General features: G+C 28.0%; 49 protein-coding genes (1 of these 49 running past the window's edge). 15 read left to right on the top strand and 34 right to left on the bottom strand.

The genetic code is table 11. The features are described 5' to 3' along the window. The 10 genes in view from X275_RS02395 to X275_RS02350 are tightly spaced (at most 58 nt apart) and all read right to left on the bottom strand, a layout consistent with a single transcriptional unit that may run on beyond the window. A protein-coding gene (locus X275_RS02395) for a HEAT repeat domain-containing protein (RefSeq protein ID WP_047267357.1) crosses the window boundary here: on the bottom strand, positions 1 to 1037 show its 5' portion. 238 nt of this gene lie to the left of the window's left edge; the window shows 1037 of its 1275 coding nt (coding positions 1–1037); its start codon is at positions 1035 to 1037; its stop codon lies beyond the left edge, outside the window. 1 nt (position 1038) lies between these two features. Next, on the bottom strand, positions 1039 to 1476 hold the full coding sequence (locus X275_RS02390; protein ID WP_047267356.1) for a hypothetical protein: 438 nt from the start codon (positions 1474 to 1476) through the stop codon (positions 1039 to 1041). Further along, positions 1473 to 2021: a hypothetical protein gene (locus X275_RS02385; RefSeq protein ID WP_047267355.1), complete on the bottom strand. Its 549-nt coding sequence runs from the start codon at positions 2019 to 2021 to the stop codon at positions 1473 to 1475. The genes X275_RS02390 and X275_RS02385 overlap by 4 nt, the downstream gene beginning before the upstream one ends. Position 2022: 1 nt before the next feature. Further along, the gene (locus X275_RS02380; protein ID WP_047265842.1) at positions 2023 to 2265 is read right to left on the bottom strand and encodes a DNA-directed RNA polymerase subunit omega; all 243 of its coding nucleotides are present in this window, start codon (positions 2263 to 2265) and stop codon (positions 2023 to 2025) included. Positions 2266 to 2267: 2 nt separating this feature from the next. Beyond that, positions 2268 to 2891: a guanylate kinase gene (gmk, locus tag X275_RS02375; protein ID WP_047267354.1), complete on the bottom strand. Its 624-nt coding sequence runs from the start codon at positions 2889 to 2891 to the stop codon at positions 2268 to 2270. Next, positions 2888 to 3181, bottom strand: coding sequence for a DUF370 domain-containing protein (locus tag X275_RS02370; RefSeq protein WP_014297016.1), 294 nt, complete (start codon positions 3179 to 3181; stop codon positions 2888 to 2890). The genes gmk and X275_RS02370 overlap by 4 nt, the downstream gene beginning before the upstream one ends. 58 nt (positions 3182 to 3239) lie before the next feature. Then, on the bottom strand, positions 3240 to 4115 hold the full coding sequence (locus X275_RS02365) for a YicC/YloC family endoribonuclease (RefSeq protein ID WP_047267353.1): 876 nt from the start codon (positions 4113 to 4115) through the stop codon (positions 3240 to 3242). A gap of 49 nt (positions 4116 to 4164) precedes the next feature. Continuing rightward, positions 4165 to 5505 carry a sensor histidine kinase gene (locus X275_RS02360; RefSeq protein WP_047267352.1) on the bottom strand — a complete coding sequence of 447 codons (1341 nt, stop codon included), beginning with the start codon at positions 5503 to 5505 and terminating at the stop codon, positions 4165 to 4167. Next, positions 5480 to 6142 carry a response regulator transcription factor gene (locus tag X275_RS02355; protein ID WP_047265838.1) on the bottom strand — a complete coding sequence of 221 codons (663 nt, stop codon included), beginning with the start codon at positions 6140 to 6142 and terminating at the stop codon, positions 5480 to 5482. The genes X275_RS02360 and X275_RS02355 overlap by 26 nt, the downstream gene beginning before the upstream one ends. A gap of 12 nt (positions 6143 to 6154) precedes the next feature. Beyond that, complete coding sequence (locus X275_RS02350; protein WP_047267351.1) at positions 6155 to 6604, bottom strand: hypothetical protein; 450 nt, start codon at positions 6602 to 6604, stop codon at positions 6155 to 6157. 158 nt (positions 6605 to 6762) lie between these two features. Between X275_RS02350 and hslV the strand changes: the two genes are divergently transcribed. Genes hslV through ispE form a run of 3 tightly spaced genes read left to right on the top strand, consistent with a single transcriptional unit; the run spans position 6763 to position 8638 of the window. Further along, positions 6763 to 7296 carry an ATP-dependent protease subunit HslV gene (gene hslV / locus X275_RS02345; RefSeq protein WP_047267350.1) on the top strand — a complete coding sequence of 178 codons (534 nt, stop codon included), beginning with the start codon at positions 6763 to 6765 and terminating at the stop codon, positions 7294 to 7296. Next, complete coding sequence (locus X275_RS02340; protein WP_047267349.1) at positions 7293 to 7877, top strand: NUDIX domain-containing protein; 585 nt, start codon at positions 7293 to 7295, stop codon at positions 7875 to 7877. Before hslV ends, X275_RS02340 begins: the two co-directional genes overlap by 4 nt. After that, a complete protein-coding gene (gene ispE, locus X275_RS02335; RefSeq protein WP_047267348.1) occupies positions 7877 to 8638 on the top strand; it encodes a 4-(cytidine 5'-diphospho)-2-C-methyl-D-erythritol kinase in 762 nt (253 codons plus the stop codon). Before X275_RS02340 ends, ispE begins: the two co-directional genes overlap by 1 nt. 164 nt (positions 8639 to 8802) lie before the next feature. Here the strand turns inward: ispE and purB are convergent, their stop codons facing one another. The 3 genes from purB to X275_RS02320 are packed head-to-tail and all read right to left on the bottom strand — an operon-like array spanning position 8803 to position 12432. Further along, a complete protein-coding gene (gene purB / locus X275_RS02330; protein ID WP_047267347.1) occupies positions 8803 to 10098 on the bottom strand; it encodes an adenylosuccinate lyase in 1296 nt (431 codons plus the stop codon). Between the two features lie 25 nt (positions 10099 to 10123). After that, positions 10124 to 10768: an MBL fold metallo-hydrolase gene (locus X275_RS02325; protein WP_052913544.1), complete on the bottom strand. Its 645-nt coding sequence runs from the start codon at positions 10766 to 10768 to the stop codon at positions 10124 to 10126. A gap of 11 nt (positions 10769 to 10779) precedes the next feature. After that, on the bottom strand, positions 10780 to 12432 hold the full coding sequence (locus tag X275_RS02320; protein ID WP_047267346.1) for a GGDEF domain-containing protein: 1653 nt from the start codon (positions 12430 to 12432) through the stop codon (positions 10780 to 10782). A gap of 213 nt (positions 12433 to 12645) precedes the next feature. Here X275_RS02320 and X275_RS02315 point away from each other — a divergent pair, with 213 nt between their 5' ends. Together X275_RS02315 and X275_RS02310 are read left to right on the top strand one after the other, a co-directional pair. Further along, positions 12646 to 13932 (top strand): trigger factor, encoded by a 1287-nt coding sequence (locus X275_RS02315; RefSeq protein WP_047267345.1) that lies wholly within the window; start codon positions 12646 to 12648, stop codon positions 13930 to 13932. A gap of 71 nt (positions 13933 to 14003) precedes the next feature. Next, positions 14004 to 16145, top strand: coding sequence for a Tex family protein (locus X275_RS02310; protein WP_047267344.1), 2142 nt, complete (start codon positions 14004 to 14006; stop codon positions 16143 to 16145). 17 nt (positions 16146 to 16162) lie between these two features. Here X275_RS02310 and X275_RS02305 read toward each other — a convergent pair whose 3' ends face one another. The 5 genes from X275_RS02305 to X275_RS10975 form a co-directional block, all read right to left on the bottom strand. Beyond that, entirely contained in the window at positions 16163 to 17566 is a 1404-nt protein-coding gene (locus X275_RS02305; RefSeq protein ID WP_047267343.1) for a GGDEF domain-containing protein, read from the bottom strand. A 207-nt stretch (positions 17567 to 17773) separates the two neighbouring features. Beyond that, the gene (locus tag X275_RS02300; RefSeq protein WP_047267342.1) at positions 17774 to 19129 is read right to left on the bottom strand and encodes an 8-oxoguanine deaminase; all 1356 of its coding nucleotides are present in this window, start codon (positions 19127 to 19129) and stop codon (positions 17774 to 17776) included. Next, positions 19126 to 20541, bottom strand: coding sequence for a PLP-dependent cysteine synthase family protein (locus tag X275_RS02295; RefSeq protein ID WP_047267341.1), 1416 nt, complete (start codon positions 20539 to 20541; stop codon positions 19126 to 19128). Before X275_RS02295 ends, X275_RS02300 begins: the two co-directional genes overlap by 4 nt. 33 nt (positions 20542 to 20574) lie before the next feature. Further along, complete coding sequence (locus X275_RS02290) at positions 20575 to 22848, bottom strand: xanthine dehydrogenase family protein molybdopterin-binding subunit (RefSeq protein ID WP_047267340.1); 2274 nt, start codon at positions 22846 to 22848, stop codon at positions 20575 to 20577. 141 nt (positions 22849 to 22989) lie between these two features. Continuing rightward, positions 22990 to 23835 (bottom strand): GNAT family N-acetyltransferase, encoded by an 846-nt coding sequence (locus X275_RS10975; protein ID WP_052913542.1) that lies wholly within the window; start codon positions 23833 to 23835, stop codon positions 22990 to 22992. 117 nt (positions 23836 to 23952) lie between these two features. Here X275_RS10975 and X275_RS02280 point away from each other — a divergent pair, with 117 nt between their 5' ends. Then, entirely contained in the window at positions 23953 to 25326 is a 1374-nt protein-coding gene (locus X275_RS02280; protein WP_052913540.1) for a glycoside hydrolase family 13 protein, read from the top strand. A 286-nt stretch (positions 25327 to 25612) separates the two neighbouring features. After that, complete coding sequence (locus X275_RS02275; protein ID WP_047267339.1) at positions 25613 to 27484, top strand: DUF1858 domain-containing protein; 1872 nt, start codon at positions 25613 to 25615, stop codon at positions 27482 to 27484. A 35-nt stretch (positions 27485 to 27519) separates the two neighbouring features. On the opposite strand, the gene xth is transcribed toward X275_RS02275, so the two are convergent. After that, a complete protein-coding gene (xth, locus tag X275_RS02270; protein ID WP_047267338.1) occupies positions 27520 to 28284 on the bottom strand; it encodes an exodeoxyribonuclease III in 765 nt (254 codons plus the stop codon). A gap of 294 nt (positions 28285 to 28578) precedes the next feature. Between xth and X275_RS02265 the strand changes: the two genes are divergently transcribed. Next, positions 28579 to 30027: an aminoacyl-histidine dipeptidase gene (locus tag X275_RS02265; RefSeq protein WP_047267337.1), complete on the top strand. Its 1449-nt coding sequence runs from the start codon at positions 28579 to 28581 to the stop codon at positions 30025 to 30027. Between the two features lie 109 nt (positions 30028 to 30136). Here the strand turns inward: X275_RS02265 and X275_RS02260 are convergent, their stop codons facing one another. Together X275_RS02260 and X275_RS02255 are read right to left on the bottom strand one after the other, a co-directional pair. After that, positions 30137 to 31399 (bottom strand): DUF5693 family protein, encoded by a 1263-nt coding sequence (locus tag X275_RS02260; RefSeq protein ID WP_047267336.1) that lies wholly within the window; start codon positions 31397 to 31399, stop codon positions 30137 to 30139. Between the two features lie 22 nt (positions 31400 to 31421). Then, on the bottom strand, positions 31422 to 32309 hold the full coding sequence (locus X275_RS02255; RefSeq protein WP_047267335.1) for an RluA family pseudouridine synthase: 888 nt from the start codon (positions 32307 to 32309) through the stop codon (positions 31422 to 31424). Between the two features lie 62 nt (positions 32310 to 32371). Here X275_RS02255 and X275_RS02250 point away from each other — a divergent pair, with 62 nt between their 5' ends. Next, positions 32372 to 33091, top strand: coding sequence for a hypothetical protein (locus tag X275_RS02250; RefSeq protein ID WP_047267334.1), 720 nt, complete (start codon positions 32372 to 32374; stop codon positions 33089 to 33091). Positions 33092 to 33198: 107 nt separating this feature from the next. Here the strand turns inward: X275_RS02250 and X275_RS02245 are convergent, their stop codons facing one another. The 10 genes from X275_RS02245 to smc form a co-directional block, all read right to left on the bottom strand. Further along, positions 33199 to 33921 carry an N-acetyltransferase gene (locus X275_RS02245; RefSeq protein ID WP_047265818.1) on the bottom strand — a complete coding sequence of 241 codons (723 nt, stop codon included), beginning with the start codon at positions 33919 to 33921 and terminating at the stop codon, positions 33199 to 33201. Between the two features lie 38 nt (positions 33922 to 33959). Next, the gene (locus X275_RS02240; protein WP_047265817.1) at positions 33960 to 34751 is read right to left on the bottom strand and encodes a cyclase family protein; all 792 of its coding nucleotides are present in this window, start codon (positions 34749 to 34751) and stop codon (positions 33960 to 33962) included. 12 nt (positions 34752 to 34763) lie between these two features. Next, the gene (locus X275_RS02235; protein WP_047267333.1) at positions 34764 to 36167 is read right to left on the bottom strand and encodes a DUF1116 domain-containing protein; all 1404 of its coding nucleotides are present in this window, start codon (positions 36165 to 36167) and stop codon (positions 34764 to 34766) included. Then, complete coding sequence (gene fdrA / locus X275_RS02230; RefSeq protein WP_197072579.1) at positions 36164 to 37705, bottom strand: acyl-CoA synthetase FdrA; 1542 nt, start codon at positions 37703 to 37705, stop codon at positions 36164 to 36166. Before fdrA ends, X275_RS02235 begins: the two co-directional genes overlap by 4 nt. Before the next feature lie 2 nt (positions 37706 to 37707). Beyond that, positions 37708 to 38379: an oxamate carbamoyltransferase subunit AllH family protein gene (locus tag X275_RS02225; protein ID WP_047267332.1), complete on the bottom strand. Its 672-nt coding sequence runs from the start codon at positions 38377 to 38379 to the stop codon at positions 37708 to 37710. Positions 38380 to 38397: 18 nt separating this feature from the next. Next, on the bottom strand, positions 38398 to 39699 hold the full coding sequence (locus X275_RS02220; protein WP_052913538.1) for a uracil-xanthine permease family protein: 1302 nt from the start codon (positions 39697 to 39699) through the stop codon (positions 38398 to 38400). 40 nt (positions 39700 to 39739) lie between these two features. Continuing rightward, the gene (locus X275_RS02215; protein WP_047267331.1) at positions 39740 to 42091 is read right to left on the bottom strand and encodes a xanthine dehydrogenase family protein molybdopterin-binding subunit; all 2352 of its coding nucleotides are present in this window, start codon (positions 42089 to 42091) and stop codon (positions 39740 to 39742) included. Then, a complete protein-coding gene (locus tag X275_RS02210; RefSeq protein ID WP_047265813.1) occupies positions 42091 to 42561 on the bottom strand; it encodes a (2Fe-2S)-binding protein in 471 nt (156 codons plus the stop codon). Before X275_RS02210 ends, X275_RS02215 begins: the two co-directional genes overlap by 1 nt. Beyond that, the gene (locus tag X275_RS02205; protein WP_047267330.1) at positions 42561 to 43427 is read right to left on the bottom strand and encodes an FAD binding domain-containing protein; all 867 of its coding nucleotides are present in this window, start codon (positions 43425 to 43427) and stop codon (positions 42561 to 42563) included. The genes X275_RS02210 and X275_RS02205 overlap by 1 nt, the downstream gene beginning before the upstream one ends. 306 nt (positions 43428 to 43733) lie before the next feature. Next, a complete protein-coding gene (gene smc / locus X275_RS02200; RefSeq protein WP_047267329.1) occupies positions 43734 to 47279 on the bottom strand; it encodes a chromosome segregation protein SMC in 3546 nt (1181 codons plus the stop codon). 139 nt (positions 47280 to 47418) lie between these two features. On the opposite strand from smc, the gene X275_RS02195 reads away from it, so the two are divergent. The 5 genes from X275_RS02195 to X275_RS02175 are packed head-to-tail and all read left to right on the top strand — an operon-like array spanning position 47419 to position 50847. Next, on the top strand, positions 47419 to 47733 hold the full coding sequence (locus X275_RS02195) for a DUF1292 domain-containing protein (RefSeq protein WP_047267328.1): 315 nt from the start codon (positions 47419 to 47421) through the stop codon (positions 47731 to 47733). A 29-nt stretch (positions 47734 to 47762) separates the two neighbouring features. Next, positions 47763 to 48764 carry a bifunctional 5,10-methylenetetrahydrofolate dehydrogenase/5,10-methenyltetrahydrofolate cyclohydrolase gene (locus X275_RS02190; protein WP_047267327.1) on the top strand — a complete coding sequence of 334 codons (1002 nt, stop codon included), beginning with the start codon at positions 47763 to 47765 and terminating at the stop codon, positions 48762 to 48764. Between the two features lies 1 nt (position 48765). Continuing rightward, positions 48766 to 50109, top strand: coding sequence for a hypothetical protein (locus X275_RS02185; protein ID WP_052913535.1), 1344 nt, complete (start codon positions 48766 to 48768; stop codon positions 50107 to 50109). Positions 50110 to 50126: 17 nt separating this feature from the next. Further along, a complete protein-coding gene (locus X275_RS02180) occupies positions 50127 to 50543 on the top strand; it encodes a nucleotidyltransferase substrate binding protein (RefSeq protein ID WP_047267326.1) in 417 nt (138 codons plus the stop codon). Next, positions 50533 to 50847 carry a nucleotidyltransferase domain-containing protein gene (locus X275_RS02175; RefSeq protein WP_052913533.1) on the top strand — a complete coding sequence of 105 codons (315 nt, stop codon included), beginning with the start codon at positions 50533 to 50535 and terminating at the stop codon, positions 50845 to 50847. The genes X275_RS02180 and X275_RS02175 overlap by 11 nt, the downstream gene beginning before the upstream one ends. Positions 50848 to 50898: 51 nt before the next feature. Here X275_RS02175 and prfB read toward each other — a convergent pair whose 3' ends face one another. The 3 genes from prfB to X275_RS02160 are packed head-to-tail and all read right to left on the bottom strand — an operon-like array spanning position 50899 to position 55821. Next, complete coding sequence (gene prfB, locus X275_RS02170; protein ID WP_047267325.1) at positions 50899 to 52005, bottom strand: peptide chain release factor 2; 1107 nt, start codon at positions 52003 to 52005, stop codon at positions 50899 to 50901. A 4-nt stretch (positions 52006 to 52009) separates the two neighbouring features. Further along, positions 52010 to 54460 (bottom strand): preprotein translocase subunit SecA, encoded by a 2451-nt coding sequence (gene secA / locus X275_RS02165; RefSeq protein WP_047267324.1) that lies wholly within the window; start codon positions 54458 to 54460, stop codon positions 52010 to 52012. Positions 54461 to 54468: 8 nt separating this feature from the next. Next, a complete protein-coding gene (locus X275_RS02160; protein ID WP_047267323.1) occupies positions 54469 to 55821 on the bottom strand; it encodes a hypothetical protein in 1353 nt (450 codons plus the stop codon). A 101-nt stretch (positions 55822 to 55922) separates the two neighbouring features. Between X275_RS02160 and X275_RS10970 the strand changes: the two genes are divergently transcribed. Next, positions 55923 to 57392, top strand: coding sequence for a GGDEF domain-containing protein (locus tag X275_RS10970; protein ID WP_052913531.1), 1470 nt, complete (start codon positions 55923 to 55925; stop codon positions 57390 to 57392). Positions 57393 to 57671 lie beyond the last annotated feature (279 nt).

The raw sequence follows: 57671 nt of genomic DNA, 5'->3' as shown, positions 1-57671 counted from the left end.
TTTATTATTTGTAATGCATAATTCTTTCTTTTAACTGATACTGATTCCAAAAATTCTGGAACTTTTTCAAGTAATGTATAATCCAAAAAATGAAGAAGATAATTCACCGGACCATTTAACAATTCATCTTCGACTACCTCTAACAATTCCCTCGCATAATCAACATATCCCATATCATCTTTTTCTGCAGCTAATTTAAATCCAAAATTTTTAATTTTTGCTATTTCACTGTCGATAAATTTTTCTATAGCAAAATCAGGAATTATATCATTTCCACAGATTTTTTTACCTCTATTCACCAATTCAAATAACAATTCTATATCTGTTTCGTCTTCAATATTTTTAGTAAAAAACGTCTTCGATATTTCACAGGGTAATCCGGATATATATTTTATTAAAATTATTTTTATGGTTTTATCTGTCTCTTTATAAATATTGCTGAATGTATTATATACAGTTATCGAATCATTTGATTCAAAATAACGCTTTAATATTAATTTTTTTAAGTTTAAAGGTACATTATTTGACAAAACAACTTCGCTAATATTTTCTGTTATATTCAATAATATTTTTATCTGAGGATTTGTTTCACCTATAAATTTTTCCTTCAGTTTATCCAGATCTTCGGGATAAAATTCTATAAAAGAGCTTATTAATTGAAAACGCACTTTAAAATCCGGATCTTTTGCAAGTGGATATATAAATTCAAAATTCTCACAACCAAGAGAAAGATATAATTTAACGGCTTCTTTTCTGATTGTTGATGAAACATCCTTGAATAATTCTTTTAATATTTCGCAATCCAATCTTCCCATTTTTTCAAGATATTTCAGTGCAGAAATTCTTACATCAGGACTATTATCTTCAAGCATTTCGTGAATATGTGTAACTTCAACTTTTTGTTTTAATAATTCCTGAATAGATTTTGCTTTTACAGTCGACACTCTGGAATCCAGAAGTTCAAGATATAACCTCATATTATCCTGCCTTATTTTTTCCTGAAGTATTTTATAAGCTTCTATTATTGGATTTGCCATTTTACCACTCCCTGGAATATATATTTAAATTATATTCTTCAAAATTAAATTCTAAAAAATTTCCTATTTTATTTATATCAATTTCTTTACCAGTATATAAATATTCATATGTCTTCTTATTATAAACGTCTATATACACTAATTTTAAATAATTAGATATTTTCTCAAGTTGAGCTTTCTCTCCATTTTTTCGTTCAAATTCAAAGTATTTTTTGTATCCAGCATCTTTAAAAGTAACTGTATCTACTTTTATATCATCACGAAAAAATCGAAAAAGATTTATAATGGAATTTTCTACATTTATTTTGTTAAATTCCATCTTTAACACGTTATTAAACATAATAATTGTCCTTGCAAACAGGGCAAGGACAATTATTGATATTATAGATATAGCCATTATTGAAAATAACGTTTCAATCATTAAAAAGCCTTTTTTCATTTTATTGGCTCCGAAAAATATAATGAAAAATCTTTTCTACCATTTAAAAATCGAAACTCTATTTTCAAATCATCTATAAAATCTTCTGGTGGAGGTACTATGTAGGTTATTTTAAAAAACATATAATCACTCAAATTATTAGAATATTCTTTTTGTGATAATGGATATCCAAATCCAAATTTTAAAGCTAAATTTTTAATACTCAAATTCAAACCAGAATACATCAAAAATATACTTCTATTCTGTGTTGCTTCATCTGTTATTCTATCATTAAACCATGCTATACCGAAATTTACATAGCTATTATCATTTATCTTTAATATTGAAGTACTTACATCCATTATTGTTATAAAACTAAAATTCGGTGTAGAAACATATGTTATATCGCTTGAAAACGCAAAATTCTTTTCTTCAAGCCCTAATCTTAAAGCCATGTTCCAATTATTTTCACCAGTTAAAAAAGACATTCCTATATCTAAATTAACAGAAAAAAACACAGCATTTATCAATATAAATAATAATATAATTATATAGTTTTTTTTCAAACTATTTCACCTCAGGTTTATACTCTTCCAGTTTATCTTTGTTTTTTAATCTCACATGACCTTTTTCAATTTCTTTAAAAGCTATAGTAACAAAATTGTTATCAGCTGTTTTTACAAGAGGCTTTGAAGTTGAATCAAACCCTTCTTCTTTTAATATCTGGACCCTTTTTGCTACCATTATTGGGACAACATATTTAAATCCTACTTTATTCATGATTTTATCGTAATTAAAATCCATAGACATTCTTATTCCTCCTCAATTTTAAAAAATGAATACTTTCCTAAATGTTCTGTAACTCTTTCTGTTTTTATCTGTTCTGCTATAAATATTGCTATTAACTGATTTATAGCTTCATTTAAATCCTCGTTTACTATTAAATAATCAAATTCATTTATTTTAGATAACTCCCATTTAGCATCAGCCAATCTTATTTTTAAATCTTTTTCTTTTTCTGTTCCTCTATTCATTAATCTTTTTTTCAACTCTGAATATGAAGGAGGAGCTATAAAAATTAATACTGTTTCTTTAGGCATTTTTTTCACTACATTTAAGGCTCCCTGAACATCTATATCCAGAACTATATTAAATCCTTCGTTTATTTTTTTTTCTATATATTTTTTTGAAGTTCCATATTTATGTCCATGTACATTGGCATACTCTAAAAATTCATCTTTTTCAATCATTTCATTAAATGTATTTTCATCTACAAAAAAATAATCCTTTCCATCAGTTTCTCCTGGCCTTACTGGTCTTGTGGTATATGAAACCGAAAATGAAAAGTCCTCTAATTTTTCCATAGCCCTTTTAATAATTGAAGATTTACCCACACCACTTGGCCCGCTGACAACGTAAAGAATTCCTTTTGTCATTTAGAATATACCTCTCTCCTTATTTTTTCAAGGGCACTTTCTACATCATAAAAATTCTGCATAAATCTTCCACTTATTGTTTCAGGTTGAATAGCACTTAAGATTATATGATTACTATCAGTTATAACTATAGCTCTTGTTTTTCTTCCATATGTTGCATCTATTAATTTTCCCTCTTCTTTTGCTATATCTTTTAATCTTTTCAATGGTGAAGATTCTGGATTGACAATTGCTATTACTCTATCTCCAATTACAACATTACCAAATCCAATATTTATTAAACCGTACATAACTTACACCTCCGATATAATTTATATTAATTGTAAATATTTTTTTATGAATGTATTTTTAATGGATATTTTGAACCTGCTCTTTTATTTTATTTACATGTAATCTCCCATCAATGGATAAAGCCGTTATTTCTTTTAATTTTGATTTAGATGCAATTGTATTGAATTCTCTATGCATTTCCTGAGCTAAAAAGTCTAAATTTTGCCCTACTACTTCAAGATCTGAAGATATTAATTCTCTGAATTTTTTCACATGCATATTTAATCTATCTATTTCTTCTGTTATATCTCCTCTTTCTAAAATAAGAGCTATTTCATATTCAAGTCTTTCCTTATTATATTCTATTTCCAGATCTAGATCTTTTAAGGATTCATTTAATTTTTCTTTATAATAATCCTTCATCTTTGAAGAATATTTTTTTATTTCAGAGGTTATTACTTCAATTTTATCTATATATGTTGTTAAAACTTTCTTTATTTTTTCTCCTTCAGACTTTTGAACTTCAAGAGTTTTTTCTATACTCTTTAAAACAGCTTTCTCAAGACCACTCCATATTATTTCCAGATCATTTTCTTCGATAGAATATCTCATTATTTCCTTGAATCTTATTAGAAGTTCTAAATTTGGCAAATCATTTAAATGAAGATAGCTGGCAAGATCATTTAATGCATCAAAATAAGATTTAGCAAGAGCCTTATCTATTTTTATTATATCTTTTGGTTGTAAAAGTCTGATATCTATATAAATATTTAATGACCCTCTTTTAAAATATTTTTTTAGCAAATCATTTATTTTTAACTCCAGTGAAGAGTATATCCATGGTAAATTAACCTTTATATTTAAATGTTTTCCATTTAAAGATTTAATTTCAACAGTATAACTATAATTACCTATATTTTCCTCTATTCTCCCATAACCTGTCATACTTCTCATATTTTCACCTCTTCTTATTATACTATTATACACCAAATTTATTAAAAAATCAAAATATTTTAGAAAATTTAATCTTAAATGTACTTCCTTTACCCATATTGCTTATAACTTCTATTTTTACATTAATTTTTTCGCTTATTCTCCTTGCAATAGATAACCCTAATCCAAACCCTTTTACTGCTCTGGATTTATCTGCTTTATAAAATCTTTCGAAAATTTTTGGTATTTCATCCTTTTCTATCCCAGGCCCATTATCAATCACTTCTATTGAATCTTCTGATATTTTGACAATAACCTCATTTTTATTATTTAATTTTGTATATTTTATTGCGTTTTCGAGAATAATCTTTAAGAGAATACCTAAGTATTCTTTGTTAGTCTTAATATTGATATCTTTTAGTTCAGCTTTTATATCAACATCTTCATTTTTATACATATTTATCACTTTTTCAACTATCTCTTTCAAATTTACGTATTCGAATTTTATTTCTTCTTCAACTTTTGTCAATAATAATAAGTTTTCAATCATCTCTTTAAGATAGTTGGATGATTCTTTTATATTTTCTATAGATTCCAATAATACTTTTTCATCTTGTTTCCCCCATCTTTCAATTAACTTTATATATCCTATTATGGAAGTAAGAGGTGTTCTTAATTCATGTGAAACATCAGAAACAAATTGTTTCTGAAGTTCATACCCTTTATTTATCTTTTCTAACATCTCATTTATATTTTCTGTTAATTTATGAAATTCTATGAATTTTTGTTCTGGAATCCTCTTATCAAGTGTTTCAACATTAATTTCTGCTATTTCCTCAGATATTTTCAACAAAGGTTTTAACGATTTTTTTGCAAAATAATATGATATGATGAAAGAAATTAATATACTAATAAGACTCAAACCAAGAGCTAATGAATTAAATGTGTTTATAACCGCAGTATATTCTAAAGACGGACCACCCATAATCAATTCAGAATCGTTAAATATCTTAGTTCTAATAAATATATAATATATTCCGTCTTTTTCGTATGTTGCATAATTTTTCTTTAAATTATAGATTTTTTCATCCACAATATTATACGGATCATTTAATATTATTCCATCAAGTATAACTACTTTATTTGAAATAATGCTTCTTTTTAATTTTTCAGTATCTTTTAGCATATTCCCCATCATATTTCCCATAGCCCGCCCCATAATACGGGTAGGTTCCGAAATTTTTTCAACTTGCTGTTTCAAGATTATTGCATAAGACTTTATAGACATTTTTTCAACAAAATATCTCATTGAAAATATGACTGTTAATAAAATTATTATTATAACCGTTGTATATATTACAGTTAAATTTACAACAACACTTTTTTTACTCTTCTTTGAAAACGTATCCAACACCTCTCACAGTCTTTATTTTTTTCCCTTCATTTCCAAGTTTTTTTCTTAAATAATTAATATATACCTCTACCAGATTTATATTTTCTGGATCGTCATATCCCCAGATTTCTTCAAGTAATTTTTCTTTTGATATTACACTATTTCTGTTTACAAGCAAATATCTTAACAAATTAAATTCTGTTAATGTAAGATTAATCTCTTTTCCTTTTACTTTAACTTCCATTTTTTCTGAATCCAGCTCTATATTTGATACGCTTAACACCTCATGTTTCCCAAGCCTTCTTAGTAGAGCTTCTATTCTTGCCAATAACTCTTCTATTTCAAAAGGCTTCACAACATAATCATCTGCTCCAGTTTTTAAACCCTCTATTCTTGATTTTAAATCCCCTTTTGCTGTAAGCATTATTATTCCAACATTGTGGTCATAATTTCTTATAGAATCTGCAATTTCCATACCATCCATCCCGGGTAACATCAAATCCAGAATGATTATATCAGGTTTAAATTGCTCATATTTTTCCAATCCTTCATTACCATCATTAGCAACATCAACCTTGAACCCCTCATGTTTGAGTTCTAATTCCAAAAGTCTAGAAATACTTTTATCATCTTCTATTATTAATATTTTAAACATACTTACCCCTTCTTAATATGTAAAACCTATATATATTTCTTTTAACGTTGTTTCTAATATCATATATCCTCCAAGTCCCTCTACAAAGAATTTTATTCCATATTTCGTGGAAAAATCCAAGTCTGATGAAATTGGTTGTTCTATAATTATTGAGGCTTCTCTTTTTCCAAATGTTGCCATTACAGAAAATTTTGTCTTATAATCAATAGTATCAACAATAGTGCTAAAATCAAAAGTTCCCTTTAAATCATATAAATAATACTTTATAAATGGAAAATAAAATCCTGAATCAAACCCATATTTTAAACTTGAAAAATCTTCAAAGGATAATATCGCATCAAATCGTCCTGTTATATCTTTTAATGTTGGAATTACTATATCCAAGGAAAAAACAGGCTTTGCTGCATTCACCACATTTAACATTAAAATTACAATTGCAAAAATTAAAAATACCTTTTTCATCTTTTTACCCCCTTTATGCTATAATATTATTTGTTATACAACAAAATTATAATTTATTTACTTTACAAAACAATTAATGTCCGCTCTTAAAGATATATGGATATAATTATATTATATATTATTATACTTAAAAATTTCTTAGGAACTGAGGTGATACAATGGAATTTAGAGGAACCACAATAGTTGGAATAAGAAAAAACGGAAAAACTGTAATAGCAGGTGATGGGCAAATAACTCTTGGAAATACTGTTTTTAAAGGTACAGCACGAAAAGTCAGACGCCTTGGTGAAGGAAAAGTTATAGCGGGGTTTGCAGGTTCTGTTGCTGATGCCCTAGCCCTTTTCGAGCGATTTGAAATAAAATATAGAGCAAATGCTGGAAACTTATTAAAAGCTGCTGTAGAACTATCAAAAGATTGGAGAACAGATAAAGTTTTAAGAAAATTAGAAGCTATGTTATTAGTTGGTGATAAAGATTACTTGCTACTCATTTCCGGTAATGGCGAGGTAATTGAACCAGAAGAAAATGTGATGGCTATTGGTTCTGGAGGGCCATATGCTCTTGCAGCAGCAAAAGCTTTGTTAAAAAACACAGACTTAGATGCAAAAGAAATCGCTGAAAAATCATTAAAAATAGCCGGAGAAATTTGTATTTATACAAATCAAAATATTACCGTGGAGGTTATTGAATGAAAGAAAAAGTTTGGGTAATTGACAATGAAATATTAAATGATATAAACTTTTATAATGGATTTACAATTGTTGAGCAAAATATTTTAGAAAAAATATTTAATAATGCATATTTTATTGATAGAGAAATTGCCGAAAAAGATGAATCAACAAAACAAATAATTCCTTATGTCGTTATCAAGAACAAAAAAAATAAAATATTAGTAGTTCAAAGGACTAAAAAGCAAACAGAAAAAAGATTACATAATTTATATAGTGTTGGAATTGGCGGCCACATTAATCCAATAGATAAAAATAAAAATTCAGAATTAACATTTTATAACGGATTAAACAGAGAATTAAATGAAGAATTATATATTGATGAATTAAAATCATTAGAATACGTCGGTCTTATTTTAGATGATTCTACAGAAGTTTCAAGGGTTCATCTTGGTGTTTTATTTATTGCATATGTTACAAATGTTAATATTAAAGAAAAAGAAAACTTTAAAGAACTTTGGCTAAACGAAACAGAGTTTAAAGATTTCAATGGAGAATTTGAGGGTTGGTCTAAAATAGCATTAAGAGCCTTAGAGGTGATTTAATGCTTTTAAAAGCTTATGCGAAGGTTAATCTCTTTTTGGATGTTATAGAAAAACGAGTCGATAACTATCATAATATTCTAACGATTTTCCAAAGTATTCCTTTATATGATGAAATAGATATTGAATTTGCTGAAAAAGAAATGTTTACGTCGTCTCCTGAATTGAATTTCCCTTGGAATAATAACTTGATAAAAAAAGCTATAGATACATTTAAGAACTTAACGGAATATAGGTTTAATTTGAAAATACATTTAAGCAAAAAATTGCCAGAAGGTGGAGGCATTGGCGGCGGAAGCGCTGATGCTGCCGCTGTTTTAAGATTTTTAAAAGATGAATATAATATCTCTGATAATGATATTATTGAAATTGGTGCAAAGGTTGGAGGAGACGTTCCATTTTTAATTTTTGGTGGTACTGCTATTGCTGAAGGGATTGGTGACAAATTAACTTTCTTAGAACCTCTAAAATTAAATTTTGAATTTAATTTTCCTGGTATTCATATATCCACACCAGAAATGTATAATGAAATAGATAAAAGTTGGAGTAAATTAACAAGATTCGGCGATCCAATGAAGTTATATGAAGGATTAAAAGAAAGAGATTATATAAAAGTAAAAGAAAATACATTTAATATCTTTGAGCAGGTGGTTTTTCCAAAATATCCAAAATTAAAAAGAATTAAAGAAAATATGGATAAAAATTCTATTATTTCTTTAATGAGTGGGTCTGGTAGCACTATATTTTCAATACAATATATATAAAAATAGTTTTTCCACGAAAAGTGTGGGTAATTAAGAAAAAAATAAATTACCATATTGAGCATTATATGATCGAAAAGATATAACTGCACACAATCTTAAATTAACAAAATCCCCGTTTTCGGGGATTTTGCTTTTTATTTTGTTCAATTCCAAATTCTCATTTTTTATTTTAAATTGAATCTTTCATATATTGCATCAATATTTCTTAAATAATAATCAGGAGTAAATATTTCATCAAATTCTTCGGACTTAAATAACTCTTTTATTCTACTATTTTCCCATAATATTTTTTTAAAGTCTTTTCTTTCTTCCCATGCTTTTAATGCATATTTTTGAACAAATTTATAGCTTTCTTCACGACTTAGGCCTTTATCTATTAATGATAGCAATACTCTCTGAGAATATACAAGATTATATGACTTTTCAAATGTTTCCTTTATTCTATCTTCATTCACAATTAGATTATCTATAAGATATTGAACTTTTTTGACCATATAAAATGCTATTAATGTTGCATCTGGTAAAAATACCCTTTCCACAGAAGAATGAGATATATCTCTTTCATGCCATAGAGCTATATTTTCATAACCGGAAACAGTGTAGCTTCGCAACATTCTCGCCATTCCAGTTAACCTTTCGCATAATATAGGGTTCTTTTTATGCGGCATTGCGGAAGATCCTCTTTGACCTTTTTTAAATGGTTCCTGAGCTTCTAATACTTCTGTTTTTTGTAAATGTCTAATTTCAACAGCTATTCTTTCAATTCCAGCACCAATTAACGCTAATGAAGATAAAAATTCTGCATGTCTATCCCTTGGAACAACCTGCGTTGCTACTGTTTCTGGTTTTAATCCTAATTTGTTCAATGCTATTTTTTCTATTTCCGGATCTATATTTGCATAATTTCCTACTGCCCCACTTAATTTTCCATAAGATATATTTTCAATAGATATTTCAAATCGTTTTATATTTCTCTCCAATTCAGCAAGATATGATAACATTTTTAAACCAAATGATGTCGGTTCAGCATGAACGCCATGAGATCTTCCAACTGTGGATAAATATTTATATTTTATAGCTTTTTCTTTTAGAATCTGGGATAATTTTTTCATCTCTTCTAATATTATTTCTCCTGCTCTTTTTAAACCTAAAGACCATGCTGTATCTACTATATCAGAAGATGTTAATCCCTTGTGGAAATATCTTGCCTCATCCCCCATATTATCTGTAATTGATTTAATAAACGCAATTACATCATGATCTACTATACTTTCAATTTTTAAAATTTTTTCTACGTCAATTTTAGCCTGATTCCTGATCTTTTTAGCCGTACCTTTTGGTGCTATATTTTTTTCTTCAAATGCATCTATTACTGATAACTCAATCTCCAACCATCTTTTATATTTTTCTTCCTCTGACCATATTTCTTTTACAGGTGAAAGCGCATATCGATCAATCATTTTTTACCTCCAGAAATTTATTTTTTTAAATTAAAAATATATTATTCTTTTTTAAATCTTTCAAATAACATATTTCCATATGTCCTGGCATGATTAATACTGTCTCCTCTTTCGATTTTATATATTCATCAAATTTTTTTAATGATTCAAACATAACCTTTTCATCTCCATAAGGCAAATCTGTTCTGCCAACAGAGTCACAAAATATAAAATCACCTGTAAAAATAAAATCACCAAAATCATAAATCATAGAACCCGGTGTATGGCCTGAATAATAAGATGCCATAAATTTTAAACCACCAAAATCATAATAACCTTCGTAAATTTCTGTGTAATTTATATTGGTTTCAAACTCTTCACCAAACATATAACTCAAATTTCTGGATTTATCTTTTAACCCTATTATTTCCTTATGAGGAATCATTATATGAAATTTATCAAATTCATTTAGCCCAGCTATATGATCGTAATGCGTATGAGTAACTAAAACTCCTTTATATTTGAAATTTTCTACTCCAAAATAATTAAAAATATGTTGATTTCCACAACCAGGATCCACTATAATTATAGTTTTATTTGATTTAATCACATATGTATTTACTCCAAAAGGTGGCATTATAAATAAATAAACTTCTACATTTTTTTTTCTATAAAAAGGCACTATTTCCATATTTTTTCTCCTTACCTTTTATTTTTCAACCTTTTTAAAATTTCTTTCTTTTTTTCTTTCATATCTTCCATTTTTTTTCTCGCATCCGTTATAATATCTTTAATATCCTGACCAGTATATTCCAATAATCCATAACTCATTGATATCTTATAATCCTTATCTGTAGTTATGTTAAATTTCTTTACATATTCCACTAATCTTTTTAATATTTTCTGAGATATTTCTATATTAACAAATCTCAACAAAATTAAAAATTCATCATCACTAAGCCTAAATATAAAATCCCTGTCTCTGATAGTCTTCTTTACTATTTCTACAAAATCTTTTATCAAATCATCTGATATATTTTCACCAAATGCTTTTTTCACATTTTTTAAATTATCTAAATTTATATAAATTACACAAAAACTCTCATTATTGCTTATTACCCTTTGAAAAACCTTTTCCGCTCCTTTTTTGTTAAATAATTTTGTTAATTCATCTTTTAATGCTATATCATATAACATATTCTTTTCTTTTTCAATGTTTTCAAGTTTTTTCTTTAAATTTAGCAATTCTTCTTCCTCTTCATTAGCTTTTTTCACCAGCTCTGAAAGTAAATGAGAATAATACTTTATCAATGTATCTATTTCAAAAATAGCTGTTTCTATTTCATCAATTTTTCCATTTTCAATATTACGAATCAATTGTTGTAAAGGTTTTTCCACCTTTCTGGCATTATAATACAGATATATCGTAAAAACAAATAAAAATATCGCCGTTACCAACAAAGATATAAAAATAATATAATTTTTTGTTTTTATCAACTCGGAAAAATCAATCTCTATTTTTGTCAAAGCAGTTAATGTATAATCCTCATCAGGTCTCCACTTTAAATAAACGAACGTTTTTTCTCCATTAACCTTTTCTCTTATAATATAATCTGAACTATTATTAAAATAATCAATATCATCAAATATTAATTTTTCCTTATCATCTAAAAAAGGAGATTCAAATGAAAACGGAATATATGAAATGTTATAAACATATATTCCTTCAATAAAATTAAATTTAACAGAAGATATTTCTTTAAAGAAATTAGGAACAGCTCTATCATTTAATAATATACCCACTTCAAAAATTTCTCCATCGTTTAAAATTTTATACCCATATATACGTGGTAAATTTGTTTTCAATTCAAATGATATCTTTTCTATATATTCTCCATTTTCCTTTAATTTTGTATTTAATTTTTTCCAAAAAGTTGGTACTCTTTTGGATATATTTAATCCTAAATCTTTTTGATAATCCGTCTCTGTAATCACACCATCCTTATTTATTATATAATAATTTATATCTTTAATAAACTGTTTATCTTTAATATACGAACTCTTTAACTTGTTATATTTTTCTGAAAAATTTTTATTAAAGTACATCACATATACTTCATCAAGAAAATTTTTAACAATATTTTCATATTCAACACTATAATAATCCAGATACTTCAAATTACTATTAAAGTATCTATTTACAGATATTACAGATTGTTTTATTGTCGAGTTGTACATTTTTTTAAAAAAAATGTTTATTGAAAACATAATGATTATAATCATTATTAAAGATAGTAATAATACAATAATAAATGAATGATTAAACAATAAAGTTCTTATACTTTTTTTGTTCAAAATTCCACCTCCATCCCCTTTTTATTATACAACATTTTTTTCAAAAAAAAAAGATTAATAGAAAGAAAAGTTATAAAAGTTATTACGTCCCCGAAATCCTATTTTGACCTAATTTTAACAGTATTAAGATATATTCCTTGTATAATATGAAATAGAAATAATTTTAATTGAAATAATTTTAATTGAAATAATTTTAAAAAAGGAGTGTTAAGAATGCAAAAGGAAATTATATCGGAAGAAAAAAATGTAAAAAGATATTTGGTAAAATTTGATAAAAAGGATATTGACAACGCTGAAAACCAGATAGTTAGAGAATTAAATCAAAGATACACATTTCATGGATTTAGAAAAGGTAAAGTCCCAAAAAAGGTTATGAAAATAAAATTTGGTGAAGATTTCGTAGAAATGGTTAGAGAAATATTAATAGAAAAGGTTGAAGATTCGTTTAAAGATGAAAAGGTTTTATTTGGTCCATATATTGAATCGTTTGCATTGGATAATGATTCAGCAGAAGTTGAAGTATTAATGCACGAACACCCGGAAGTTGTTTCTACAAAATTCGAAGAAATAAAAGTTGAAGTTCCAACGGAAAAAGAAGTTGTTGAAAAATTTGTAGAAGATAGAATAAAAGATTTACTTGAAGAAAATCCTATTTTAGAAGAAAAAGATGAACCAGCAGAAATTGGAGATCTTGTTAAAGTAAAATATACAGTTTTAAACGCAGAAGGTAAAGAATTGTTTAAAGATAAAGAAAGCGAATATGTGTTATACGAAGAAGATAAAAGACCTATGGTTACAGATTTAATTGGAAAGAAAAAGGGAGATTATGTTGAAATCAACAGAGAATTTGAAGACAAAAAATATTTATATCAAATAAACGTTGAAGGAGTATATAAAAGAATTGTTCCTGAGTTAACTGATGATATTGCTAAAACATTAGATGCTGAAATAAATTCTGTACTTGAATTAAAAGAAAAATTAGCTAAGGAAGGAGCAGATTCATTTAAAGTATGGAAAGATGATTATATAAAGAATTACATCTTGGCTGAATTACACAAATACGTTGAAGTTGATGTATCAGACGAAACAATTGATGATTTTGTTGAAAAAACATTAGAAAGAGTTAAACAAAATGGAAAATACGAAGAAGAATTAGAAAAACACGGTGGAGAAGAGGCATACATAAACGAATTAAAAGAACAAGCTTTAAAATCCATAAAAGAAATGACAATAATAAATAAAATCGCAGAAGAAAATAATATAAAAGTAGAAGAGAAGGAATTAAATGAAGCAATACACTCATTCGCACACATGTATAGGCTTCCACATGATAAAGCCAAAGAAATTATATATTCAAATGCAGAAATCTTAGGAAACTTAATGTGGGATATTTTAAGTAAAAAAGTTGCCGAACATATCACAGAAAAAGTTGAAATAGTTGAAGTTGAAAATTTTGAAGAAAAGCAAAAAAATGAAGAAGAGGAAAAAGAAGAAAATTAATTTCAATTAATAAAACAGGGATATAATCCCTGTTTTATTATCATTAGAAGAAATATTAGAGGTGATTTAATATGAATATTATAAATATAATTTCAAAAGACTTAAACGTTAAAGATTGGCAGGTAAAAAATACAATTGAACTATTGAATAATGGTAATACTATACCTTTCATAAGCAGATATAGAAAAGAGGCTACAGGAAATCTTACTGAAGAAGAAGTTAGAAAAATTTCTGAGTTATATCAATATCAAACAGAATTAGAAAAACGAAAAGAAAGTATTATCAAATCAATAGAAGAACAAGGGAAATTAACTGAAGAGTTAAAAAACAAAATTCTGAATGCTACAAAATTAAGCGAGGTAGAAGATCTTTATTTACCTTATAAAAAAAGAAAAAAAACAAAAGCAGATATAGCTATTGAAAATGGCTTGGAACCTTTGGTTCAAAAAATTTTTTTACAAAAAATAACAAATATAGAAAAAGAGGCCAATGCATTTATTAATGATAAGGTTAAAACACTTGATGAAGTTTTAGAAGGGGTAAAGTATATAATAGGACAATACTTTGCACATAATGAAAAAATAAGAAAAATCCTAAGAAATGATTTACTGAAATATGGAAAAATAGAAAGTTATAAAAAAAAGAAATTCTTAGAAGAAAAAACAAAATATGATATGTATCATGAATTTTCGCAGGAAATACATAAAATACCAAATTATAGAGTGTTATCAATTAACAGAGGAGAGAAAGAAGGGGTTTTAACTGTAAAATTATCTCTTGATGAAAAGTATATAAATAAATTATATAAAGAGTATTTAACAAAATTTGAAGAAAATAACAAAATAATAAAAGAAGGGTTAGATTATGGATTTAAAAATATGTTGTTTCCATCTATTTCAAATGAAGTTAGAAATATTCTAACTCAGCGTGCAGAAGAAAAATCTATTGAATTATTTTCTAAAAATTTAAAGGAATTATTGCTTACTCCTCCATTGAAGAATAAACGAGTATTAGCAATTGATCCTGGATATAGAACTGGGTGTAAGGTTGTAGCTCTTGATGAATCTGGAAAATTTTTAGAAAATAACACTATATATCCAGTTCCTCCAAAGAATGATTTTGAAAATGCCGAAAAAATTGTTTTAGAATTAATTAAAAAGTACAATTTAAATCTTATTGTTATTGGCAATGGCACTGCTTCAAGGGAAACACAAAAGTTTATAGTTGATACTGTTAAAAAACATAATTTAAATTTAAAATACATATTTGCAGATGAATCAGGTGCTTCAGTATACTCAGCTTCAAAATTAGCAGTAAAAGAATTCCCAGATTTAGATGTTACTGTAAGAGGTGCTATTAGTATTGGCAGAAGAATACAAGATCCTTTAGCAGAATTTGTAAAAATAGACCCAAAATCTTTAGGAGTAGGTCAATATCAACATGATATGAATCAAAAATTATTAAAAGAAAAGCTTGAAAATACTGTTGAACATGTTGTAAATCTCGTTGGAATTAATTTAAACACAGCATCTTCTGCTCTATTACAATATATTTCTGGTATTACTCCAAAACTGGCAGAAAATATTGTAAAATTTCGTGAGGAAAATGGACCATTTAAAGAAAGAAAAGATTTATTAAAAGTAAAGGGTTTTGGCCCAAAATCTTTTGAACAGGCTGCAGGTTTTTTAAGAATATTTGATGGAAATAACCCTTTAGAAATCACCGGAATTCATCCAGAAAGTTATAAGAAAACTGAAGAATTATTAGATTTTTTAGGTTTTAAAAAAGAAGATATTTTAGATAATGAAAAATTAAATTTAATAAGAGAAAAGTTGAATAATATAAATATTCAAGAATTATCTGAAAAATTAGGAATAGGTGAATATACATTAAAGGATATAATTTCTGAATTACAAAAACCTGGTAGAGATTTAAGAGATGAATTGCCTCAACCACTATTGTATGAAGATGTTTTAACATTGGAAGATTTAAAAATCGGAATGATTTTACAAGGAAGAGTTACAAATATAACAGATTTTGGAGCTTTTGTTGATCTTGGTATTAAAGAAAATGGATTAATACATAAATCTAATATTTCAGAAAAGTTTATAAGGCATCCTTCTGAAGTTTTAGGTATAAATCAAATAGTAACTGTGGAAATTTTAGATATAGATAAAGATTTAAAGAGGATTAATTTAAAATTGAGGTCGTAAAAAAAACACCGGGGATTTTATTTTGTCCCGGTGTTTTTTATCCTTTTCATTTGATACATTAGGTCATCTACTTTTTTCATATTTTCCTTTAATGAGAGATTTATATCAATTTCAGTTAAACCAAAGGATATATCTATTGGAAATTCCGTTCTCTTTAGCTTTCGTTTAATCCTTTTCATAACTTTTTCTGAATTTTCAAATGTTGTATTCGGAAAAACTATAACAAATTCGTCCCCACCATATCTCGCAAAAACATCTGATTCTCTAATATTAGAAAATACCGTCTCAGAAAATACAGTTAAGCACATATCCCCATAATCATGTCCATATTTATCATTTATTTTTTTAAAATTATCTATATCTATAAAACTCAAAATCACTCTCTCATTGTATCGTTTGCTTTTATTATATATTTTCTTCAAATATTCTTCTAAAAAGGATCTATTATATGCTCTTGTTAGATGATCTCGAATCGACATTTCATAATATTTTGTTTTTTCATTATGTAATTCTTTATATAATTTATTAAATCTTATTACAGATTGAATTGTATATGTAACCTCATCTAAAAATTTAAAATCAAAACTATTAAACTTATATTCTTCAGGTCTTTCATACAAAATTGCTCCATATGCTTCTCCATTTTCATTTCTTAACGGAACACCATAAACGCTATAAGGCTTAGGCTTTGGACCTATATGAAAAATTTTATACCCATATGGCAGTTTAAAATTCAAAGAATTTGGTATATATATTCTTTTATTGTAATTAATAATATATGATGTTAAAGATTTATCGGCTATTGAATATTTTTTCCCAGTTAGATTAATTCCATTTATTATCCCAAATTCAATATATATTTTATCTCCCTTCAATATTGAAATCGCTAACTCATTGACTATATTATATTCTTTTAAAATAAGGTGAATATTTTCATATATTATTTTACTGTTGAAATCTTCTTTTGATAGTTCTCTAAAACTCAATTCACCTATTTTTTTTGATATTTCAAGATATTTATAATCAAGTAGTTTTATTTCATTGGTTACATCTAAAACTGTAATTATATAATATTTTTCATTATCTATAATTACTCCCTTAAATTTAAATTCAAGAAATTTACTATTAAATTCTTCAACATGCGTAAATGTCATGTCTGTTTTCGAGAAACGAAATATAGTTATAGAATCGAATAAATCTTTTAATTTTCTCAAATGGGTATTTTTTTCCAGATATTTCTCGTAATTGAAATATATATCTACAGGAGATGTTTTTTCCATATCCGTATCAAATAATCTGGCAAGTATTTTATATGATTTATTAATATATTTTACTTTTTTATCTTTTACTATTAATATCCCCATATTATTATCTTCAAAGTATTTTTCAAACAGGAAATTTTTCATCTTTTCATTCATCATTAATATCCCCCTGAATATTATAAACACGCGTAAATTCACCAATATTAAATCACTTTTATGTAAAAATAAAAAACGAAAAGATTAATTTTTTGTGAATTTTGCCATAATCATTGCTTTAGTATATTTATAATTTTTGATTAAAATATAAACAATTTTATCCTCCCTAACAGAAATCTTAGAAAAGATGCGGCATATGCCGCATCTTTTCTATAAACTATTTATAACTTTTTTTGATATTTCATTATGTCTTTCTATTAATTTCGGCAATTCTTCATCTAAAATTTTTCCATCTTTTATTCTTATTTCTCCATTTATAACATTTAAATCAACCTGTTTTCCGTCACACATTAAAACAGCTCCCAACGGATCATCAAGGCCACCTGCAAATTCTAATCTATTTAAATTGAATCCTATAAAATCCGCCGCTTTACCAATTTCTAGACTTCCTATATAATCATCCATCCTTAACACTCTTGCTCCACCAACAGTTCCTAACCTCAATGCTTCTCTCACTGTTAATGCATCTGCACCATATTTTACCCTTTGTAATAACAAAGCATTCCTAATTTCTGCAATCATATTATTTGTATCATTACTTGCACTTCCATCTACTGCTATTCCTATTCGCATTTTATCTTTCATTTTCGTTACTGGAGCAATTCCAGAACCAAGCCTCATATTTGAAGATGGACAATGTGCCATGCCAACATCATTTTGTGATAACTTTTCTATATCTGATTCATTTAACCATACAAGATGAGCAAACCATGCACGAGGATTTAACCAACCTAATTCTTCCATATAATCTACTGGTCTCTTTCCAAACCTTTCTATACAATACTCTTCTTCATCAAGTGTTTCTGCAACATGCGTATGCATTAATACATCATATTCTTCTGCAATTTTTACAGTTTCTTTCATAAGATCTGCTGTAACAGAAAAAGGGGAACATGGTGCTAATGCTATTCTCAACATAGAATATTTTTCTGGATTATGATATTTTTCAATTACTCTTATACTCTCTTTTATTATTTCCTTTTCTGTTTGCACAACACTATCAGGTGGTAAACCTCCATCTTTTTTGCTCATTGACATACTTCCACGAGTTGGGTGAAAACGAATTCCTGTTCTTATTGCTCCTTCTATTTCTGCATCTATTGCCTCATTTAAACCATATGGATATAAGTATAAATGGTCCGTAGTAGTTGTAACTCCCGTCTTCATCATTTCATAATTTGCTATAATTGAACTTATATAAAAACCTTCTCTATCTATATTTTTCCATCGTTCATATAAGAATACAAGCCAATCAAATAATTTTGCATTTTGAGCTCCTTTAACATTTCTTGTTAAAGACTGATATAAATGGTGATGAGTATTTACAAATCCTGGCATTATAAGCATATCTTTACAATTTATAATTTCATCTGCTGTCATATCAGGATTACCAGTTCCTATATCCTTTATAACGTTATCTTCAATATAAATGTATGCATTTTTCAATTCTGTATTTTCATTATCGAATGTTGCAAGATATGATATATTTTTAAATAATTTCCTCATTTTTCAAGCCACACCTTCCTTAAAGTCGCTTTATGTTCCTCTCTATATTGTTCCAGTAATTTGTTAATTTCATGAACCTTTTTTTGATGTTCTTCCCAGTATTTTTGTTCTTTCTGTGCATCTAATTCTTCTATTGTTTTTCCCTGTTGTTCAATCCATGTATAATATTTCAAATTATGCCATCTTTCTCTATTATATTTATCCCCTTCAAATATCCCGGACGTTTCCTGATATAAGAATATTCTTTCAACCCTTGATTTTGCTTCTGCTCTGTCTAATTTACCATACGTTTCTGTCATTTGTTCCATTACAGAATGGTATCTGGCAATATTATCAGTAGCAACAACAAATATATTGTCATCGGATTTTAGATTATAAAATTTAGCCATTTTTATAGCACCAATAACATTTGCAATACCTGAAATACCAAACTTATCTGAAATATATTCCACCATTTCTGGATCCACAAATTCTTTTAAGAATTTTTTCCCTTCTTCATCTGTTAATACCTGTAACATCTTTTTGCTATCAACGTCATCTACTAAAACAACAGCATCGTTATTCATAACATTGTGTATCCATGTAACGTGTTTATCTCCAATTCCCTGAATATCATGTCCTCCATACCCATTTAAAGCAATTGTTGGACATTGGACCGGTTCCATGGCCACTATTTTAACTTCTGGAAATTCCTGTTTTACTCTATCTCCACTGGCAATTGTTCCTGCAGAACCAACCCCTAAAACAATCGCCGCAATTCTTTCATTTCCTATATGATACCTTTTCACTGTTTCAATCATAGTATTTCCAGTAACATAATAGTGGAATCTATAATTCGCAAATTCTTCAAATTGGTTTAATACTCTTATATGTTCAGGATCATTTTGTTTCAGTTCTTTTGTTTTATCATAAATTTCTTTAACATTTGATTCGCATCCAGGAGTTGCTATAACATCAGAACCATATTTTCGAATTATGTCAAATCTTTCTTGACTCATTTCTTCCGGTAAAATTACTAAGGAATCATAATTCATTCTTGAACTAACAAAAGCTCCACCTATACCGTAATTTCCCGTTGAAGGCCATACCAATTTATGAATAGAGGCATCTACTTCATGGGTTATTGTTTTTTCCATTAATACAGAATATGTTGCTCCAACTTTATGACTTCCAGATGGGAAATCCTTAGCATATAAAACTATAATATTTGCATCAACACCTGTTAATTCTTTTGGCATAACAAAATACCTTATTTCATTATTTTCATCCTTCCAGGATATATTAAATAAATTAATTGGATGAAGCGGATCCTTTTCCTTCATTTCTATAGCTCTTTTTCTGATTTCTGGATCAATTTTTTCAGGATGTAACATTTCTTCGTATGTTGGACCTACGATCGGCACTCTTTTCATTCTATAACTACCCCCTTGTTCTGTCTTTTAATATTATTTTTCATTTATCAAGGATATTACATTTTCCATAGTTATTGGTATTCTTGAAATTCTTTTTTTTATGGCATTTGAAACTGCATTTGCTATTGATGGTGGAGCACTCATCAATGAGGGTTCTCCAATTCCTTTTGCTCCAAATGGCCCATATGGAAACTCTTCTTCCACTATATTAGGTATAATCTCTGGAATATCTTTTATAGTGGGAATAACGTAATTATTAAAATTTGATGTAATAATTTTTCCGTTAACCTGTTTTATTTCTTCCATTATTGCATGTCCCATACCCTGAACAGCACCACCTTGAATCTGCCCTATTACTCCATCGTAATTTATTGCTTTACCAATATCATGAGATATCCACATTTTTATAACTTCAACCTTTCCAGTTAACATATCCACTTCTACCAATGAAAGTTGTGTGGAATATGTATAAGTTATATATGCTTCCCCTACACCATTTTCCATATCAAAATTTAATTTCGGAGATTTAAACCAACCTGATTCATTTAATTTTACATTTGCGTCATTTGCCATTTTTGCTATCTCTTCAAATGAATATTCTTTATCTTTTATTTTATATATTCCTAAATTTATTTTTATATCTTTTTCTTCAACATCAAATTTTTTACATAAAAATTCTATTATATTCCTTTTTATTTTTTCAGCCGCATCTTTTGCTGCATTTCCACTAAATACCGTTGTTCTTGAAGCCACTGTAGGACCACTATCCTGTACTATAAACGTGTCTGTTTGCAATACATTTATTTTTTCAAGTTTTTGCCCTAAAACCTCCGAAACAATCATTGAAATTGCCGTTTTGGCTCCTTGACCAATTTCTGTACCACCAAACATTATGTTTATAGTTCCATCAGGAAAAACATGAACTTCTGAATTTGAAGCATCAAGATGCTGTCCTCCAGCTCCTAAACTTACGCCATATATAATATGAGACCAACCCAACCCACGCTTTTTCAATTTATTACTTTTATTAAATTCTTTTATTTCTTTTTTTAAATTATCATAATTAGACAACCTTTTAATATTCTCAAGGGTTTTTTTCGCTCCTACAGAATATTCCAATTTGTGACCGGTAGATGTTTCATCACCTACTTCAAGAGCATTTTTATATCGTATATCCCATGGATCCATATTTAATTTTTCTGCAGCCTCATCCATTATAGATTCAATAGCAAATAGCACCTGAGGAGAACCAAATCCTCTAAAAGCCCCACATGGAACTTTATTTGTATATACTCCATAAACATCCACATATACATTTGGAACTTTATATGCCCCCGCTGAATGAGTTAATGTCCTATACATAACTATAGGAGATAATGTAGAATAAGCTCCCATATCAAGGTATGTTTTGCTTTTTAGCCCTATTAATGTTCCATCTTTTTTAAAAGCTGCTTTATAGTATGATTTTGAAGGATGTCTTTTACTTGTTTCTTTTATATCGTGTTCTCTTTCATATATCAGTTTTACTGGTCTTCTTGTTAAATAAGAGAGCAAAGCTGCTTTTGATGCAATATATGAAGGAACATCTTCCTTTCCACCAAATCCCCCACCTGTTTCCATTTGAATAACATCCACTTTATTAAATGAAATATTTAATATTTCAGAAACATCTTCCTGAACATAAAACGGACATTGCATTGATGCATAGATCTTCATTACATCTCCATTATAATATGCTACAACTCCCTGTGTTTCCAGATACGCCTGCTCTTGGTAATCTGTTTCAAATTCTTTTTCTATTATTAAGTCAGCATTTCTAAAAATTTCATCAACATTTCCTCTTCTGATTTTTTTATGAAATGCTATATTTGTTTTTTCATTATTTACTTTTATTTCATCTTTAATGGCATCTTCAATCGTAAACACTCCGGGAAGTTCTTCAACTTCAAAATGTATTTTTTCAATAGCTTCTTCAACAGCTTCTTTTGTTTCTCCTGCTATTAATGCTATTGAATCATGTTCAAATCTGATTTTTTCACCAATTGGTATTAAAAATCTCATATCTTTTGTAATAACACCAAATTTATTTGTTCCAGGTACATCTTTATATGTCGCTATTTTAACAACTCCTGGAACCTTTTCAGCTTCAGTAATATCTATGCTTTTTAATATTCCATGTGGAATATTTGAATAAACCACACCAGCATACAGCATTCTATCAAAATATAAATCCGGTGTATACAATGATTCACCATACGCCTTTTCTTTTGCTTCTATTCTTTGTGCAATTTTTCCTACAATTTTCATTGTATCCCTCCAAAAAAAGATTTACATAATATAAATTCTACTTTAAATTTTACCTTATTTTATCCTTTTTTTAATAACTCGTTTTAAAAAGATTTATAACCTTTTTTGTTTATAAATCTTTTTAAATACGTCAAACCGCCTTTATTCAAGAACATACAACAGAACATTTGTTTTTTCATTATCTTCTTCTAAAAACCCCTTATTTAAAAATTTATTTTTAATATGCAGCTCTTCTGGAATCATAATATTAAGATATGATTTTTCTTTTTTTAAATATTGATATATTGAAAAATCCAATGCTGTTTCAATATCTCCCGAAATAAAAGATATTGATAATGTGTTATTTTTTTGCAGATATTCGCTTAAAATAACTAAGGTTTCAATTTCCCCTTCACTTTCTTTTATAAATATTTCTTTCCTATCAAAAATATATTTTAATAGTTCTACATCAAATTCTATAAATGTCCAGGCAAATGAAATATAATTAAAATATTTGTATTCAATAGAATTAAATATATAATTTTTTATTTTTTCAAAATCTTCAGCAATTTTAAAATTTTCATCTGATAATTCATTATATTTTTTCTCATTGAAATACAACCATTTATATTTTGAAAAAACAACAAATCCATAATTTTCCATTATATGTCTGCTTTCGACATTTTCAAAATAAGTTGAAAACATTATTTTTTTATACCCTTTTTCACCTGCTAATTTAAGAAAAAATTCTGTCAATTTTCTAGCATAACCTTTGTTTCTAAAATTTTTATGAACACGTAACCCTTCAAGCCAGAAGATACCCGGCTTTATTTCTTTCATCCTTCCACACCCGATTACTTTATTTTTTTCCTCAATCACATAAAAATTCCCATTTTTTTCTTTTACCCAGTCATCGAAAACTTCTGGTATATAATCATCATCCCAGGAATACCTTGTTACTTCAACTAAATCCTTTTTATCATTTTCTTTAGCCTTTCTAATATTCATATAATCCCCCCTAAAATTCGTTATTGTTTTTATTTATTTTTGATTATTGAAAAAAATTCTTATTTATGATAAAATATTTTTGATTTTCATCGAAATAAAAATAGAGCGAGGTGAATTATGGAAGCTAAAATTGGTTATCAGATATTTCCTGATAGATTTTACTCTTATTATAACAGAGGAAATACACCATGGGAAACTCCTATTATAAATGATGAAAAAGCAGGAAAAAGATTGTATGGTGGCGACTTAAAAGGCATTGAGAAAAAAATAGATTATTTTAAAGATCTGGGAATCGATTTTATATATCTCACGCCTATTTTTACAGCTAATAGTAACCACAGATATGATGCAATAGATTATTTTAAAATAGACCCAGTTTTGGGTGATGAAAATGATCTTAAAAATTTAATAAATTCTCTTCATAAAGAAAATATAGAGTTATATCTTGACATTGCTTTAAATCATATGAGCGACAAAAGTATCTGGTTTAAAAAAGCTCTAGAAGGAAAAAAGGAAAAGGATTATTTTAGAAAAGAAAATGGATATTATACTTTCTGGCGCGATCATTCATCACTGGTAGAATTAAATCTGGAAAATCCACAGTTACAAAAAATATTATGGCAGGATGAGAATTCTGTGATGAAAAAATGGATGAAATTAGGAGTTGATCATTGGCGCCTTGATTGTGCTTATGATCTTGGATTCAATATTTTAAAAGATATAGTAAAACATATAAAATTATCTGGTAATCACGAGATTATTGGCGAAGTATGGGCATATCCTAAAGATTGGATAGAGATAATGGATGGTATTATGAATTATTACTATACAGATATTATTATAAACTATTTAACAGGAAATTTAAGCGGAAAAACCTCATCTGAAATTTTAAATAAAGTTATAATGGATAGTGGTTTGAAAATCCTAAAATCATGGAATATGCTCTCTTCTCATGATTCAGCAAGAATTAAAAATATATTTGGAACCAATTGGGAAATGGCTGTAATTATGCAATTTACATTACCTGGTAGCCCTTTAATATATTACGGCGAAGAAATTGGGATGACTGGAGATAATGATCCATTTTGCCGTGGAGTTATGGAATGGGAAAAGGTTGATAATCAAAATGAAGTTCTAAAATTTTATAAAAAACTTATAAAGTTATTTAAAAATTCTGATGCTTTAAAAAAGGGAAATTATTATGAAGTTATTTCCAATGATAATGATATACTTGCTTATTATAGAAAATATAAAAATATAAAAGATTCCAAATTGATAATAATTAATCCAACGGATAAAGAAAAGGATATACATTTATATTTTAACGAATCCCTGCTACTGGATGCCATGCACATGAAAGACCATTTTAGTAGTAATAGATTATACATTGCTATGGGCAGTGTAAAAGGAAAAATACCCCCCAATTCTTATGGCATATACTATATGGAATTAAAAGAATACAGGACATATTCTGCTTATAAAAGATTATAATTTTCAAAATTTTTCGGTTAATAAAAACTCAAAACAAAAAGCGTCTACAATTTCGTAGACGCTTTTTGTTTGTAATTTATAATACTTAAATTTTGTACAAATAATTTTTCATGCAATGAATTTCTTCTTTGTGTTTCTTTTAATCTCTGAAATAAATTCTTTAAAAGGGCAAAAGATAAAATCGTAATCTAAGTTACAGAAAAATATATACAAATAGTATATAATATAATTAGATAAAAATTATCCGAATTAATTTGATATATTGATATAAAGGAGTGGAATTTATATGGAGAAATTTAATGTTGAAAAAGAAAAATGTATAGCTTGCAAGGCATGTGTGAGAACTGCTCCAGAAAATTTTAAAATAGAGAATGGGAAAGCTATAGTTTTTAAACAACCTGAAAATAAAACAGAATTAAGCAATAGTCAGAGAGCAATGAATATTTGTCCAACTAAAGCTATCTTTTCAAAAAAAAGTGAACCAATTACTGGAGATTCAAAAATCAGGGAAACATTAGAAAAATATCCACATTTAAAAAAGGTTTTATTAAAAATATCACCAAAATTTAAGACAATGCAAAATCCTGTAATGTGGAATACCATTGCAAAATATGCTACATTCAAAAATGCTGCTAAAATGGCAGGCGTTTCTTTATGCGAGATATTACATGCTATAAATAAAGAATTAGGATTAGAAAAAGAATTATATAAATTATTTCCCGAATGTATAAAAGACACGAAACCAGAATACAACAGCACCGAAATCGCATGGGAAGAACCTGAAACGATTATGAAAATTCAAAAATATGAGGTTGAAACTTTAACTTTAATCGTTAATCAAATAGAAAATTTAAAACCTGGAAAATCATTAGTTTTTGAGGGAGAAATAGACCCTGAACCAATAATAAAAGTAATAGAATCTCATAAATTCCTATATAATCTAAATAAAATTAATCCATATAAAACAAGAATTTCTGTCTATAATAAACCTTCAAAATTAAAAAACAATAAAGATTATGAAATTCTTGATGTAAGAAAGATGCAACAGGATCCATTTGATATAATTATAAAAAAAGCTTATTCATTAGATCCAGGTGAAGGTTTTATATTAGTTCAAACTTTTGTTCCAACCCCTTTAATAAATATGCTAGATGGAATGGGATTTGATGCTGAAGTTAAAGAAATTAATCCATATGAAGTAAAAGTATATTTTACACGCAGAATTGAAAATGATATTAATAATTATAATTATTCTGATAAGCCAACAATAACAATACAATCTGCAACTCCTGTAGGATATCCTATAATCATGAGATTATTACAATCAAAAAAATTAAAACAAGTTGTAAATATAAAAGAGTTAAAAATATGGGAAGAAACAGAAAAGCATCTTGGATGGATAATAAATAAAAAAGCAGATATAAGCTTTTCAGCATTAATAACTGCTTCGAAGTTGAAAGATATGGATGTGAAAATGCCTGTTGTTTTTGTTTGGGATAACTTTACGATATTAACAAGAGGTTATATAGCAAAATCTCTTGAGGATTTAAAAGGAAGAAAAATACATATACCACTTTTTGAAGATGCACCACCAGCTAAAATAACCAGATATTTAATAGAGGCAAAGGGTCTCAATATAAAAGATTTTGAATTTACTTATGGAAATCCATTTGGTAGACCTAAACAAATAATGATGGATTTTCTATCTGGTAAAGTAGATACAGTCTTATTAAGAGAACCAGAAGCAGGATTTGTGATAAAAGCATTAGAAGAAAGCAATATAACTTATTCAGAACTATCATATGGAAAAATATGGAATGAAATAAACGAAGGATTTGGATTATTACCAAATGCAGGGGTTGTATTTAAAGGAGAATTAGTTAGAGAATATCCAGAAATTGTAAAGATTGTCTTAGAAGAATTAAAAGCTGCAATAGAATGGGTAAATAGCAATAAGAAAGAAGCAGCAAAACTTTCATTTGATATGATGAGGGCACCAATAAAAAACGTGGAGAAATTTATTGAAAGAGTAACATTTAAATATATATCTGGAAAAGAACTTGAAGATAAAGTGTATAATTTTTATGACATATTAATAAAAAACAATATTATTAGCGCTACTTTAGATGAGAAATTAATGGAAATATTTAAAATATAATAAAAGCCTTCCGAATGGAGGGCTTTTGTTTTAAATCAAATATCAATTTCAATTCCAATAGGGCAGTGGTCTGATCCCATTACATCTGAAAGAATAAAAGCATCTTTAATTTTATTTTCCAAAGGAGTACTTATAAAGAAATAATCTATTCTCCATCCAACATTCCTTTCTCTTGCTCTAGTTTTATAATCCCACCATGTATAATTATTTGGCTCTTGATTAAACATTCTAAATGTATCTATAAAACCACTATTTAAAAGTTTATCAATCCATTCTCTTTCTATAAGCAAAAATCCAGATACATTTTCATTTTCCTTTGGCCTTGCAAGATCTATTTCTTTATGTGCAGTATTTACATCACCACAAATAATAATATTAGGTTGTTTCTTTTTATAATCTTCTAAAAATTCCAATAAATAATAGTAAAAATCCATTTTATATTCCAATCTTTCCTGTCTTGCTTTACCGTTAGGAAAATATATATTAAAAAGCGAAAAGTTTTCATATTCAGTAATTAATGTTCTTCCTTCAGAATCAAATTTTTCAATCCCAAAACCTTTTAAAATATTTTTTGGCTCTATTTTTGTAAAAGTAGCAACACCACTATACCCTTTTTTTTCCGCTGAAACAAAATACTTTTTCCATGAACCATAATTTAAAAATTTTTTTGTTAATTGTTCTTTCCTTGCTTTTGTTTCTTGAACACATAAAATATCAGGATCTTCAGAATCCAGAAAATCTATAAAACCTTTCTTTATAGCTGCTCTTATACCATTTACATTCCAAGATATGATTTTCATTAATATCACGCTCCTTAATGAAATTATACCATAAATATGATATAATTTTTCAGATTAAGAAATACTTTTAAAAACATATTTATCGAATACCCTGTTATTGATATTTTTCTATTTTTATATAAAAATAGAAATGCATCAGAAAAAAATGATACTTTAACAATTACATACCCAGAATGGGGTTTAGCTTTTATATGGATAAATATCGGTATAGAATTTTAATAAAATTTTTGATATATATGATATAATATTATTAAATAATATTCGCAAAACAAACTAAGTTAAGGAGGAAATTAAATGAGAATATTAAAAGGGCTAAAGCCTGAAAAGGTGTTTTATTATTTTGAAGAAATAAGTAAAATACCAAGATGTTCAGGAAATGAAAGAGCTATTAGCGATTATCTTGTAAATTTTGCTAAAGAAAGAAATTTAGAATACATTCAAGACAAAGCATTAAATGTGATTATAAGAAAACCAGCAACCAAAGGTTATGAAAATGCCCCAGGGGTTATTCTTCAGGGGCATATTGATATGGTTTGTGAAAAAACATCTGATTCAAATCATGATTTTTCAAAGGATTCTATAAAATTACAGATAGACGGTGATTATATAAAAGCAACTAATACAACATTAGGTGCAGATAATGGTATTGCAGTAGCTTACGCTTTAGCCGTATTAGATTCAAAAGATATTGAACATCCAGAAATAGAAGCATTATTCACGACAGAAGAAGAAACAGGAATGACTGGAGCAAATGAATTGGATCCTTCATTATTAAAAGGAAAAGTGTTATTAAATATTGATTCAGAAGAAGAAGGAATATTTTATGTAAGTTGTGCTGGCGGTTTAAGAGATATTATAACATTACCCGTTGAATTTATAGAACCAAAGAACAAACATGGTTTAAGATTAGTAATTTCAGGATTACAGGGTGGCCATTCTGGTATGGAAATTATAAAACAAAGAGGTAATGCTAATAAATTATTAGGAAGGGTGCTGTATGATTTAAATAAAAAAATAAAAGTTGAATGTGCTTCAATAAATGGTGGAGATAAAAGCAATGCTATTCCGAGAGAAGCAACAGCAGAATTGATTATTGATAATATGGAAAAAGCAAAAGAAATTATTGAATATTGGAACAAAACCTTTAAAAATGAATTAAGCGTTTCAGATCCAGATGTAACTGTTTCAATTAAGGAAATGGAAAAGCCAAAAAGTGCATTAACAAAAGAATCTTTTGAAAAAGCAATATATATTTTGATGTTAGTTCATGATGGAGTTCAAACAATGAGCAAAGCTATCGAAGGTCTGGTTGAGAGTTCCAGTAATCTTGGTATCGTAAAAACATATAATAATAAGATAGAATTTACTTCAGCAACAAGAAGTTCTGTAGAAACATTAAGAGATCTAATCCATAATAAATCAGAGATTATCGCAAATTTAACTGGAGCAACTATAACAACAAATGCTCCATATCCCGCATGGGAATATAAACCAGATTCAAAAATAAGAGAATTGATGAAAAAAGTATATAAAGATATGTATGGTAAAGAACCAGAAATAGCAGCTATTCACGCAGGATTAGAATGTGGTATTTTATCAGGAAAATTGAAAGATGTTGATATGATTTCTTTTGGACCTAATCTCTATGATGTTCACACACCACAGGAAAAAATGAGCATATCTTCAGTAAAAAGAGTCTGGGAATTTTTAATTGAAATATTAAAAGAAATGAAAAATTATTAATAAGAATAAATAAAAACAGGCCTTTTTGGCCTGTTTTTATTTATTCTTAAATAGTTTAACTTAATAACGTTTTTCATATAAATCTTTATTAATTATTACTTTTTTTTCTTTAAAATAGAATTTTCTTTAACATTTTATATAAAAATAAAGTTATTATAAATGCATTTAAAGTTCTTAAAACTCCTAAATATAATGGTGTTTGAAAATGTAAAAAAGTATCTAAGACAGATATAAATAATATTGATTGCCCAATATTCCAGAATATTTTAAAAAATCTGGTAGGTGGATTTGAAAAAATAAAGATATATGAAAATAATTCTTTAAATCGTGGTCTGGCTATTAACAGTTTCTCAAGCATATCTCTTAAATTTCTTTCAAACATTGTTGCAAATCCAAAATTTCCACTTCTCAATATATAATAAAAAAATATTGATGTCAATACTATTGATGAAAAAAGTATATCTTTTTTATTCAATTTAAAATTTCGTAATTGAACTATGAATAAAGTTATTGGTAGAGTTATGAGCAATAATTTTACCCCTCTTACTACAGAAATTTTGTAAACAAGTAAGTAGGTATATCCTGTTCCATATATCAATATTCCAAATATTATAGTTAATAATAATAAATTGACTACATTTTTAATACTAAAATATTTATTTTTCCACTTTATCCATATAATAAATGAAAACACTATAGCTAAAAAAACATAGGACCACGAAGTAAAAAATATATATGCAACTATATAACTTATAGATAATATTGGGCTTAAAAACAATAAGTATATAGAAATTATTGACATTGTAAGATAATTGAGCCATCTATTGGTATTAAATAAAGGAGGAATATTTTTATCTATATTTTTTAGATTATTGTTTATAGATTTTATTATTTCATTCCTTTTTTTATGCGATGGTATATAAAATACATTTATTCTTCTTTCATTAAATGCACGCCAGAAACGCTGGGTGATTTGACTAATATTGTATTTATCCATCTCTTTTGGCTTTATATAATGTGCATATCTGATTTTTCGCAATTCTGAATTATTTAGATAAATCTTGTATTTATCAAATAAAAAACCAAAATCGGAAAATTCGGCAATTATTATATTATCAAAATTCATTATAAATTCTTTAAAATCATTCAAACTTAAATTAGTCGAATTTTCACTTATAATTACAAAGTTTTGATATTTATAATAATCAATTTTTTTATTTTCTACAATAATAGAATGTTTTTCAAGTTTTTTATTATCAATAATATGATAACCATTTTTTAAAAATTTTATATCATTAAAAGTTATATAAACAAATAAGAACACTGCATATACTATAATCAAAATATAAAATAATCTTTTATGTTTTTTCAAAAAAATCACTTCCTCAATATATTTAAAAATCTAATCTATCTAAAACCTTTTTTAAATCAGGTGTTAAATTAGAAATTAATGTATAACGCTTATTTTTATATATAAATTCAAGAAAGTATGAATGTAAAAAATATCGTTTCAATCCAATTAATCTTTTCAACTTTTTATTTATTTCAAAATTACCATATTTATTATCTCCTGCAACAGGACTTTTTATTTCTGCAAATTGTTTTCTTATTTGATGTTTCCTTCCTGTTTTTATTTCAACATCCACAAAGGATAAATCTGTATTTTCTATTTTGTAATTATCAACAACATCATAAAACAACAAGGCTTTTTTATCTTCAAATACACTTTCTAATTTATTATTTTTCCCCTTTAATTTCCCTAAAACCAGTGCATAATACTTTTTTGTTATATCTCTTCCTTTTATAATATCTGTTAATTCCCTTGCAACCTGTTTATTTTTAGCAATCACTAAAACCCCGGAAGTATGTTTGTCCAATCTATGAACAAGATGTGGTTCGAATTCACCTTTCGAATAATATAATACCCCCTCTATAATAGTAACCTTTTCTTCATTTTTCCCCGGATGAACAGAAACACCTGCTGGTTTATTAATTGCAATAATATTTTTATCTTCAAAAATAATTTCAAAATCAAGTGGCCTTGGTAATATTTTCTCTTCTTTTTTTCTTTCTTCAAGTGGCCCTTTGTACTTTATCTCAATGATATCTCCTATATTCAACTCATAATCCTGCTTTTTTACCCTTTTACTATTTACATATACAAAACCTTTTCTAATGAGTTTATATATAAATCCTAATTTCAAATTACTAAAATTATTTCTTAAAAACTTATCCAATCTTTTATAATAATTTTTATCGTTTACAATTACTTTTTTTTGCATAAAATCGCTCCTTTTTTGATATAATATATATAATAACATACATTTATAACGAGGTGATAAATTTGTACAAAGAAATACTCAAAACATTATATTCTTTTCTTGGAAATAATATAATGAACGAAGAAGAAAAGTTAAAAGTAGAAATTTTTGACAAATTGAATTCAAAAAGTGATTTTTATGAAATATTGGATTTCTTAAAATCCGAAACATTTCCCAGAGAAATTGATAATAAATTCCTTTCCTTATTTATTATATCATTATTTAACCGTTTACGTATCTCCGTTGATTTTGAAAAGAAAATTTTGATTTACGGTAATGAAAAAATAAATTTTGATATACTGGAATTAAATAAAGGTATATTAAAAACTGAACCTCTTCTAATAGAGTTAATTGAATTATTGGATTATGGAAATTTGCCAACAGAATATCTTTTTGGAATATTATCAAATGATATTGCTAAAAGAATCAGGGTTTTTAAAGAATTAATAGGAACATCTAAAATAACAGACGAAAAATGGTCTGAAGAAGAGTTAAAGGGTTTGATAAATTCATTAACTGACTCTACAAGAGAATTTTTGAAATATATGGTAAAAAAAGGGAAAAGTTCTAAAGATGAAATAATGAAAGATTTACAGTTAAAAGATACACGTTCGGTTTCTGCCTTTACAAGTGCCATATCACGTAATTCACCTTCTAAAAAAGAAAGAATATTATTTGGAGAAAAAGGTAAGATTTATATTAATGAAGAATATAGGGAAATATTAAAAAGATTATTGTTATGAGTTAAAAAAACTTAATCCCATAATGAAATTAAGTCCTATAATAGTCAACTAGCGCAATTTATTTTATAAATATAAAAAATAGGCAGGCCAATGGCCTGCCATTTTATTTAAACGACGGGACTGTCTGGAATTATCAATTCTTTATTTGCTTCAACAACTTCTGGTGTAGGTTCTACTAATTCTGTTTTTACCAATTGTTCTAAGTATTCTTTTATTGAAAGATCCCAATATTCCTTTGTTACATAATATACTTTAGCTCCGCCAAGTTCATGTTGTACATCTGGCCATGGATATGATGGTTGTGCCATTCCGAGTCCCCATCTCTTAAATCCATTATAACTTTCATATGTTGCCCACCATTCTTTTGCACCTAATTTTTCAAATGCATATTTTGCTTTGGCATAATACATAATAGCTCCAACTCTTAATCCTCTAACAAAAGCCATTGAATGAAGACTAATATGAATTCCATTATTCATAACTCTTGCATTTGCAAAGCCTGCTAATTTCCCATTAATTGTTCCTATCATAAAATATGGATCTTTTAATCTATTTCTATACCAACCTAATAATTCTCCATAAACTCTTACACCAACAATATCATAAAAATCATGATCAACATCCAATAATTTCTTTATGAATGGCAATAATTTAGGAACTTCTTCTTTTTCTAATGGTCTGATATATAAATAACTACCGTCTTTTAATTTAGCCATTTCTGGTTTGTATGGTTCTAATTTTAATGATGGACCTGATAATAATGGTTCTAATTCCCTAACGTCAAATGTTATTTTTTCCTGTGATACTTTTTCCGGTATTTCTTTCCACATAATCTTTCCCCTCCATTACTTTTTTTATTCGTTTTATATTATTCTATTTCAAATGCAGCTACACGAGCGATACTTGATTCCCCATCAACTAATCTCCACGGGAATATACCAATGTACATTCTTCTGTTTAATACTTTATCTATTTCTCCACCAAGATTTTCTGCATGTAAAATCAAATGTGGGAATAAATCAATATGCATTAATTGATAAGTTTTATCATCAAAATATTCATCAAGAGGTTTTCCATATTTTTCTCTAAAATGCTTATCTGCCATAGCAGCAAATTCAGGTCTGTATTCTCTTAATATAGTATTCATTGGATGGTCAGCAGAACCACAGTCTACGCCAACCCATTTAATTTCCATTTCTTTTAACCAATCCGCAAATCTTTGATCAGGTCCTGGATGGAAATAATAATATTTATTTTCATTTGCTTCTGGTTGATCCCATGCATATTTGTGATATCCTGTATTAATAATTATAATATCACCTTTTTTGATTTCAAGATCATTTTCTTTTGCTACTTTTAATAATGTTTCAGGTGTATAGATATCAAAATCTCCAACTTCTTTGGAAATATCTAATATTACACCTTCATGGAATAAATAACCGTCTAATGGCAATGAAGCTATATCTCTTCCACCTGTCATAAAATGTCTTTGTCCATCGAGATGAGTTCCATTATGCATACTTGTTTGTACTATTTGACCATTAACTTTTTGAAGCATCATCCTTTTGAAATACCATAATTTCATTGGTTCGTAACCTGGCCATGGTGGTGTTGTAATGCCTATCTTTTGAGTTAAATCATACACTTTAATACCTGCCACAATAATCCCCCCTTAGTCTGAGTATTCTTTTACAAATGCTTCTAATGCATCTATAAATATGTTCATAGGCGGATAGGTCAATCCTGCCCCAACTTGACCTATGCCTGGATCTTTATGAGCTATACCAGTATTTATTCTTGGTAATATACCTTTCTCAACAACTTTCTTTATATCTAACCCTGTAGGAGTTCCCCTGAAGTTTAAGAATGGTATTTTATATGTATTATTTTCTGCATCTGTTATTTCATACATTTTTAAGGTTGTATCAATAGCTTCCTGAACCGTCCCACCAACAAATTTTACTATTGCTGGGGCTCCAGCCATTGCAAAGCCGCCAAATCCACCAGTTTCTGTAATTGTACTATCTCCAATATCAGGATTTGCATCTTCCTTTGTAAATCCTGGGAAGTATAAACCTTCAACTTCCTGAGCAGTACCAACAAACCATTTGCCTGGTAATCCTGCTACTCTAATACCAAAATCCGTTCCATTTCTTGCCATTACTGTAACTACAGTACTCCCCTTTATTCCTTCTGCTGCCAGTGTTGCTGATTTTGCTGCTGGCATTGAAAGATTTAAGAAGAAATGATCATTGGCATTGATAAATTCTATAACTGCTTTTTTCTCTTTATTTGAAAAATGAGTATCTAATATCGCAGGAGCTATTTCTCTTATAAATAATGAGGTTGCTGCTCTATTTCTGTTATGACATTCATCTCCCATTTGAACGGCCTGAGCGATTAAATTCTTTAGATTAATTTCACCTTTTATCTCAATTGCTTCTTTCAAAACAGGATATAATACTTCTTCCATCCATTTTAATTTTTCAATTACATCAGGGCCATTGGCTCCATATCTTAAAACCTTTCCCAACCCTTCATTCATTGTACAATAAGCTTTTGTACCATATGTTTTATTTTCTATGATAAATACAGGCATAGAAGCTGTCGCAACTCCAGCCATAGGTCCAACACCATCATGATGATGCCATGGATCAAATTCTATTTCACCAGATTCAATCAACTCAATAGCTTCTTTTTCATCTTTAGCTTTTCCTTCATAAATCAATCCACCAATAATAGCTCCCTTTAAAGGGCCACACATTCGATCCCATGTAATTGGAGGGCCTGCATGTAAAATTAAATTATCTTTCATACCTGGAACAACATCTCTTGCTATACCCATTCCAACTAATGTAGGCTGAGAATTCATAATTCTTTCTACTGCTTCTGCATTTGCTTTTTCAATATCAACGTTTAACTTTGAAAATTCACTTAATATTTCAACTGCTTTCGCTCCACCAAGAGGTGGTTTCCAATCAACATGAACAACATTTGCTCCCTGTTTTTTCAAATCTTCATAGAATGATTTTAATCCTATATTTACTATTTTTAATTCTTCTTTAAATAAACTCATCTTCCCAACTCCTTCCAAACATTAACTGCAAATTTTACTGCACTTGCATTGCTTGGGAAGACTATAACCCCAGCATCTTCCAGTTTCTTTTTTTGTTCATAATACTTTTGTGGATCTTCATATGTACCACAGATATTTGCAATTACACATCTATATTTATCTGAAGTTTCCCTTGCTGTTTTTACAGCCTCTGCAATTTCACCTGCTGGATCCATATGTGATCCCCAACCCAATACAACATCTACCATAATAATAGCTGTATCTTTATCTATATATTCTTTTATCAATCTTGATTTTCTCATTGTAAAGTCAATCATAGGATGCGGCCTTCCTACTGTAAATTCATCTTCTCCCATGTCCACAACTGTATGCTCTTTACTTTCATTAATATTTTCCAGTAAATATTCAGGATTTAATGGTTTAGGCGAATATATACCGCCTATTTCTTTGCTTAATAATACCATTGTTTCATCGGCAAGAGTTCCACCAGAGTATAATCCTCTTATATATTTACCTTCTTTTATTTTAGCTACTTCCTCTTTAACCTTTACATCAAAATCAAATGATTCTAAAAAGTCAAAATATGTATATTCGTCTTTATCTATTTCCTTTCCCTGACATAATAAAGCAGCTTTTATTGCAGCATCTTCAAGCGTATGACCTACTGTTATTTCAGAATCTTCTACAATACCATTGACAAAATGAACTACATGTTTTTTGTTTGTTTTTTTCAATAATTCCACTGCTTTTGAGACAACTTCTGGATAAGGTGGTTTTGATACAAGAACAATTATTTCAGTTTCATCATCTTCAATTAATCTTTTAATACCTTCTAAAAACATTAATCCACCAACATCTTTTTTTACATCTCTTCCACCTGTACCAATCAATTGAGATATTCCACAACCAAGATTTGATATTATGGATGAAACTTCCTGAGCCCCAGTTCCAGATGCTGCCACAATACCAATCTTTCCTCGTTTTACTACATTTGAAAATGCCATGGGTACTCCATTTATTATTGCTGTTCCACAATCTGGCCCCATTACCAGCAATCCTTTTTCAAGTGCATATTTCTTCAGGTCTATTTCTGTTTCTATTGGTACATTATCACTAAACAACATTACATTTAATCCCATATCTAGAGCCTTTTTCGTTTCTAGACCAGCATATTCCCCAGCTATGGAAATAACTGCCATATTTGCTCCATCTAATCTTTTTACCGCACTCTCAAGTGATGGGTAAAACTTTTCACCTTCATCTTCCTGAGTTTCTGCTTTAAGTAATTTTTCAACCTCTGCTTCAATTTCTTCCATATTTATATTTTCACCCTTGACCACAATCAATAAATCATTTGGAGTGGTACTTTCTAACTCTGAATCGAGCATTCCCAATTCTTTTAAAAACTCCTTATTTGTTTCTGTACCCATTCCAACAAGAGCTTCTTCAACGTTATCTTTTTTCTTTATATCTTCTGTTATAAGCATTAATGTAACGGAATCATAATATGCATTTGGTTTAATCATTTTATAAACCACGTTTATCCCTCCAAATCAATGAAAAATGATATACCTAACATCCAACCTAATCCTGAAGTATCCCCCATGTTTAACAATGCAGCCTTATTAATATTTTCTAAATATAATTTAACAGGTTTTGGTGCATAACCATTTGTGGCGTATTTCATTTGAAAATAAGAAAGATTATTTGTTCTTGTTTTTGCTATTTTTAATATAGTTTTATAATCTAACTTTTTGTTGTAAAAATAATTTAACAATAATATTCCAGATAGAATATCGTCAAATAACGGAGTTAATCCTGGTCCAAAACCTATTAAATCAATAAAGGAACTATTTTCTAAAGAACCAATAATTTTATTGTAAATTCTATAATCTAATCTGTTTTTCAGTACATTTTTTACTTTATTGTATGTTTCGTAGAAAATAATTTTATTAATTTTAGGATTATAAATAGCAAAATCCTTCAAAATAAATTTATCATCAAATATCAAATAATTATTTTCAATTTTTAATGTTGAAAATTTCAAAAAATGGGGAGGGGCGACCATCCCCAAAGCCCCAACCCTATTATCATAAGTGGAAATTGTAAAAATGTCATCATCATCAAACAAAAAATAATTTGAATGTCTGGTTTTGAAAAAACTTTTAGCATATCCTTTTTTAGCAAAAGTCGTATTTGATATTTCAACCATTTTAAACCTCACTAAGAATTATTCGTTAGATGCACCGGTTAAAGATAATATACCATTAACAACTATACCAACTACAGCAGCAAGTCCTAACCCTTGTAATGCAAAGTTCCCAGCTTGAAATACAGCTCCACCTAAACCAGTAACTAACATTAATGACATTGTTACTAAATTCTTTCCTTCAACTTTTACTTGATTATTAATTAAAGTTTTTGCACCAATACTTGCAATCATACCGAATAATAATATTTCTATTCCACCCATTACAGGAACAGGGATTGATCTGACAATTGCTCCAACTTTTGGTATCATAGCCATTAATATCGCAAAAAATGCAGCGATTCTCATAATCCATGGGTTAAAAGCTTTTGTGAATGCTAAAACTCCAGTGTTTTCACTATATGTTGTATTTGCAGGGCCACCTAAGAATCCACCCAATGATGTTGCCAATCCATCGCCCATTAATGTTCTATGCATTCCTGGATCTTCATAGAATTTTTTCCCTACAACTGCAGATATTGCAAAAACATCACCAAAGTGTTCTACTGATGGAGCAATAGCTACTGGAACTATTGCAGCAGCAGCATACCATGAAAATTTTGGTAAATAAATTTTCGGGAATCCTACCCATCCAGCTGTTCCGACTTCTGCAAAATGAACATTTCCAGTAATAGCTGCAACAATATAGCCCACGATAATCCCCCAAATAACAGGAATTAACCTACTAAATCCTCTTGTATATAATCTAACTATAATAGCTGTAAATAACGATACTAATGCTATCCACCAATTACCGCTTGCCATATTCACTGCAACAGGGCTCAAGATTAAACCAATTAATATAATCATTGTTCCAGATATTACAGGCGGGAATAACTTTTCAAATCGTCTAATTCCTATGAGCTTTATAAGCCATCCAAAACCAAATTTAACCAAACCAGCTAAAAAGATACCTCCTGTTGCATATGCTAGATATGGTTTCAGATCTACCCCTGCATTTACTGCATCCTGAATATTTCCATATTGCAAACCTGCTTCTTTCATATAGTGCATTGTAACCGCTATTATTGGTGCAATATATGCAAAACTCGAACCTAAAAAGACTGGTACTTTCCATTTAGTAATCCAATGAAATAATAACGTCCCAAGACCAGCGGTAAATAAAGCAACGTTAACAGGAATTCCTGTCAAATAAGGAACCAAAACTGTTGCACCAAACATTGTAAAGGTATGTTGTAATCCAAGTAATATTAATCCCCCAGTTCCCATACCTTTACTTCTATCTTCCTGTGGAACGATATTCAAATATTCGCTTTCGCTCATGTTTCTCCCCTCCTAAAAAAGATTTGGATAGACATATAAATTAATTATTATTTTTTTTATCTAAAGCATTTAAGATTTTATCTGCTGTTAATGGTAATTCATTAACATTTACTCCAAGTGCATCATATATTGCTGAAGCAATTGCTGGCGGAACAGAAATCATAGGATGTTCTCCAACACCTTTTGCCCCAAATGGAGAAGATTCTTCAAATGTTTGAACAAAATCATATTTTATTTCATCAGGGATATCAGCAATTGTTGGTATTTTATAATCTGTAAAAGATACAGTTAATGGATAACCTTTGTCATTGTATTTAACTCCTTCAAATAATGCAGGTCCCATACCCTGAATCATCCCACCAACAACCTGTCCTCCTGCAGTAATAGGATTAATAATTGTTCCAGCATCAAAAACACCAACTAATTTGAGCATCTTAAGTTCTCCAGTATCTAAATCAATTTCTACTTCAGCAGCTTGAGCACCAAATGTCCATTCAGCAGCTGCATTTCCCTGGCCTGTTTCAAGATCAAGGTTTGTTAACATTTCAGGGACAAAACTTCCTCTTCCTATTACAGGACCTCCAATTGCATGACCATCTGGATAAGTGTACCCCATAACGATATCTTTTAATAAAATATATTTCTCAGGTCTATATTTAACATAAACTCTATCGTCTTCAACTTCAAGATTATGTGGAGCAACACCCAATACTTTGGATGCTGTATCTTTAATTTGATTTAAAGCATCTTCTGCAGCTCTATATAATGCATTTCCAACTGTCCATAATGCTCTTGAAGCAACAGTCTGCCATTCATATGGGTTTACATCTGTATCAACAGGCATTACGAAATGTATTTTGTCTGGCGAGATGTGTAGAGCATCTGCAGCCATTTGAGTAACAGCAGTATTGAAGCCTTGACCAATTTCCTGAATACTTGCTTGTAACGTGACTGTAGCATCCTCATGGAATTTTATTATTACAGCAGAACCGGCATTTGTTGGCATAGCTGGTGCTTTAACTAGTCCAGCGATTCCTTTTCCTCTAACCTTTCTTGGATTCTCAGGTTGTTTTGATTTTTTATCATATTCTATCAATTCTGCAGCTTTTTTAAAACAAGCTTCAATATCGCCTGTATCATGATGTATAGTTTGTCCCATTGAATTAGTTAACCCTGGTTTTAGAACGTTCTTCAATCTTAATTCAAGTGGATCCATTCCTAACTTTTGAGCGACTTCATCTAAATTTCTTTCTGTTGCCCAATGTAATTCACCATGTCCAAATCCCCTAAAAGCTCCACCAAGGAAATGGTTGGTGTATACGCCATATGAGTCCGTTTTTAAGTTTGGAACATAGTATCCCCCAGGCAATGTATATCCTGCAGCTCTAACAACATTAGTTCCATATTCCGCATATGCTCCACCATCGAAAATTAACGTTGCTTCCATTGCAACTATTTTTCCTTCTTTAGTAACTCCCGTTTTTACATGGGCATACATAGCTTGTCTAACAACAGCTGAGATATCTTCTTCTCTTGTATATACTAATTTTATATGTCTTCCTTTTACTTTTTCTGATAATGCAATTACAATACCTTCCATATTTATACCAGCTTTTCCACCAAATCCTCCACCCACATATGGAGCAATAACTCTAACTTTATGTCTTGGGATTTTAAATGCAACAGCAATTAAGTTTCTTAATGTAAATGGAGATTGTGCACTTGACCATACAGTCAATTTTTCGTTATAATCCCAGAAAGAAATTGCTGCATGTGGTTCAAGTGGCGCATGATACATTTGAGGTAGATAATAATCACCTTCAACAATAACATCTGCTTCTTTAAATCCTTTTTCAACGTCTCCTTTTCTTGTTTTATGATGATGAAAAACATTTTTTTCAGGTTCAATATTATAAATCGGTAATCTTTCATAATTAGCTAAATCTGGATGTATTAGAACTTCGCCCTTCATTGATTCTCTAGGATCTTGAACAGTTGGCAGTTCTTCATATTCTACTTCTATTAGTTCAACAGCTCTTCTTGCAATTTCAAGAGAATCAGCCGCTACAGCTGCTACTGGTTCTCCAACATATCTAACTCTATCTGGTGTAATTATTGGTCTATCAACAAGATATATTCCCTGTCTATATGGAACATCTTTTCCAGTAACAATGGCTCTTACGCCTTGCAATGCTTCTGCTTTTGAAGTATCAATTTTTTTAATAATCCCATGAGGTATAGGGCTTCTTTTAACTGCAGCATAAAGCATATTCGGGAAAAACATATCAGTTACATATTTTGCATTTCCGGTAACTTTTTCGAATCCGTCAACTCTGTTCATAGGTTTTCCAACATATTCAAATTTAATTGGTGGTTTATATTCATATTTCATTATTCTGCACCTCCCATTTTCTGGGCAGCTAATTTAACAGCATCTAAAATAACAGTATACCCTGTACATCTACATAAATTTCCTGCCAATCTTTCTACAATAACTTCTTTTGTAGGATTTGGTATTTTTTCCAGCATAGCTTTTGTGGACATTATAAAGCCTGGAGTACAATAACCGCATTGAAATGCATTTGCTTCTATAAATGCTTCCTGAATTGGATGTAGTTTATTATCCTTTGTCAATCCTTCAACTGTTTCGATAACAGCACCATCAGCCTCAGGAGCCAAAACCAAACATGAATTCACAGGTCTTCCATTATATATAACAGTACATGCTCCACATTCTCCATTTCCACAGCCTTCTTTTGCACCTGTTAAATACAATTTCTCTCTTAGAACATCGAGGAGGGTCTCATTTGGTTTTACTTCCACTTCAATATTTTCATTATTTACAGTAAAAGCAATTTTCATTATAATCCCTCCTTTATCATATTCAATTCTCTTAATAATTTAATTGGTAATATTTTAGCCATTCTTTTTCTATATTCTGCAGTACCTCTTGCATCTGTTATAGGGTTAACACTATCATGAATAATTTGAGCAAATTCTTCCACGTTTTTCATTGTTAATTCTTTATCTTTTATAAATTCTTCAGCTTCAAAAATTCTTACAGGTGTTGGAGCTACTGAAGCTAAAGCAACTCTAATATCTCTTTTCCCTTTTGGATCAATAATTGTTAGCGCCATTCCTATTGTAGAAAGATCAACAGCTTTAATCCTTGAGACTTTATAATACCTTCCAACACTTTCACCTTCATATGGTATATGTATAGATTTAACTATTTCACCCTTTTCTAACACTGTCTTTCCAGGTCCAGTAAAGAAATCTTTTATCTTAACTTTTCTTTCTCCGTTTAATGAAACTAATGTCAATTCGGCATCATATGTAAGTAAAGCCGGGGCTGTATCTGAGGCTGGAGAAGCATTACAAATATTTCCAACTACAGTTCCTCTATTGCGGGTTTGATATCCTCCGACAACTCTGATTCCCTGATACAATGTTGGATAATACTCTTTAATATAACTGAATTCTTCAATTAATACATTGAGTTTTAGTCCAGCACCAAAAGTTAATCCTGCATCTTTTGAAAAATCTACATGAAATAGTTCATCAATTCCCTTTAAATCAACTACTAATTTTGGTTTAATTCTTCCTGCTCTCATTTTCACAATTAAGTCAGTTCCACCCAGGATAGGATAAGCATCTTCTTTATTTAGTATTTCCAGGGCTTCGTCTAGTGTTTTGGGTTTCACATAGTCATAACTAAACGTTATCATTTCTTTCCCCCCTTTAGAAAAATAAAATAAAAAACTTTTTCAGTTTTTTGTTTTTGTTGTATTTATATTTAGTATTATATACTTATTATCAAAATATTACAAGTAATATATTAGAAAGATATGCTTAAATAATTTTACATATCTACTTATAATGTGAGTTAATCAGTTGTAATAACATATTAAAAAAATTTCTATTACCCATTTCTAAAATACCGAAATAATCTTTATTTTATATCTATCACACAAAATAAAAAGCCCTTGATTTATTTGAATCAAGGGCTGATAAATAAATTTTATATTAATTTTTTATGTGGTTTCTAACTTTTCTATAAATTTAAAATCGACAGGAACAACTTGAGAAACACCATGTCTCATTGTTATTCCATGAAAAATCTCACCTATTTCCATCATCAATTTATTGTGCGTTATTATTATAAATTGCGTTTTTTGAGCATGATTTTTTATCAGCTTTGCAAGTTTCCCTGCATTTATATCATCAAGAGGCGCATCTATTTCATCCAATAAATAAAAAGGACTCGGATTAACATTCATTAGAGCAAATAAAAATGCGGAAGTTATTAAAGCTTTCTCACCCCCAGAGAATAATTGTAATTTTTGAAAATTTCTACCGGGTTTCTTTACAGATATTTCAACTCCTTTTTCAAATGATTTACCTTCTCCAACCATTTTTAGCACTCCATCTCCACCAACAAACAATTCTTTTATAAATTGTCCAAATTTTTCATTAACAAGATTAAATGTATTTAAATATTTTTCTTCAGCTTCATTATCTATCTTTTCTATGCCTTCTTTTAGAGATTTTATTGATTGTAAGATATCTTCTTTTTGTTTTCGTCTATCGTCTAATTCACTTTTTACCATTTCATATTCATCTAAAACTCCCAAATCAACACTACCTATATGTTTTAATGCTTTTTTTATGTCTTCTATTCTTCTTTCAAGAGCTAATATTTCCATTTCAGATAATTCTTCATATATAAAATCAGACAATTCTATACCAACATTTTTAGCCTTTTCTATTAAAAAGTCTTTTTCATGTTTTAAATTTTGTATTTCCAAATCCAGATCATGGGATATATTTTTTAATTCATCAATCTTATCCTTTAATTCATTTTTTTTGTGTTCATATTTTTCAAGTTCGCTAAATTTTTCAGTTTTTCCCTCTCTACTCATTTTCAACATTTTAAATGCATTTTCTATTTCGTTATTCATGGATTTTATTTCCTTTTCATACTCCACCAAATCGCTTTTTTTCCTGTTTATCTGTATTTTTAATTCGTTTAATAGATTATTTATCTCTTCTATTGTATTATTTATTGTATTTATCTCATTTTTTATTTTTGTTTTTTCAGAGGAATATTCGGATATTTTTGTTTCTATTGAGTTTTTATATAGATTCAATTCATCTAATTTAGCTATTTTTAACCGCAGTTCCTCATGTGTTGTGTGATTTGTTTTCTCTATTTCAGATATTTTTATTTCTAAATAACTTATTTTTTCTGTGTTTTCTAAAATCATATTATCAATATCAACTAATTCTTCCTTTATTTCTTCTTGTCGTATTTCATAAGAATCTATTCTATTTATAATCTCATTATATCTTTTTCTAGCAGATTCGTAATTGTTTTTAAATTCTTTATATGAATTCGCTCCATTTAATCTATCATATTTTATTTCATTCAGTTTATCCTCCAGCTTTTTTAATTCTAAGGAATTCTTTTTATATTCATATTCTACTTTTTTTAATTCTTCTTCTTTTACCTTTATTTCTTCTTCAATTTCTTTTAAATTTTCTTTTAAATCCTGTAATTCTCTTTTTCTTGACAATAATAACGTTGAATTATTTCCTTTTGATTTACCACCTGTTATCGCTCCTGATGTATTTATTATTTCTCCATCAATAGTGGCTATAGTCAAAGAAATATTTTTATAATTGTTTTTAATGTTTAAAGCGGTATTTAGTGCATCGACTACAACGGCATTACCAAATATATATTGTATTGCTTTTTCATAATCTTTTTTATAATTTATTAAATCTATAATATATCCATAAAATCCTGGCTCATTGCTTAATTCTTTATATTTTTTTATCCTTGGATTGATTAAATCAAGAGGAATAAATGTGATCCTCCCAGCTTGTTCCGCTTTTAAATAATTTATATATGTTGATACATATCTTGAATTTTTTACAACTACATTTTGCAATCTATACCCTGCAACCATCATCACTGCTGTTTCAAGTTCTTCAGGAACTTCAATTAAATTTAAAACAACATCTATTAAATTTTCCTCTTTATGAAATGCTTCAAATAATTTTTTTATCGCAAAAGAAAATCCTTCATATTCTGTAATTTGAAATGACAGATTTTGTATTTTTCTCTCTGTTATATCTTTATCATGTTTTAGCTTTTTCAAATAATTATATATATTAGTTAATTTAGTATGTAATTCTTCCACTACTATGTTTTTTTCATATATTTCTGCATTTAATTTTTCCTCTTTTTTTGTTATTGTTTTTAATTCTGTTTCAATCCTTTTTAAATTTTTTTCGAGCTTTTCTATAGTTTTTCCAAGATTATCTTTTTCTACATTTAAAAAATTTAATCTCTCTTCTTTATCAGCCAGTTCATTAATTAATTTATTTTTTTTACTTTCAAGATTTTTTAATTCATTATTTGTCTTTTTTATATTTTCTTTTAACTCTGTCAATTTATTCATTTCTTCTGAAATAGAACTCTCTATTTTTCTTTTTTCTTCTTCTATTGTTTTAATCTCTTTTATATACGTTTCAATCTCACTTTCATATTTCCCAAGCAAATCATTTATTTCTCCATATCTTTTTTTATTTTTCTGCAAATCTTCTTCAAATCTTTTCCTTTCCCAATCCTTTTCAACAATTTTAGAATTTAAATCATTAATCTCTTTCTCAAGATGTAATTTCATTTCTTCATATGATTTTAATCTCTGTCTGAAATTTTCGATCTTTTCTCCATATATTGATAATTGCTCTTCCTTTTCCTCAATTTCTTTTCTAAGCTCTTTATATAATCTCTCCACTTCAAAGCTTTCAGAAAGATACTCTTTTATTTTCAACCTGTTATTTTTTATTTTATCATCTATATCCTTTATTTTTTTGTCTATAGATAAACTTTTCGCTCCATAGTATTTTGTTCCTATAACCTTTAATTCATTACTATATTCCACATGTTTTTTTGCTCTTGAAGCTCTATTGGACAACGATCTAACTCTTTTTTCAACTTCATATAAAACATCATTTAGTCTTTCTAAATTTTCTTTTGTTTGATTTAACATTTTCAATGCAATTTCTTTCTTATCCAGATATATTTTTATTCCTGCCGCATCCTCTATTATAGTTCTTAATTGATCTGAAGAAGCTGAAACTAATTCTCTAACCTGATCTTGAGATATAATCGAATAAAAAGATTTCCCCACACCTGATCCACCAATAACATCAAAAATATCTTTTAATCTTGCATTTCTATTATCTATTTTATATTGAGTTTTTCCGTCTATTGTTAATATTTTACCTATTGTTCTGATTTTTCCATTTACATCTTTTATTTTTATAAAAACCTCTGCTTTTTTTGATGGTGGATATTTTTCTGATCCTCCAAATATAACATCGTATTTTTCCGAAATCCTTATCTGTTTAGAAGAATGTTCTCCAAGAAGCCATCTTAAAGCATCTACTATGTTGGATTTGCCAGAGCCATTTGGTCCAACTACGCTAACAATATTTGCATTTAGATTTAATATTATATTTTTTGCAAAACTTTTAAAACCCTTAATACGCATTTCTAATAAATTCAAAACTAAAACCCCCTTATTCTTTTATATTATATCATATTTTAGACACTGGAATTTCATATTTTTATTTTAAAATAATAATAGAATGTTCAGAAAGTATATCTATAAATAATAGAAAATATTAAATTTTGGAGGGATATATATGGATAGATTGGAATTTTTCACAATTACAGGAGAAGATGGCAATGAATATAATTTTATGTTTGTGGAAGAATTAAATATCGAAGGCAAAAAATACTGGATCTGTTATGAAGCATTTAGAGAGGAAGATAGTGAAGATATTATCCTGGGAGATACTGTTGCTTTTAAGGTTAATGAAAATAACGGCGAGTTATTTTTAGATGCTGTTGAAGATGATGATGAACTGGAAAAGGTTGAAGAAGAATGGAAAAAAATCATGGACAGCGTTGATATTGATGAAAATGAAGACTTTATTATGCTTGATGATGATAAATAATTGAAATTTTCAAAAAAGTTTTGGGGGTGATGGATTTCGAAAATAAATTATTCGATATCGCATATTTAATTCGTACTTTTGATGAGCCAATTTTTAAAAAAAATATCGAATTATACAAAAAAAATAATATTATACCTCAGTTAACCTGCATATTGACTTCTGATGATGCTGGAAGTATTTCTTATGCAAAAGGAATTAAGAATATCTGTAAAAAATACAATATAAATTTTGTTCTTGATAATGTTTCGAGTAAATTAGAATTGGAGAAAAAAATTATGTATTATAATAATGACAATAATACTCACGGTATTATTGTCATGTATCCTACTCCATTTAATATAAAAGATACCTATTTTATGAATTTAGTGTCCATCGAAAAAGATGTTGAGGGATTAAATCACGAATATATGGGGTATCTGGTTCAGCATGAATTTTATAGTGACAATGAGAATTTAAGAAAATTGGTTATACCTCCTACTGCGAAAGGAATATTATATGTATTAAAAAGAAATTATTTGGTTTATGAAAATCATTTTAAAATTAACGGAATATACCCAGATAATTTATTTGAAAATCCGTTCAAATTAGAAGGTAAAAAAATTGTAGTTATTAATGATTCTCTTGCTGTTGGAAGGTCTCTTGCTTTGATGATGTTAAATGAAAATGCAAGTGTTAGAGTTTGTCAAAAATATACAGATTATGAGGATATTATGAAATTTGTTTCTATTTCTGATATAATTATTTCTGCTGTTCCATCAGAAAAATTTATAATACCAACAAAATATATACCAGAAAATTCTATTGTTTTTGATATAGCTTTCGAAGGAAATTTTGAATATCCTGATGTTTTTGATAAAATTTTTAAAATTTCTCCAAAATGGAATTTGGTAAAAAAAGGTAATAGAATAAATGATATGACATTGCACAGACTAATTTCTAACCTATTTTATCTTGTAAACAGAAAATTGCCAGAAAATGATTTAAGAGAGTTAAAGAACTTTGAAAAAAATATTAAAAAGGCGGGGTTTTAAGTTGAAGAAAAGTATTCTTATTATATTAATTAGTGCAATTTCTTTAATAACTTATGGTTTTAATTTTTCGTTACGAATGGACAATAATATGAATAATATAAAATCATTTCAAGGTTTTACTTTTAAAGTTACACATGATTTTAAAGGTTTTAATTTTTTAGGAGAATTAAATGCTTATAATGATGACAAATACAATTTAAGCGGGTTAGAAAATGCTTTTTATGAAGGCTATTATTTCTATATGAAAAATGGTGGAGTTTCTATTGATTTTGACAATTATAAATTAAGATTTGGACGATTGCAACATTATGATATTGTAGATTCACCATATTCATTGTACATTTCCTCTAAAGGATTATCATCTGTTATTATAGATTTCAATTATGAAGATGAATCGTTTTTTTATGAAACAAGATATATTGAATTAAACAGGCAGTCTCAACTTGGTTATAAAGATAGAGGAGCGAATTTTAAAACATATGGATTAAAAATTGGGAACTTTAGATTTGCATATGAAGAATCAGCCGTTTATGTAAATACAGCATTTGATATAGAATATTTTTTAAATGTAATACCAAACTTTTTTGTTCAATATGTAAATATATCTTCTGGAAAACCATGGTATCATGGATATAACGCAAATTCAATAATGGGGTTTATGTTAGACTATAAAAATGAAACCCTTTATTATTACGGTCAAATTTTGGTTGATGATATAAATGCAAATAGAATTTTAGATCCAGAGGCTTACCAAAATCCGGATAAAATCGCATGGAGTTTTGGAGGCAAAATAAAAACAAAGTATGGTGCATTTGGATTATACAGTGCAGGAGCTACAAAATATACATTTCAACCGTCTGGAAATGGAACAAATAAATATTATGGATATACATATTATCCTGATGTTGATATTAATGGAAAAACAATACCCAATGAAGAGAATTATATAGGATATTATAATGGTGAAAACAATATAGCATTTATGGCGATATATGAAAATAAAATTCAAAATATAAATATAAATGGAAGTTTTGAATATGTTATTTCTGGAAGTAAATCACCGGCAAATCCATGGGGAGAATATACAACATGGACAGAAGGAGGTCAGGGAACAAAATTTTTAGATGATAAAATATTAGAGCATAAATATGATTTTAGTTTAAAAGTTGATTATCCTTTTTATGGATTAAAAATATTTAATGGTATGAATTTGAGATATACGAAAAACAAGTTAGAACTTGTGGATACCTCAGAAAGCGACAATTACGATATGAAAATATTTAAACCATCAAACAAGGATGAATTTTATTATAACTTTAATATTGGGGTGGAATATAGATTTTAAGTATGTTGGTGAGAATAATGAAAGACATTAGATGGATTCAAAGATTTCAAAATCTTAAAAAAGCTTTTAATCAATTAAGCAATGCAGTTAAGCTTTCGAAAGAAAGAGATCTTTCTATATTGGAAAAGCAAGGATTAATTCAAAGTTTTGAATATACACATGAATTAGCCTGGAAAACATTGAAAGATTTTTTTGAGAATAAAGGAAACTTTAATATATATGGTTCAAGAGATGCGATAAGAGACGCTTTTAAAAATAGGATTATAATTAATGGAGATATATGGATGAAAATGATATTAAGTAGAAATTTGACGAGCCATACATATGACGAAAGTACAGCAGATGAAATAGTTGATTTAATTATTAATCTTTATTATGATGAATTTAAAAAATTAATTCAAAAATTAGAAAGTTTAAAAAGGAATGAGGATTAATGAAATTTGGAATAAAAAAAAGCTCCGGAAAGACCTTATTAAAATATTTTCTAACAACAAAAAAATAAAAAAGGTTGTTTTATTTGGCTCAAGAGCAAAGGAAAATTTTAAAAATGGTTCGGATATAGATATAGCACTATATGGAGAAGTTCTAAACATAAATGATATTGTCTCAATTCAGGTTGAAATTGAAAAACTTGAAATTCCATATGGAATAGATTTAATAATTTATAATAAAATAGATAGCAAAGAACTAAAAGAGCATATAGATAGAGTTGGTAAAATTTTATACAAAAGAGATTGATTAAATTTTCATAAGTAAAATATGGCCATGAACCACGGCCATATTTTATAATTATTCTTTATTTAATTTTGCAAAATACAGAAGTTCTGCTTCTATAAATCCATCTAAATCACCATCTAATACAGCATCAGCGTTTGATGTTTCGTAATTTGTTCTATGATCCTTAACCATTTTATAAGGATACAACACATAAGATCTTATTTGATTTCCCCATGATATATCCTTCATATCACCCATCAACTTTAATTTTTCTTCCATTTTCTTTTTCATTTCAAGTTCAAAAAGTCTGGCTTTTAAAATTTGCATGGCTGTTGCTTTATTCTGATGTTGAGATCGTTCATTTTGACAGGCAACCACAATACCTGTAGGTAAATGAGTTATTCTAACAGCAGAGTCTGTTTTATTAACATGTTGTCCTCCTGCACCTCCAGCTCTATAGGTATCTATTTTTAAATCATCTGGTCTTATTTCTATATCAATATCTTCTTCTAATTCTGGAGTTACTGAAACGGATGCAAAGGAAGTGTGTCTCCTATTTGCAGCATCAAAAGGAGAAACTCTAACTAATCTATGAACTCCTGATTCGTATTTTAATTTCCCATAAACAAAGGATCCATTTATCTTTATTGTAACACTTTTTATTCCGGCTTCATCACCAGGCAAATAATCTATTATCTCTATTTTATATGAATTCTTTTCTGCCCATCTTGTATACATTCTAAGTAGCATATCTGCCCAATCATGTGATTCTGTCCCTCCTGCTCCTGGATGAATCGTTAAAAATACATTATTTGAGTCATATTTCCCAGATAATAACATTGCCAGTTCAAAACTTTTTACCTTTGTTTCTATTTCTTTAAGTATTTCAAGAGCCTGTTCATCCATTGAAGGGTCTTCCTCACTAAATTCTATAGCAACCTGAAGATCTTCAAATAAAGATTGGAGATTTTCAAATTCTTCTCTTTCATTCTTTAAGTGTTGTAATTCTCTCGATATTTTTTCTGCACGTTTTTGATCATTCCAGAAATCCGGATCTGTCATATTTTTTTCCAACTCATTTATTCTCGAATTTGTTTTATTTATATCAAAAAGATTCTGAAGATTTTTAAATTTCTCATGTAATTCATCAATTTTTACCTTCACTTCATAATCAAGCATTTTTTCACCTCTTTATTCTAATTCTTTTATGAGTTTTCTTTTTCTCTTTTCTTTTTTCCGCTCTATTTATTACACTTGTATCATTATGAACAAAATTCAATTGATGTATCTTCTTTTTTGTTTCCTCCTCTTCTTTCGATGTATCCACTTTTATTATTCTTAACAAATAAGAAACAGTGTCATCATATATATTATTTATCAATTCTTCAAATAAAATATATGATTCCTTTTTAAATTCCATTGCCGGATCTTTTTGTCCATAAGCTCTTAAGCTAACAGCTTCTTTTAAATGTTCCGTTGCTTCAAGATGTTTTCTCCATCTTTCATCAATTATTCTGAGCATTATAAATTTAGCTATTCTCTGGAACTCATCTCCAAACTCGTTCTTTTTTGAACGATATTTATCCCATAATATTTTAAATACCTTATCCTTACATTCTTCAACACTATCATATTCTACCTTTTCAACTATACCAAACATCTGTAATTTTTTCATTAATTCTTCTTTATCCACAAATTCCTCTTCATTTATGGAAGATTCAACAAGTCTATCGACAACATCCTCAAATATTTCCTTTAAATGTTCATCATAATTTTCCTGTCCTAATATCCAATCCCTATGAGAATATATTGATGATCTCTGATAATCCATAATAGAATCGAGTTCAAAAAGTCTTTTTCTTATAGAAAAATGTATTCCTTCTACTCTTTTCTGCGCATCTCTTATTATTTTACTCAGCAACGAATGTTCAATAGGTTGCCCATCTTCAATTTTTAAAGTATTCATTATATTTTTTAATTTATCGCCACCAAATAATCTTAATAAATCATCCTCAAAAGAAAGGAAAAATCTTGATTCCCCTGGATCCCCTTGCCTTCCAGAACGACCTATCAACTGATTGTCAATTCTCCTACTTTCATGTCTTTCAGTCCCTAATACATATAATCCACCTAATTCTACAACACCTTCACCTAATTTAATATCAGTTCCTCTACCTGCCATATTTGTGGCTATTGTTATCATACCCTTCTGACCAGCCTGGGCTATAATTTCAGCTTCTTTTTCATGATATTTTGCATTTAATACATTATGAGGAATACCTTCTTTTTTTAACATATGACTCAACAACTCACTTGTTTCTATAGAAGTTGTACCAACCAGCATTGGTTGACCTTTTTTATGTCTATCACTTATTTCTTTTACTACGGCATTCCACTTTTCCTTTTGTGTTTTAAATATTAAATCATTTTTATCTTTTCTTATTACCGGCTTATTTGTTGGTATTACAACAACCTCACAATTGTAAATTTGTTTGAATTCATCTTCTTCAGTTTTTGCAGTACCTGTCATACCAGCTAATTTCTCATACATTCTAAAATAATTTTGAAATGTTATAGTTGCATATGTTAATGATTCTTCTTTGACTTTAACTCCTTCTTTGGCTTCAATTGCCTGATGCAATCCTTCAGAATATCTTCTTCCCTGCATCAATCTTCCAGTAAATTCATCAACTATTATAATCTCGCCATTTTGAATAATATAATCTTTATCTCTTTTAAAATAGTGTAAGGCTTTTAATGCATTTAATGTATGAAATAAGAAATGTATATTTTTAGGATCGTATAAATTTTCTATTCCAAGCATTTTTTCTAATCTTGCTATACCATCATCAGTTAAAATTACAGCCTTACTTTTTTCATCCAGCGTAAAATCTTCATCTTTTCTTAATTTTCTTGCTATTGATGCAAATTTAGTATAAAGATGTGATGGAGTATCTGATGGCCCGGATATTATCAATGGTGTTCTCGCTTCGTCTATTAATATACTATCTGCTTCATCAACTATTACATAATGATGACCTCTTTGAACCTTATCTTTTAAATCATATACAAGGTTATCTCTTAAATAATCAAATCCAAATTCATTTGCTGTTCCATAAGTGATATCGCATTGATATGCTTTTTTTCTATCTTCGTTTTCCATTCCAGCTTGAATAAAACCGACGCTTAAACCCAAAAATTCATATACTGGCCCCATCCATTGCGCATCCCTTTTTGCCAGATAATCATTATGTGTTGCAAGATGCACACCTTTTCCACTCAAAGCATTTAAATATACAGGTAATGTCGCAACCAATGTTTTACCTTCACCAGTTTTCATTTCTGCTATATTACCTTCGTGTAATGCAATACCTCCCATTAGTTGAACATCAAAATGTCTCATTTTTAAGACTCTTTTAGATGTTTCTCTTACTACAGCAAAAGCTTCTACCAATAAATCATCAACAGTCTCTCCATTTTTCAATCTTTCTTTAAATTCATCTGTTTTATTTTTTAATTCCTCATCCGTTAGTTTTTCCATGGTATCTTCCAATAAATTGATTTTTTCTACTACCTTTTTATATTTATTCAAAATCCTTTTGTTTTTATCGAAAATCTTTGCTAATATATTCATATAAACACCTACCTTAATATTATTTTTTCTATAAATCTATTATTATCTGATGCATTAATTATTATAAATTCACCCGGCACAGAATTTCCTATATATTCTTCAAAAAAAGCATTTATATTTGAATACCATATATACAAAATATTGTCCGGAATATCATTTGAATCGAAAATTCTCAAATTTGAAAATTTTTTTGAACTAACTATTAAATATTTCATCAAAGATGGAGCTATTGAAGATATTATCATACTATTTTTGTTTACATATAAATATATAGCAGAACCTATATTATTATAATAAATAGAATAATAAAAATAGTTTCCAAGAGTTTTTCTTTCTATTCCCCATTTTTTCATTTTATCTTCTATTTTGTCAAGAAACACTTCTCCAGGAATAATTACAGAAATACCATCACCTTTTCTGGAAAAATATTCACTCAAATATATATTCCCCTTATATTTAATCGATTTTAAAATATACATTAATGAGTTACGAGAATATTCGTCTATAGGCGAAAATATCTTTGAAGTAATATTATAAACCTCCGATATCTCATTTAAATTCAGGTAAATTAATGAATCTCCAAAAACTTTATAATTTTTATCAAATCTTGATATGCTTATTATTTTTAATGAGCTTTCTACATTAAAAATAATTTCTTTATTATAATAATTTATTTTTACATTCCCAGAAATATTATCAGAATATTTTGACATATATAATTTCTGGAATGGTTCAACTAAATAATTAAACTTCTGATTTTTAAATGATATATAAATATTATCTTTTATGTTCAATTTTATTAAATTAAAATCATCCAATAACTCAAATATTTTCTCTAAAGATATATAATCATTATAAAATATAATATGTCCCCCTATTAAATAAACTTTTAAATTGAGCTCTTTTACTAAATATTCACCTGTCTGCTTAATATATTCTACCTCATAACTAAAAAGATTTTTTATCAAATTAATTAACTTTTCCTGATTATTGTAATCTGTTATTATATAACCATTAAAATTTTTAAGAAATTTTATTATATCCTGAGCAGGATTTATCCAGAAAAAATCTTTAATATCAAAATGATTGTTAGATATAATCAAAAAATTTGAAGATATAAATTTATTTACATCATTTATTTCATCATCTTTTAAATTTTTAATTAAATATTCATATAATGATTCTTGTCCTGCTCCTTCTTTTGAATATAAATATCTAAAAAATGAAATATTACTATATAAATTATGGTAAAATAATTGTGGATTGTGAAAATAAAAATAAAAATCATAATTATTTAATAAATTAAATGGAAAAATTGAAATTTGGAATATTAAAAATAGAAATAAAAATATTTTTTTCATATAATCACCCCGTTTTCTGTTATAATAAATTATAGCAGAAAAAATTTTTTTAATTGTTTCTATTTTAAAATTTTAATTACAATTTAAACAAGGTGATAATTATGGACATTGGAATTCGAGAAAAATTAAAATTATATGAGAAACATATAAATAGTACGCAATTTGACATAGGTTTTTATTTTTTGATTGAAAATATTAGTAAATTTATAGAATCCATAGACGTAGATATTTATATTTGTGAAAATCCTAATTTTGTACCAGAAAATATATTTAAATTTATTAGAATAGCAAGAATATTCAAATTTTTTAATATAAGAAAAATAGTTATTTTGAAAGGAGTTAAAAGGCAACAAGTAGAACTAATATATAAAGAAAAAAAATTAAAATTAAATTATGAATTGTTGTTAAAATCTGAGAGTGAAATAATGTATTATATAATTTCAAATTCATCACCTTTAATTTCATTGGAAATGGTTTCAACTTTTTTAAAAGGTAGTGGATTATCATATGTAATGCTAAATTCAAGAACTTTTTTGGAAGAAGCAGCAAAAAAAGAAACAAATATTGATAAATTAATATTCATTTATTTGACGGCAATTACAGTAAACATAGGGGGATCATTTAACAGAGCAATATTATTTCAAAAAAAAGGAGATAGTTATGAAGTTTTTAGGGCATTAGGATTTAAAAATGAAGAAGAAGCTCATAGAGTTTGGAAATATATGGAAGAATCTAATATAGACTTTGAGGAAAAAATAAAGAATTATAAAGGTAGTGAATATTTTAGTTCATTAGAAGAAGAAATAAGATCATTTAAAATAAATGAAGACATTATATCAAAAAATACCTTATTTGAAGAGATATTAAATTCTGGTAAAGCTATGCATATTCCTGCTTCGATTTTACCTATTGAAATATCAAATGCTTTAAATATTATTGGTGAATGTGCAATTTGTTCATTAAAAAGTGAAAATAAAAATTTTGGTTTTATAATAGCAGATAATAGATATAATCTTAAACCGATTACAAGGGATCAATTATATATTTTGGATTATTTTTCAAAACAAACAATAATATTATGGGAAAATAAATTATTTATAGATGCTTTAAGATTTGAAGCTGAAAAAGATTTTTTAACAGGATTTTACAATAGAAGGAGTTTGGATAGATATATAGAGACGTTAACATTATCCAGAAAAGAAAATATAGGGATCGTTTTTATAGATATGGATGATTTTAAAAAAATTAATGATACTTATGGTCATGACAAAGGAGATAAAATTATAAGAGCTTTTTCTAATATAGTATTAAAAAACATTAGAAGAGAGGATAAAACTTTTAGATATGGAGGAGATGAATTTGTTTTAATTTTTGAATCAATAAATAGTAAAGATTTATTTGATATACTTTTTAGAATAAATAAGGATTTTAAAAAAGAAGTTGGATATACTTTTTCGTCTGGTGGGGTTGTATGTGAAAACTCATTAAAAATATATCAGTGTTTAAAGAAAGCAGATGAACTATTATATGAAATAAAAAAATCTTCAAAAGGAAAAATAAATATAAAATAAAAAACAATCTGAGATATCTATCTCAGATTGTTTCAGACTGTCGACAAAGTCCAAGTAATCCTGGTATAATAAAAATAGGGGTTACTTGGATTTTTTTTTGGAGGTGAAAGAAGTGATCACCAAAAGGAAAAGAGATGCAAGAAGACAAATAGAGATGGTAGCAATAGAGGATTTGGTGCCGGAAGACCATTTAGTAAGAAAAATAGAAGCAGCAATAAAATTTGATTTCATATATAAGTTAGTAGAAGATAAGTACTCACAGGATAATGGAAGACCAAG

This window comes from Marinitoga sp. 1197 (assembly GCF_001021165.1).
In the GTDB taxonomy this organism is placed as follows: Bacteria; Thermotogota; Thermotogae; order Petrotogales; family Petrotogaceae; genus Marinitoga.
This window is presented reverse-complemented; position numbering and strand designations above follow the sequence as displayed.

Bases quoted from the DNA above. Each gene is read 5' to 3' on its own strand.
- X275_RS02390 (WP_047267356.1), bottom strand. From the start codon at position 1,476: ATGAAAAAAGGCTTTTTAATGATTGAAACGTTATTTTCAATAATGGCT.
- X275_RS02380 (WP_047265842.1), bottom strand. From the start codon at position 2,265: ATGTCTATGGATTTTAATTACGATAAAATCATGAATAAAGTAGGATTT.
- gmk (WP_047267354.1), bottom strand. From the start codon at position 2,891: ATGACAAAAGGAATTCTTTACGTTGTCAGCGGGCCAAGTGGTGTGGGT.
- X275_RS02370 (WP_014297016.1), bottom strand. From the start codon at position 3,181: ATGTACGGTTTAATAAATATTGGATTTGGTAATGTTGTAATTGGAGAT.
- X275_RS02365 (WP_047267353.1), bottom strand. From the start codon at position 4,115: ATGAGAAGTATGACAGGTTATGGGAGAATAGAGGAAAATATAGGTAAT.
- X275_RS02355 (WP_047265838.1), bottom strand. From the start codon at position 6,142: ATGTTTAAAATATTAATAATAGAAGATGATAAAAGTATTTCTAGACTT.
- X275_RS02350 (WP_047267351.1), bottom strand. From the start codon at position 6,604: ATGAAAAAGGTATTTTTAATTTTTGCAATTGTAATTTTAATGTTAAAT.
- hslV (WP_047267350.1), top strand. From the start codon at position 6,763: ATGGAATTTAGAGGAACCACAATAGTTGGAATAAGAAAAAACGGAAAA.
- X275_RS02340 (WP_047267349.1), top strand. From the start codon at position 7,293: ATGAAAGAAAAAGTTTGGGTAATTGACAATGAAATATTAAATGATATA.
- ispE (WP_047267348.1), top strand. From the start codon at position 7,877: ATGCTTTTAAAAGCTTATGCGAAGGTTAATCTCTTTTTGGATGTTATA.
- purB (WP_047267347.1), bottom strand. From the start codon at position 10,098: ATGATTGATCGATATGCGCTTTCACCTGTAAAAGAAATATGGTCAGAG.
- X275_RS02325 (WP_052913544.1), bottom strand. From the start codon at position 10,768: ATGGAAATAGTGCCTTTTTATAGAAAAAAAAATGTAGAAGTTTATTTA.
- X275_RS02315 (WP_047267345.1), top strand. From the start codon at position 12,646: ATGCAAAAGGAAATTATATCGGAAGAAAAAAATGTAAAAAGATATTTG.
- X275_RS02310 (WP_047267344.1), top strand. From the start codon at position 14,004: ATGAATATTATAAATATAATTTCAAAAGACTTAAACGTTAAAGATTGG.
- X275_RS02305 (WP_047267343.1), bottom strand. From the start codon at position 17,566: ATGATGAATGAAAAGATGAAAAATTTCCTGTTTGAAAAATACTTTGAA.
- X275_RS02300 (WP_047267342.1), bottom strand. From the start codon at position 19,129: ATGAGGAAATTATTTAAAAATATATCATATCTTGCAACATTCGATAAT.
- X275_RS02295 (WP_047267341.1), bottom strand. From the start codon at position 20,541: ATGAAAAGAGTGCCGATCGTAGGTCCAACATACGAAGAAATGTTACAT.
- X275_RS02290 (WP_047267340.1), bottom strand. From the start codon at position 22,848: ATGAAAATTGTAGGAAAAATTGCACAAAGAATAGAAGCAAAAGAAAAG.
- X275_RS10975 (WP_052913542.1), bottom strand. From the start codon at position 23,835: ATGAATATTAGAAAGGCTAAAGAAAATGATAAAAAGGATTTAGTTGAA.
- X275_RS02280 (WP_052913540.1), top strand. From the start codon at position 23,953: ATGGAAGCTAAAATTGGTTATCAGATATTTCCTGATAGATTTTACTCT.
- X275_RS02275 (WP_047267339.1), top strand. From the start codon at position 25,613: ATGGAGAAATTTAATGTTGAAAAAGAAAAATGTATAGCTTGCAAGGCA.
- xth (WP_047267338.1), bottom strand. From the start codon at position 28,284: ATGAAAATCATATCTTGGAATGTAAATGGTATAAGAGCAGCTATAAAG.
- X275_RS02265 (WP_047267337.1), top strand. From the start codon at position 28,579: ATGAGAATATTAAAAGGGCTAAAGCCTGAAAAGGTGTTTTATTATTTT.
- X275_RS02255 (WP_047267335.1), bottom strand. From the start codon at position 32,309: ATGCAAAAAAAAGTAATTGTAAACGATAAAAATTATTATAAAAGATTG.
- X275_RS02245 (WP_047265818.1), bottom strand. From the start codon at position 33,921: ATGTGGAAAGAAATACCGGAAAAAGTATCACAGGAAAAAATAACATTT.
- X275_RS02235 (WP_047267333.1), bottom strand. From the start codon at position 36,167: ATGAGTTTATTTAAAGAAGAATTAAAAATAGTAAATATAGGATTAAAA.
- X275_RS02225 (WP_047267332.1), bottom strand. From the start codon at position 38,379: ATGGTTGAAATATCAAATACGACTTTTGCTAAAAAAGGATATGCTAAA.
- X275_RS02220 (WP_052913538.1), bottom strand. From the start codon at position 39,699: ATGAGCGAAAGCGAATATTTGAATATCGTTCCACAGGAAGATAGAAGT.
- X275_RS02215 (WP_047267331.1), bottom strand. From the start codon at position 42,091: ATGAAATATGAATATAAACCACCAATTAAATTTGAATATGTTGGAAAA.
- X275_RS02210 (WP_047265813.1), bottom strand. From the start codon at position 42,561: ATGAAAATTGCTTTTACTGTAAATAATGAAAATATTGAAGTGGAAGTA.
- X275_RS02205 (WP_047267330.1), bottom strand. From the start codon at position 43,427: ATGATAACGTTTAGTTATGACTATGTGAAACCCAAAACACTAGACGAA.
- X275_RS02195 (WP_047267328.1), top strand. From the start codon at position 47,419: ATGGATAGATTGGAATTTTTCACAATTACAGGAGAAGATGGCAATGAA.
- X275_RS02190 (WP_047267327.1), top strand. From the start codon at position 47,763: ATGGATTTCGAAAATAAATTATTCGATATCGCATATTTAATTCGTACT.
- X275_RS02180 (WP_047267326.1), top strand. From the start codon at position 50,127: ATGAAAGACATTAGATGGATTCAAAGATTTCAAAATCTTAAAAAAGCT.
- X275_RS02175 (WP_052913533.1), top strand. From the start codon at position 50,533: ATGAGGATTAATGAAATTTGGAATAAAAAAAAGCTCCGGAAAGACCTT.
- prfB (WP_047267325.1), bottom strand. From the start codon at position 52,005: ATGCTTGATTATGAAGTGAAGGTAAAAATTGATGAATTACATGAGAAA.
- secA (WP_047267324.1), bottom strand. From the start codon at position 54,460: ATGAATATATTAGCAAAGATTTTCGATAAAAACAAAAGGATTTTGAAT.
- X275_RS02160 (WP_047267323.1), bottom strand. From the start codon at position 55,821: ATGAAAAAAATATTTTTATTTCTATTTTTAATATTCCAAATTTCAATT.
- X275_RS10970 (WP_052913531.1), top strand. From the start codon at position 55,923: ATGGACATTGGAATTCGAGAAAAATTAAAATTATATGAGAAACATATA.